This window comes from Sphingobacterium corticibacter (assembly GCF_003076635.1).
GTDB classification, from domain to species: domain Bacteria; phylum Bacteroidota; class Bacteroidia; order Sphingobacteriales; family Sphingobacteriaceae; genus Sphingobacterium; species Sphingobacterium corticibacter.
The window spans coordinates 173015-230685 of sequence record NZ_QDKG01000002.1; the positions used below are offsets into that span (position 1 = coordinate 173015).

The window sequence follows — 57671 nt, forward strand, 5'->3', positions numbered from 1 at the left end:
TTAATCCTGAACTAGAGAAACGGTGATCTCGACTATTAAAATACAAATCGATACCTTTTTGCTCGCAATACGCGCGACCCGTAAAATCTTTCTCCGCATATTCGTCCCCCACGATACGTACGTCAAGTTTGAACGACTTCAAAATATCTTCCAAATCTTGCTCTGTGGAATAAGGCACAATTTCGTCTACATATTCACATCCACGCAATTGAATATAGCGTTCTACAACGGTTTGTGTCGGCGCATTCTTCTCTGGACGATCTAATGTGGGATCCATTTGCAATCCGCAGATCAAATAATCACATTGTCGTTTTGCTTCTGCCAACATCATGATGTGACCAGCATGAAGGAGGTCGAAAGTAGAAAACGTAATGCCCACGCGAGGGCCAGGATTGTAATCTTGTCTTTTATTTTTTTCCATAGCGAATGATTGATCTATGTATCTAATCTTATCTACTGTATAACTCTAAATTTTAGTGGAACTCACATCGGAAGGTGGGCGGTACACATAGCGCCCAAACTTCAAAAAATATGCCAAGCAACGGAATCTCTTTGCTATTAAAGTCGCGCGTCGACTATAGCTCTGTCTAGCACTCCTTTAATATCAAAAACAACGACACGCTCCTTACAAAAGTTCTTCAAATCCAATTTTAAAAACTCGTGATGTGATACCGCCATGATAACCGCATCATAAGCACCCGATTGCAATACATCCTCCATTGATTTCAAACGTAAGCCATATTCATGCTGCACCTCTTCCCTACTTGCCCAAGGATCTACAATATCCGTCTGAACGCCATAATCCTCTAAGGCTGTATGCAAATCTTTCACTTTCGTGTTGCGAATATCTGGACAGTTTTCTTTGAACGTAATTCCCAAGACCAGGGCTTTAGCTCCTTTCACGGCAATGTCTTTGCGAATCATTAGTTTGACAACCTTAGAAGCAATAAATTCTGCTACAGAATCATTGACACGTCGGCCGGAAAGAATCACGTTAGGATGATAGCCGAGCTGAACTGCTTTGTGCGCCAGATAATACGGATCTACTGAAATGCAGTGTCCGCCAACTAAACCTGGCTTATAGGGAAGAAAATTAAACTTAGTGCCAGCTGCGGCCAATACATCTTGTGTATCGATGCCGACCCGATCAAAGATGAGCGCCAATTCATTGACAAAGGAAATATTAACATCCCGTTGTGCATTTTCGATCGCTTTGGACGCCTCTGCTACCTTAATGCTCGGTGCTTTGTGCGTACCCGCATGAATAATAACTTGATATAGTTGATCGATTTCTTCGGCAATAGCCAGTGTAGAACCGGAAGTCACCTTCTTGATTGTGGTCAGTGTATTGACCTTATCTCCCGGATTGATTCGTTCCGGTGAATAGCCCGCAAAAAAGTCTTGATTGAATATCAGTCCCGATTCTTGCTCCAAAATAGGCACACAATCTTCCTCGGTGCATCCTGGATATACTGTGGATTCGTAAATCACGATATCACCTTTTTTCAAGACCTTGCCCAACATGCGCGTTGCACTGCGCAAAGGCCTGAGATCCGGCGCATTAAATTCATCGATTGGCGTAGGAACGGTGACGATGTAGATCGTGCACGAACGCAGATCTTCCACAGCACATGAAGCGATATAACCTTTCTGACCGTCTGTATCTACCGAAAATTGGCGTGCTGACAGTAATACTCCCGCATCTGCCTCCTTGGTACGGTCAACGCCATTATTAAGTTCATTGACACGCGCTTCATCAATATCAAATCCAACTACTTGCGTGTGCGAAGCAAACGCTAATGCCAAAGGCAACCCGACGTATCCTTGTCCGATAACGGCTATTTTCTTCATTCTCTACGAATGTACTAAATAGTCTGATAATTCAGAAAATTGAAAATCCGTAATGTAGTTTTTGTCGCACTACGGGGCGATCTCGCGCACCATCTTTTCCGCCTCCTTTTCGGCAACGATACGGCGCAAACCTGAACTCGAAAATCGGTGATCTCGACTGTTGAAATACAATTCAATTCCTTTTTGTTCACAATATTGTCTACCCGTAAAGTTTTTGTCCTGATACTCATCCCCTACAATACGCACATCGAGTTTGAAAGACCTTAAGATATCTTCCAAATCCTGTTCTGTAGAATAAGGCACGATTTCATCAACATAATGACAGCCACGAAGCTGTATATAGCGCTCTACGACGGTTTGTGTAGGCGCATTTTTCTCTGGACGATCTAAGGTAGGATCCATCTGTAAACCGCAAATCAAATAATCACATTGCCGCTTGGCTTCTGCCAACATCATGATATGACCAGCATGCAATAAATCGAAAGTAGAGAAAGTAATGCCAATACGTGGCCCGGGATTGTAGTCAGGGTGATTCTTTTTTTCCATATCGATATGAGTTGTTTGTTTGTGTTCACAAGGATAAATTATTTTTTTAGTACACAAGGTGGACATCATCGAAACGACCGTGGACAAAAGGTGGACAAAGCACGATCTCGAATTAAAATCGCTCTGCATTTTGTTATCCCACACCCTTTTCCCATATTTGCCTATGCTTATAGAGAAAGGCTGAGGGATTAGACCCGCGGACGCCTTAGCAACCTGACCCATGTCAAGGTGCTACAATCTACCCGTTCACAACGAAGGGAATGATAAGCGAACAGGAGCACTAACCAGCACCTCTTCTCTGCAAGCCTTCCATTCAAGAAACAGATACATATGAAGATCATCGATCATATCACGAATGCACAAGGAAAAACCTTGTTTTCTTTTGAGCTGCTACCTCCTGCAAAAGGTCAGGGAATCCAAAACATCTTCCAGACGATGGATGAGCTGATGGAATTCAAACCACCTTTTATCGACGTTACCTATCACCGCGAAGATTATTTATATAAACAACATGCAAATGGCTTGCTAGAGCGCGTTTCCTATCGTAAGCGCCCAGGTACAGTAGCCATCTGTGCCGCCATCATGAATAAATACAAGGTCGATGCTGTACCGCATTTGATCTGTGGCGGATTTACCAAAGAAGAAACCGAAAATGCATTAATCGATCTGGATTTCTTGGGAATAGATAACGTATTGGTACTTCGTGGCGATGCACGCAAAGGCGATGCTGATTTTATCCCGACAGAAGGTGGACATGCCTATGCCACCGATTTGTTGCAGCAGGTAAAAGATATGAATGAGGGCAAATATTTACATGAAGATATCACGACTTCGTCGAAAACAGATTTCTGTATTGGCGTAGCTGGTTACCCCGAGAAACACTTTGAAGCACCCAATGCACAGACCGATTTTAAATGGTTGAAAAAGAAAGTAGATATGGGTGCCGAATTTATCGTGACGCAAATGTTCTTCAATGTTGAGCGTTACAAAGAATTCGTGACCAAATGTCGTGAGCACGATATCCATGTGCCGATTATCCCCGGATTAAAGCCATTAACTACTAAAAAACAACTCATCACCTTGCCCCGTATATTTCACTTAGATATACCCGAAGAACTGTCTGAGGCCGTAGAAGGATGTAAGAACAATGCAGAAGTACGACAAGTTGGAGAAGAATGGCTCGTAAATCAATGTCGGGAGCTTATTGCCTTTGGCGCTCCAGTGCTACATTTTTACACGATGAGTAATCCTGGACCGACCAAAAACATTGTGCAACAGCTGGCTTAGCTAAACAATCATTAGCGATTCCTGTTTAGGTAGTTGTATGGTCAAACATCTACCAAAAAAAATTGCCATTGTGGGTTCGGGAGCTAGCGGCGTAGCCTGCTTTATCCAACTGGTACAAAAGCATCTTACGCAGGGAAACCCGTTTCCGATTTCCATCACACTGTTTGAAAAGCGGAAGGAATTTGGTGACGGGCTGGCCTTTGGCACGGAGCAACAAGGTCATCTACTCAACACGAAAGCAGGGCTCATGGGCATTTTCCCAAAAGAGCGCATGCACTTCGTGCAATGGATGCATCAAAATAGTGATTGGATTGAAGAAAATTATCCGCAGGTAAGCACACATCCTGACAGCTATCCGCCGCGGATGTTGTACGGCAATTATGTGCAAGCGATGTTGGATAGGTATCGCACATGGGGATTGGAAGCTGGTATCGATATCAAAACAGAACCCACTGAAATCATCGCCGCGGATATCACTCCAGAAAACACCGTGATACTACAAACCGAAGACGACCGCAAGTTATCATTTGACTACGTCATCCTTGCCACAGGAAATCCAGAATCTTCTACATTTGCGAAGCTAAAGAAGACCGATCATTTCTTTTGCTCGCCTTGGCCTACCAGTCGCTTGCTCCAAGAGATTCAAAACAAGCAGGCGCGCGTCAGCATCGTCGGTAGTAGCCTGACGGCCATTGACGCCTTAATCACTTTGGTGGACAATGGACATGAAGGGCCGATCGAATTTTTCTCACTCACTGGCTTATTGCCTCGCGTGCAGACGCCTTCTGAGATACCGTACGAACGGAAGGTGTTGACTTTGTCCAGCATTCGCAGCATCATCCGCCAACAGCAAAGAACCCTTCGCATCATCGATCTTATCCGACTTTTCCGTTCGGAAGTAGAAAGCACTTTGGAAAAACAAGTAGATTGGAGCGGCGAAGATCGCATCAATAAAGATCAGTTGACCTTGTTGGAAAAAGACATTCAAGAGGCGACCGGCGACGGCAATATTTTTCAGACGATACTGTATTCCTTACGCGAAGACTCTTACAGCATTTGGCGCTTATTGCCGCCTGATCAGAAAATGCTTTTTGGCAAATGGGTAAAACCTCATTTCGACATCAACCGACACGCCATTCCGCTGGAAAATGCCATCAAGATCCGCAACATTTTACGCTCGGGACAGTTAGAAATCATTGGGCATACCGACGACATTGAGTGGGAAAACGATCGATTTATCCTGAAAAAGCAAGATGGTAGAACGCACGAAGCAGATTACGTCATCAACGCTTCTGGTCCGTCCAGCGATATTGAAAAAATGCAGGATCAACCGTTGTGGCCCGATTTACTGGCGAAACAATACATCGAACCGCATCCAATCGCAGGAGTATTAGCTGATCTGAATACGATGCGCGTATGGACTTCATCCCGGAATGAATTATCCCCTTTCTATGTGATTGGCCATCAGCTTGCTGGCGCACAGCTAGACATCAATTCACTGTGGTTCAACGTCGAACAGGCAGACCTTCTGACCAACGACTTACTCTTACAGCTCGGCCATGGATATCATTAACGAATTAGCGACTCGTGTGCTGCCGCTTTACGGATTTATCCTAGTAGGCTGGTTTGCACATGCCAAATGGAACCTGAAGAGCAAATGGATTTCCAAAGTCTTGCTATTCGCATTGATTCCGATTCTGATTATTGAGAATTTGCTGAAAGCAGATCTGACCGAAACAGCGGTATCTGGTTCCATGATATTTTTATTGGCTTTAGCGATGAACATTCCAGCGATTATTGCGAATAAAAGTTTTGCTTCGGATTATGATGGCAGCCTTTTAAAGGGATCATTTTCCTATTATAATATTGGTTGGTTTGGTATCCCAGTGGTGATGGCACTATTTGGCGAAAAGCAAATGCCGTTGATTATCTCAGCGTATGTGGGCAATGCCTTGTATGGCGATACCATTGGATTCTATTTGATGTCGCGCACCAAAGATGTGCCAACCAAAGAAGCGGTTAAAAAAGTGTTTCAAATTCCCGCTGTCTATGCATGCATTGTCGCGATCGGGCTCAATTTACTTTCTGTAGAACTTCCTGAAAGCGTTGAACCCGTCGGAAAAGTAGTGAGTTGGATCGTTTCTGCTTTGGGAATGCTCATTATTGGCGTTACGCTCGGTGGTATCAACTTCAAAAAGGTAGCTTACGCCACGTTTAGCAAGATATTAGGGTTGCGTTATGTGGCTGGCGCCATATTCTTAGGCTTTCTGGTTTTCGCGGAAGCGCAATGGGTCGGCGTGTTGGATGATGATCAATCGATGTTAATGTTGCTCATGGCCAGTTTTCCTATCGCAGCCAATCTCGTAGTATTTGCATCATTTTTAGAAACGGAGGAAGAAAACGCCGCCTTGCTGGTGGGTATTTCATCCATTGTATCATTAATCCTCATTCCGATCGTCAGCGTACTATTATTCTAGCTGGCTTTAGCATTCGTTATTCATAATCGTTTTGACTCAATTAGCTGTTTTTGCAACTCATATCGTAAAATAAACAGTTCACCGACATTTACTTGTTGCCCATCGCATCGCCGACTAATTTCGGTCGAAACGATGCATTATGCGGTACATATTAATTTTCATTTGTCTTTTTCAAGCCCTTCCAGCGACTTCGCAAGAAAGCAACCAATCACAAATTGTAAAAGGTATTGTTCAGAACACGAAGAAAGCGGGTATTGCTGGCGCTAATGTCTTTATTGATGGCAGCTACGATGGTGCAACGACAGATCGTAATGGCCATTTCAGTTTTTCCAGCGCACAAACAGATTCTGTCTTACTTCAGGTCACAGCTATGGGATTTGAAGCAAAATCTATATGGCTTCAAATTCCATTATCAGAATCGCTCGTCTTTACCTTAATCGAAGATCAGCACATCATTCCCGAAGTGGTGGTAAAAGCAGGTGAATTTCGGATTGGAAATCAAGCGAACGCAGCGCTAAGTGCATTGGATATTGTATCCACAGCAGGCAGCATGGGCAATATTATTGCGGCTCTGCAAACTTTGCCTGGAGCACAAGTAGCTGGCGAAAATGGAAGATTGATGGTGCGAGGTGGCGATCCGCATGAAACACAAACGTACATTAATGGTATTCGCGTTGGACAACCTTATACGATATCAGGAAATAATCTGCCAGTACGCGGCCGCTTCTCTCCTATGCTATTTCAGGGCACGAACTTTTCGACAGGCGCTTATTCTGCCGAATTCGGCAATGCGCTTTCCAGTATTCTAAACCTCAACACGTCTCCCGAACCCGAAGATGCTAAGACGGATCTTTCTATATCTGCTTTGGGACTGGCGGCAGGACATACGAGTCGAATGGGCAAAACTTCTGTTAGCGTCAATACGAACTATATTTCATTAAAGCCATTTACAAAACTATTCAAGCAGAATATTGATTGGACGCAACCTTACGAACAATGGAGTGGAGAAGCTGTTATTCGGCGGCGTTCAGAAAAACACGCGCTTAATGTATATGCTTCGTTTGCCGGAGAAAGAGTCGGTTTTCGAGATTACCAAGCCGATTTCGCCCGCGATGTGGAAACCCATGTACGATCCCATAATCTTTATACCAACGCGAGTTACACGCGTTATTTGGCCAACAACTGGAAATGGGATCTTGGCATTGGTGCAGGTTACATGCAACGAACCGCGACCTTGGATACATTACAGATTCCCAACAAAACAAAGGATTTACACATCAAGAATAAATGGTCCAAATCCGTGAACAATTCATTCCGCTATTTCTTTGGCCTGGATTACTTTTATCAAAACTATCAAGAGAAGGTTTCCTTTGGATCAATTACTACACCAGCATATGGCTTCACCAATCAGATTGCAGCTGGTTTTGGTGAACTGTCTTATCGGATATTCCCGAAATGGCATCTAGACGCAGGAATGCGCTACACACTCAACACCCAAGCCGTGTCTTTTCTAGAGCCAAGAGCAGCATTAAGTTTTCAGTTGGATAAACAACAAACTGCATCATTATCCTATGGCATTTTTCATCAGCAGCCAACCGAAGATATACAGAAATTCCAGCCCGATCTTCCTTGGCAAATGGCGAATCACCTCATATTGCAATACAGCTACGCCACCGCTGGAAAACAACTGCGCCTGGAACTGTTTCGCAAATCGTACGCGCAACTTGTGCGTTTTGAGCGTGGGGATCCCAACTTTGCTCGACCATACCACACAGATGGTGATGGTTCCGTCAATGGGCTTGATGTATTCTGGCGCGACAATCGCTCTGTTCGGAATTTGCAATATTGGATTTCTTACTCTTGGACGCATGCACGCAAGTGGGAGCGAGATTATGCCTTCGCAGTACAACCGCCTTATGTTGCCGAACATTATGGCTCGCTTGTCGCGAAATACTGGATCAGTTCATTGCGATCACAAGTTGGAATCACGAACACAATCAGTTCTGGCCGTCCGTATCATGACCCGAACCAAGCTGGTTATGTTCAAGAATTTACCAAACCGATTAATACCTTATCCATGAACTGGTCTTATCTGATAACGCAACAGAAGATTATTCATATTTCGGTTTCCAATGTATTGGGAAATGAACCCGTCTACAGCTATCAATACGCGCAGAACAGAAATGCTGCTGGCGTATTCGATCGTCAAGCGATGACGCCTACCGCCAAACGATTTGTCTTCGTCGGATTCTTCTGGACAATCAGCCGAAACAAAAAAGACAATCAATTGGACAATTTGTAACGTGCATTTTTACAACTCATCCCAATAATTCGACAGTTCACTAGGATAATTTTTGCCATCGCTAAAAGTGTCCCTAATTTTCGATGAATAAATGAAACCTTAATCATTCAAAAAATATGAAAGCACTATTGATCATCATCCTCACTTTTTACAGCTATGGCAGCTTTGCACAAACTGCTTATGAAAAAGCGATGAGCGAAGCCTTGCAGCTTTGGGAAGCAGGCAACAGCACAGAAGCTGCCGCAAAATTAGAACGCATTGCGGCAGCAGAAAAAACACAATGGCTCCCATCGTACTATCAAGCGCTGATCCTGATTACAGAATCATTCCGTGCCACAGACGCCACTCAAAGAGCGCAACTAATACAACGTGGTAATACCATCATTTCGCAAAAAAGTGCGCTAGGTTCTTCATCGGAATGGCTGGTATTGAAAGCGCTTTCGCTCACTTCAGAGTTGACGGCTGATCCAATGAATTTAGGGCAAAAATTATCGCCGAAGATCATCGAAACCTATCAACAAGCTTTGAAAGCCGACCCTGAAAACCCCAGAGCCCTATCTGGATTAGCAGAATTTCAGATACAGACCAAAAAGTTTACAGGCGGCAATAGCGACAAAGAGTATAAAGACTTGCAGAAAGCCTTATCTTTATACGAGAAAGATCAGCACAAAGAGCCTTTCTACCCGACTTGGGGAAGGGATAGAGCCGAAGCGATGATTCAAAAACAACCTTAGATAATAAGCAAACCTACTGTGAACGCGAGAAAATTAGTTCCCGATTTATTCATATCACTGCTTTTCGGATTGGTGATTATGCTGATCATTTCTATGCAAGAATGCGGATGCAATATCTCCAACATTCCGGTAGAATGGTTAGCATTCACCTTGTTACTGAGCACCTCCTTATATTTAATCAACAAAAATTTTGCGATAGCACTGCAAAAGCACCTTGCAAAGAGGTGGCATCGTTTCTTTGTGTATCTATGCGCGAGTCCCGTTGTTACTTCTGTGGTACTATTCCTAATTCGATACTTGATTTTCGGACGCGAATCCAACTATCAACCTGTGGACTTCTTGTTGGGAGAATCGTTGCAGTTTTATCTATTAAGTGCAGCTATTGCATTAGTTACTGGCGGTATTTTTTATGCCTTCAATGCATTAAAAGCATTGAAGGATGCACAGATCACGACAGAAAAAGCCAAGTCGAGTCTTTCGGAAACTAAATTTATTCATCTTAAAAACCAGATTGATCCACATTTCTTATTCAACAGCTTAAATGTATTGAGTGGCCTGATTGAGGAAGATGCGGAGAAGGCATTCCGCTATACGAATAGCTTATCGGCTATTTATCGGAGTATGTTGAGTCAGAAAGACAAAGATTTGGTACCATTACGAGAAGAACTGGCAACGGGCAAGGAGTTTCTTTATCTTTTACAAATCCGCTTTGAAGGAGCGTTGACCTATGAAATAGAATCAGGCTTGGAGCAAGAGCAGAAATTTGTCGTACCGTTGTGCTTGCAATTATTATTGGAGAATGCCGTCAAGCATAATGAAGCTTCGGAAGTTCGCTCATTGCACATCAAGATCTTCAGTGATTCAGATTATTTGGTAGTAGAAAACAACTTACAACCGCGCAATTCTTTTGTTGAATCCAACAAGCTAGGATTATCGATCATCACCGAACGGTATCGCAGCCTGACGGAGAAGCCGGTTCGAATCGAGCAAAACGACGGAATATTTCGTGTAGCACTTCCACTGATGACAAAAATTTAATGCTATGCACTTTCTAATAGTCGAAGACGAAAAACCTGCAGCACGCCTTTTACAACGCAAACTGGAAAAAGCGGGATATCATCATACAAGCATGGTACATTCTGTAGCAGAAGCGGATATGTGGTTTATCAATAACAAAGCGCCAGATCTCATTTTCATGGACATCCAGTTGTCTGACGGCACGGCTTTCGATTTGTTAGAGAAGCGAAATATTCCTTCAGCCATTATCTTCACCACAGCCTTTGATGCGTACACATTGCGCGCTTTCAAGGAAAACAGCGTTGACTATCTACTCAAGCCAATTGTAGAAGAGGAACTTACTAATGCTATTGACAAGTACTTGTCGCGCACATCAACTGTTTATGATTTTGCCGAAATCCGAAACCTATTAACAACAAATCATCCGGCATATAAAGATCGCTTCACCGTCAAGATTGGACAGCTATTGCGCCCAGTAGAAGCGAAAAATATTGCTTGTTTCTACAGCGCGAACGGGGGCACCTATATACGTACGGTAGATGAGCATGATTACTTGATGGATCATACACTGGATCAACTATCCGCCATGCTAAATCCAAAGGATTTCTTTCGCATCAACCGCAGCCATATTGTTCAGCTGCATTGTATTCGAGATATTGCGATCCACTCCAATTCGCGTCTAAAGGTAAGCTTGCTGAACTATTCGAATCCGGATCTCATCGTTAGCCGAGAACGGGTCGTAGCGTTTAAGGATTGGTTGGGGTGAGAAGTTCTCTTAAAAAATCTTCCTAATCTTTAATGCTAAGAATATTGCATAAGCTTTAATGGCGTAAAAGATATCCCCATCTTTCCTGAATTGTTTCGCGATGTACGGTATCTTGAATTTTATAGTCCAGACTTAAAATGATCGTCATCATCATTTTCCTTATAGCGTCTAAAATATTTGTCAGCTATACAGGATTATAGATGGTAATTATTCACAAATCTATTTACTTAACTTTGTAACTATTAAGAAAAAATTTCGTTTAATCTAAAACATTACACATTAAATTGATTCGAACAACGTGATAAAAACTTTTCAAGGAAAATCAATAATAGTAGGAACTCCAAAGGACTTTGATATCAACAAAATGATTATCAAAGAGTTAAGAAACACTGGTTTTGAATCTGTGTTCGAAATTTCTTTCAATTATCAAAAATTCAAATACAAAAACATTTGGCAACATGCTAAAAGTTTTTACAAAAAGAATTTTGGAAACCGACCTCACTACAAACAACTACTAAGATTCCAACAAATCGAGTCCAACCTGATTCAAGAGCTGAATGAAATTCAAGATGTGGACTATGTTCTCTTAATTCGACCTGATATTTATTCTCCGACTTTTATAGATGCGTTGAAAAAGAAATCAAAAACAATTGTGGCTTATCAATGGGATGGGCTAAATCGCTTTCCCGCCGTAAATGATGTGATTCAAAAATTTGATCGTTTTTTTATTTTTGATCCAGCCGATCTTGGGGTAGAAGGAGTTTTGCCTTTGACTAATTTCAGCCCAATATCCTACACGGCTGAAGAGCTGTTCGATAGTGAACGAATCACAGATGTTTACTTTTCTGGATCGTATTTTCCCAAAAGAGCAGCGGTATTGGGGAAAATTTTAAGTCAGCTTAATAGGTTGGGTAAAAGCATAAAATATCGTCTAAATGCGTGGAAACCGCGTGAAAATAAAAAATATAATCTCACAACAACTAAGGAGTTTATCACTTTCGAAGAGAACTTAAAAAACTCTTACAATGCTGAAGTTGTTATTGATCTTGTTTTTACAGGGCACAAGGGCTTATCATTTCGAATCTTTGAGGCAATAAGGTTTGACAAAAAAGTTATAACGACCAACCAAGCAATATTAAAGTATGATTTTTATGACCCAGACAATATCTTCATCTGGTCTTCAAACTCTAAAATTCAAGAACTAAAAAGATTTTTAGAAACACCTGTAAATCCATTGTCTGACGTCCTAAAAAGAAAGTACGGATTTGAAAATTGGATTAAATATGTTCTTGATGAAGGTGATTTTATTCCGATAGATTTACCCGAGAATTGAAATAAGTTATCTAATAAAACCTATTTGAAATAATTACGTTTATAACTAAATACACGTGTTGATCGTATCGACGCGTAGCAAAATCCCCATATTCCACGTTACTTTAAGTAAATTGGTAATGTTTAATATACAAATGCTAGCTTAGTGAGAGACAATTTTAAAGGCAAATCCATCATTTTAGGAGCACCTAAATACTTTAATATCAATGACTTTTTAAAAAGAGAGTTATATCATTTGGGCTTTGACCAAGTAATAGAAGTGTCTTTCGATTATTATAAATTTAGGTATAAGAACATCTTCCAGCATACTAAAAGTTTTATAGAGAAGACATTCAATAATCGACCCCACTATAAGCAATATTTAATGTTTAAGGCCATCGAACCACAACTAATCGAATCCTTGAAAGATGTTAACAAAGTGGATTATGCGCTTCTAATTAGACCAGACACGTACTCGTCGTCTTTTATTGATGTTCTTCGTACCAAGGCAAAAAAAGTGATAGCTTACCAATGGGATGGCTTAAATCGATATCCTGCGACTTACCCTCTTATACCAAAATTTGACAGCTTTTTCACTTTTAACCCAGCAGATGTCAGTCTAGATGGCGTTTTGCCGGTTACAAATTTTGGCCCTACATCGTATTCTAGGGAAGAACTGGAGGACAAAAACCGCTCGAGTGATATATATTTTTCAGGTAGTTATGAATCAAAAAGGATGATTACTTTGGGAAGAATGATTGAACAATGTACGATTCTAGGATTGAATAATAAATTTATAATAAATTCTAGCAAAACTCGCATTTTAAAAACGTGTCCACTATCTGTTACCAAAAAACAGATCTCATTTGAGGAAAACATACGTAATTCCTACAATGCTAAAATTATTGCCGATGTTGTATTTGAGGGGCACACTGGTTTATCCTTTAGGATATTTGAAGCGTTAGCATTCGATAAAAAAATTATTACCACGAATAAACAAATCTGCAAATACGAATTTTACGATCCCTCAAATATTTTGATTTGGACAGAAGATACTTCTTGTGAAGAATTGAAACAATTTATTGAAAAACCATATAAACCTGTACATCAAAATATCAAGAAAAAGTACAGCTTTGATAATTGGATTAAATATATTCTTGACCATGGTAATTTCACTCCAATTTCCCTACCTGAATAGTTGAACATCATTAGGCTTGGAAAATGTGGGATTATATTATGCTATATATTTTTTTTTCTCATCACACATATTCCGCAGAAATACCATTTTACAAGACCATTTTTGAGCTTTTTCTTTCTCCCAATTGGCAGACCTAAAATGAAATATAAGGCATTGACACCGGTATCTTCTCCAAGATTATATACCTTGAATTTCTTTTGAAAGGACTGCTTGAATTCTCTCACGGGAGCCAGTCCTTTATTACGGTCTACTCGATTACTTTGATTAAATAGTGCAAGTGCGGATCCTGCTCGGTGTTTATAAAAATATAAAGACTTATCTTGTAAGACTAATCGATTGGCAAGGTAAACAGCTTGAATGGAGAACACCAGATCTTCCCCAATACGAATCTTTTCATCAAAATAAATAGAGTGGCTTACTAAAAAATCTTTTCTAAGTAAGTATTTAAAACAATGTCCATCTTCTCCTACTTTAGCCAACATCATCTTATCTTCTGCATTTGAAGCTACAAAGATTCCATTCCTCTCATGCGACCAGATAGATGATTTTTCATGATAGATACTACAACAAACTACATCTGCGTCGTATTTACAAGCACTATTAATCAACTCTTCGTAAAAACAGTGATTAATCAAATCATCTACATCTAGGAAATGTAGATATTGACCCGCCGCACCACTTATACCTGTATTCCTAGCCGCCGAGACACCTCTATTACTCTGACTAATTACTTTTACATTAAAAGAGTTTGCAATTTCGACGGTTTCATCAGTGGAGCCGTCATCAACAACTAAGATCTCAATATCTTTATAAGTCTGAAATTTTACGTTTTCAATGCATTGAGCTATATAAGTAGCAGCATTAAAAGCTGGTATAATCACCGTTATTAGAGGAGTATCAGACATTAGCACAATTAACTAGATTATTCACAAAAACTTTTAAAAGATTATATCGCCAATTTATTATGTACAACGTGTGTAGAAGATTACGTGTCGATTTTGCATCCCTCACTTCCTCTATTCGTCGGTTTGCTGTACATGACTCTCATTTTTCTTAACCTCTACCCTATCGACATTTCTAAAATAATACCTTAACCTCGTAAGCTGCTCATCATTTAGATATGTCAGCTTGTGAATAGACGTAATATCTAAAAGATTAGATGGTGCAATAACATTTTCGTGCCCATCTACAACTAATCGCAATAAATGAGGATACGTATCCGATACAATAGGGCATTTTTCCTTTTTAAATTTATCACTTACTAGTTCATTATACAAAATTTGCAAAATAAAATAATGACGAATTCTACTTTCCGTCTTCCAATAATAGACAATGAGATCAAGTAAAGTTTGTATCATTTCGCTATTGGCTTTTGCAAATATGACGCTGGACAACATCCGCACCTTAAATCTTGGATTGGACGACCAGTATTTGAGGTCAGGACTTGGCCAATTTGATTCATCAAAAACTTGATCATCACGTTGAAAAACAAAATAATCCATGTTCCAAAATGCTGTCGGGAGCGGTCCAGTTAATAAGATTGTTGCATCAATCCACACGCCTCCATAAGCTTGCAGTAACGCCAAACGGAGAAGATCTGAAAAGAAAACATGTTTGAACCTTGGCTGTCCATTATGATTCCAAACGTAATCTGGAAGATTTATGTATTCCTTTACTGAATTATCATCTAACCTGACTATCTCATACTCACTACAATAGTGATCTATCGATTCAAAGCATATCTTTACCAGCTCAGGTAGGTTCTCATCGATTCCTTGACCCCAGTATTGCCATATAATCTTTTTGCCTACTAAGTTATTCTTAATTCCTAGACTATTTCTAGGTATTTCTCCCATGAAATATCTATCTATAATTGGACTCCAAAATCGAGCTATTTTATCTTGTTTATTTTGAATAAGCTTACGTCGACCTGCAGCCCACAGCTTTTTAGAAAGTCGGCCGCTCGCGAGGAATCTCTTAATTTTCTTCATCATTATAATACAAAGTAAAACCTAACCATAAGTTAGAAAACCGAGATAATGTATTAGATACTTGACGACACTAAAATAATACTTACAATTTGCTTTTATCTTACAAAAACTTTCCGCAACAAATACGTCAATCTCCCCGTATCTATCCCAGGGATTTTGAGGTTATGCTTGCGTGCAAACTCTTTTCGAAATGCTTTGGCGTGCGACCAATCTATTCGTCTCTTATCTCGGTGAGCCTTATCTTTTTTGCTCATAATCGAGTTTTCGCGATGATAGTAGATATATTCAGCACCGGGAACAACGACCACACTTTTCGCATAAAAAACAGCAGGAAGTGAAAACGTCAAATCCTCAATAAATCGCCCCTCTTCAAAGCGCAAGCCTTGCTCTTTGATAAAATCTAAACGGAATAGATAACGCCAAACATACCCCCATTTACCGACAAATGTTGCTTTCAGCTTGTCCTTTGCCGTGTGATATACAGCTTGCTTTTTGAAGCGCCACGTTTTGTAACTATGCTTTTCATTAAGCATACCGCCACACGCGATATCAGCTTGAGTAGCCACTACCGCATCGGCCATTTGCTGATAATACTCCAAATTGATACCATCGTCTACATCCATGAAATGGATATACGTTCCAGAAGCCGCATCAATTCCGGTATTCCTCGCCGCCGATAAACCACGATTTTCATCCAAGCGAATCAATTTTACCGGATATTGCAATGCAATTTGGCCGGATCGATCAGACGAGCCATCATCCACCACAATGATTTCTAGGTTCTGGTAGCTCTGCGCAAACATATTGTCCAAACACGATTTGACATACTGCTCCCCATTATAAACAGGGATAACAACAGAAATCAAAGGCCCTTGTGTCATATAAGGATAGGATAAAAATTATGTTAAACGATCAGCCAGCTCAAATTGCGAAGGCTGTGGTAGAATACTTTCGAATGATTTCTCAACCTCCATCATAGTTTGATCGAAGTTTGGCATGTGCTCATTATCATTGATACACACCAAGGAATAAGCTTGTTCTTTAATAGCTTTAATGGCTTTTTTGGAGCGAAACAATAACGGAAACATCTTGGTATCTTGATAGGTATTGTAAGCTTCAAAGTTTGATTGGCAAATTTGCCAAGTTCTGAACAACTCTTGCGTAAAATCTTCTGGAGAACGGAATTTGTGTTTCGACATTTCCATTAGCTCCGCTTCCGCATACTCCCAAACTTCTTTGAATGTGCTCTTGGTATAAGGTTGCGCATTATGTGGCGTACGAAGTGTGATAAACTTATTGTACCAAGACAGCAAGTACGTCAATCTAGCTTTGCTTCCATACATCGGGTTGTACCATTTATCATAATCCCGTTTCATGACAGCAGGTTTATCAAAACGCTGGTTGATTACTCGGATGTTATTTTTCAAACATTTACTCCATAAAGACATGCCTAGATTCATCCGAAACGCAGCAATATCCTGCGGAACTCCATCCTTACTAAAGAAACGGTTTGGCTTCAAGTCATTGATAATAAAGAAATCATCATTGAAATACACGAAGTTCTCTGCAAGATCAGGTATACGATGCAAGTGTACTTCAAGCACACTTGAATTGAATAACGGCAGAAATTGCGCAGGAATATAATCTTCGTGATGTACCAAGTTTAGCTTGGGATGATCGGCATCTAGCCATTCTGGTTTCTGTCCGCAGGTTACAAAATGGATCTTGCGCACCCATGGAGCAAACTGCTCTACGCCACGAAACCAATATTTTAAAAGCCCGTGATCGCGAAAACGTGCTTCCGACACCTCATTCTTGGCATTGTTAATCTTTCCCGAATGTTTAGCAAAGCTTTCCTGCCAGATCGGGTCATTCATATCCACCCAAGTGATCACAAAATCTATGTCCATAGCGCGCTCCTGTCTTTCACTTTTTTTTGGAGTGCACAAAGATAGATATTTTCCAGCATATGTATTCTAGGCCCTAGAAATAATGCCTATATTCGTTCTCTATCAATATGTCTTGAAATACAGTGAAGCAAGCTTCTCCTAAACGTATACTTATTACTGGTGCTGCCGGATTTTTGGGCTCGCACTTAAGCGATCGTTTTATTCGTGAGGGATATCAGGTGATAGGCATGGACAACTTGATCACAGGCACTCTACGCAATATTGAACACCTTTTCAAGCTACCAAACTTTGAATTCTATCAGCATGATGTTTCCAAGTTTGTACACATTCCAGGGCATCTGGATTATATTTTACATTTTGCTTCGCCCGCAAGCCCGGTAGATTATTTACGTATTCCTATACAGACGCTAAAAGTGGGATCATTAGGAACGCACAACCTTTTAGGCTTGGCAAAATCTAAAAAAGCATGCATCTTAGTAGCTTCCACGTCAGAAGTATATGGGGATCCTTTAGTTTCTCCGCAGGCAGAAACCTATTGGGGAAATGTAAACCCTGTAGGACCGCGAGGTGTTTACGATGAAGCTAAGCGTTTTCAAGAAGCGATGACGATGGCTTATCACAACTTTCATGGTGTAGACACGCGAATCGTACGCATATTCAACACGTTTGGGCCGCGTATGCGACTAAACGACGGGCGTGCATTACCTACATTTATTGCGCAAGCACTTCGTGGCCAAGATTTAAGCGTTTTTGGCGACGGTCAGCAAACACGCTCTTTCTGCTACGTAGACGATTTGGTGGAAGGCATCTTTCGGCTACTTCATGCCGATTATAGTGAACCTGTGAATTTGGGCAATCCAGATGAAATTACGATCACAGATATAGCCAAAGAAATTATTGAGCTCACGGATAGTACGTCGAAGTTAGTATTTTCGGACTTACCTATCGATGATCCGAAACAACGACGGCCCGATATTAGATTAGCAAATCGTTTGCTAGATTGGTCGCCCAACGTTTCTCGTTTAAACGGTTTACGCAAGACCATCGACTATTATCGATTAATGGACAAAATAGATTTACAAGAAACTACTCAAATATATTTTAAAGGAGATGCATAAAATTTTAGTAACAGGTGGTACTGGATTTATCGGTTCACATACCGTTGTAGAATTATATCAGGCGGGCTACACGCCCATAATTATAGATAATCTATCTAACTCGAGCATTCGAATTCTAGATCAAATCGAAAAAATAATTGACTACCGCCCAGAATTTCATCAGTTCGACTTATGCGATGAAGTGGCGGTGAAAAATTTCGTCGCCAATAATCCAGACATCTCGGGTGCCATTCACTTTGCGGCTTCCAAAGCAGTGGGCGAATCGGTGTTAAAACCGCTTAAATATTACCATAACAACTTTTTCTCCTTGATCAATTTGTTGAACGCATACCAAGACACACCTATTAACTTTGTTTTCTCATCAAGCTGCACGGTTTATGGTCAACCAGACCAATTGCCTGTTTCTGAATCAGCGCCCGTAAAAACCGCCGAATCCCCATATGGAAATACGAAACAAATCGCAGAAGAAATTTTGCAGGAGACCGCTCAAGCATATGACAATTATCAGATTGTTTCCTTACGCTACTTCAACCCTGCTGGAGCGCACTCTTCGGCACTAATTGGCGAATTACCGATAGGCGTACCTCAGAATTTAGTACCTTTTATCACACAAACGGCCATCGGCAAAAGGGAGAAATTAACGGTATTCGGTGGTGATTATGATACCACAGATGGCTCTTGTGTGCGTGATTATATTCATGTGGTAGACTTAGCCAAAGCACACGTAGCTGCTATCCAATTGCTGGAGAAAGGCAATCCTGCCGGAAGGTACGATGTGTTCAACATTGGAACCGGAATAGGCTACTCTGTTTTAGAAGCTATTAAGGCTTTTGAAAAAACATCCGGTCAGCAATTGAATTATGAGGTGGGCCCTAGAAGAGATGGAGACATCGTAAAAGTCTGGGGAGATGTGACAAAATCTGCGGAAAAATTAGGCTGGAAAGCAGAATTAGGCATCGAAGAAATGATGAAATCTGCTTGGGCATGGGAGAAGTATATTCAGCAAAATCCCTTAGTGGATTAATGTATGTCAGTACACCAACAACCAGAGCTTAAAGCAGCTATTCTCGCTCTTCCAGATAGGGCGAAAGACAAGCTATTAATTCGCTTGATCAATAAAGATAAAATGCTGATCAAGCGACTGCATTTTGAACTATTGGAAGACGAAACTGACTTACAGGCACGAGTTGAGCATTTGCGCAGACAATTGCAAACCTTATTTGTAGATGCGGCTAAAAGTATGGCAAGTAACACAAGCTTAAATAGTATAATTGCGGTAAATAAGTTGGTGAGGCATGCCAATGGCATTATAAATGAGCATGAAAAAGTCACTAAAGATAAAATTAGTGAAGTAGAATTTAGACTCTTAATTTTAAAAGAACTTATTCAAAGATTTTCCCAAATTGTTGAAGTGAGCCATCTACAGGCCAGTCACAAGCTTCATCAATATCTAGCAGCACGTATCAAGTTTGCCTATGGCAAATGGCTGAAATTGCATGAGGACTATCAATTCGACTTCAGAGACGAGCTTCAGCTTATAATAACCTGGGGCAGTAACAGCGCTTTGAGCCCCTATCTAAGGCAGTACAATATCCCGATGGAAATCTAGTAATTTCACCAATCGATGAAAAATAAAGCTCGTTTATACTTACCGAATGTAGTGCTTTAACTACATAGTTTAAAAAAATGAAGGTTTTGTCTCAATTGATCAATATATTTGCATTGGATTATTTAGAGATGACGATTAGCTGAACTGGTAACTATTTCGTTATTTTTGATCATTACAAATTATAGTGCACCATACCAAAACATCCGTTAGCAATGAAATATACATTCATTTTAATTCTGGGAATCGTGACGTATATGTCCGCTTCAGCCCAAACTTACGAGATTCGTCGCGACACAACGACTATTGTACACGATGACAAATACAAAGTAGAGACCAATCGTTTCTTCCAAAACTGGTTTCTCGGTGCTGGCGCCGGTGCTCAAATCTATTTTGGGGACCACAACAAGCAAATGGATTTTGCAGATCGTATTACTCCCGCTTTCGAGATTAATTTGGGTAAGTGGTTTACGCCAGGTATTGGTGTACGCTTAGGTGCCAATGGCTTCAAAGCAAACGGCCTAACACAAAATGGCAGTTACGTTGTAGGGCCATATGACAAACTTCCATGGGAAGGTTACATGTTGCAAAAGCAAGAATTGAAATTTTTTCACTTCCGTGGAGATGTGCTTTTCAACCTATCAAACTTACTTGGTGGATACCGTGATAATCGTTTTTATGAAATTAGTCCCTACGCCGGATTAGGCTTAATGATAAACACTAACGATAAGTCTGAGCGCGTAGGTAGTGGAAGAGAAATAAGTGCCAGCATTGGTTTATTAAATACTTTCCGTTTGAGTCCAGCATTTCATCTGACCTTAGATCTTCGTGGATCGGTAGTAGGAGATCGCTTTGATGGAGAAGAAGGAAATAGATGGGAAGATGGATTGGGTTCTGCCACAGTAGGAATTAGATACAATTTTGGCAAGAAGAAAGACTGGGATCAACCTAAAACTACGATCATCAAGTACAACGAAGAAGATCTTAGCGCATTGCGTAGCGCTGTGAACAAATTGGCTCAGGATAATAATCATTTAAGAAAACAATTAGCAGAAGCGAAAAATTCTTCAATAACCGAAGTACAGATTGAGCGCAATATGCTAGTAGCACCTATCTTAGTAACTTTCCCAATTAACAAAAGTATCGTAAGCAACGAAGCTCGTGTCAACTTAAGTTTCTTTGCGGATATGATTAAAGAAGGAGATCCGAATATCAAATACAGCATTACAGGTTATGCAGATAAAGGTACCGGAACCGCCAAGATTAATGACCGTCTAAGCCGTGAACGTGCAGAGGCAATCTACAACGTGCTTGTTCGTGAATTCAACGTATCACCGTCTCAATTAGTAAAAGAGTACAAAGGCGGTGTGGATAATATGTACTATGATGACCCACGCCTAAGCCGTGCAGTTATTGTTATAGCAGACTAACTGTTTCATCAATACAACTCTTAAATAGCCGGTGTCGAAGTTCGACACCGGCTATTTTTGCTATATTTAGCGCATTAATTAACCAACACTACATATGTTAAAAAAGGTTATACCATTTATGGTTCTCTTGGCAGGGCAAACTGTGACGTCTTTCGCACAAAATGAAACCTTGCTCCTTCGAAATCCGAGCATTAGCGACAGACATATCTCTTTTGTATACGGAGGAGATGTCTGGCTGGCAGACAAAAACGGCACGAATGCCCGCCGTATCACGGTAAATCCTGGCGTCGAACAAAATCCGATCTTCTCGCCAGATGGTTCCCAAGTTGCCTTTACAGGTAATTATGACGGCAATACCGATGTGTACGTCGTATCTATTCAAGGTGGCGAGCCACGTCGCGTTACGCATCATCCTGCTTCGGATGTATTGCGTGGATGGTTGAATAATAGTGAAGTTTATTTCACGACTTCTCGAGAGTTTACCTATTCTCTAGGATCGCGTTTATACAAATCCGATATCAACAAAGGCACAGATCAACCATTAACGATGCCCGAAGCTTATCAGGGATCGCCTTCGGCGGATGGAAGATATTGGGCCTATATCAAAAACGGAGATCCTACCGAACGTGATCGAGTCGCATTCAAGCGTTACCGCGGTGGTGGCATGCCGTCCATCTGGATTTTTGATTCAAAAACGCATCAGGTAGAAGTCGTTCCGGGAGAAAACTGTAACGATGTAAAACCAGTTTGGCTCGGCGATCATGTGTATTTCTTGTCCGACAGAGAAAAGACCGTAAACATCTTTAGCTACAACATCAAGACCAAGAAAGTCGAAAAACTGACGAATTTCACCGATTACGACGTGCGCTCACTGCAAGGAAAAGGCAATGAATTAGTATTTGAGCAGAATGGAAAGATCAATTTATTGCAAACAAGCTCCAAATCGGTTACACCTCTTGCTATTCAGATCCATGCAGATGCGCTGTACAAACGCCCTCACTATGTGCAAATGAAAGATGGCATCCGCGGTTGGAACATATCTCCCACTGGTCAACGGGCTCTTTTCGAATCACGTGGTGAAATATTCTCTGTACCAAAAGAGAAAGGTGATGCCCGAAATCTGTCCAATTCTCCGGGCACACATGAACGTTTTCCAGCTTGGTCTCCGGATGGCAAATGGATTTCATTTATCTCTGACAAAAACGGAAAATATGAATTAGTGCTTCGTGACCAAAAGGCAGAAAAAGAACCTACCTACATCAAATTGGGAGAAACCGCCTTCTATTTCCAACCAACATGGTCGCCAGATAGCAAAAAGCTATTCTATAATGATGCGCATTTGAACTTGTATTACATCGATGTAGACACCAAAACTACAGTAAAAGTAGATGACGATTATTTGGCATCGCATACAGGCCGTACGTACAATCACTTCCAACCAAGCTGGTCTACCGATTCGAAATGGATTTCGTATATCAAGGCCTTGCCAAATGGAGTTACAGCGGTTTTCATGTACAATTTGGGAACAAAAAAAACACAGCAAATCACCGACGGCATGGGCGCAGTACGCCAGCCGGTATTTACACGTGATGGCAAGTACCTGGTTTTCCAAGCGAGCACCAATACAGGCCTGACAAATTCTGGATTACACATGACGGCTTATGATCGCAGTCCGGAGTACAATACCTATGCCTTCATCTTATCTAGTGAAACACCATCCATCTTCAAAAACGAGAGTGATGAAGAAACGGTGAAAACTGAAACGGCAAATGCGGACAGCAACAAGAAAGGTGAAACCGATAAAAAAGACACAAAAAGCGAGGAGCAGGAAAGTAAAACTGCGAAGAGCAAGGATATTAAAGTCGACTTCGATCAGATCAATAACCGGATTGTCGCACTTCCAATATCAACCGGTGTTGGTCAACTAAGCGGATTAGTAGAAAATATGCTGGTTTACTCCAAAGGACGTAGCATTTTCACCTACGATCTCAACAAGCTCGAAGAGAAAAACCTCATCGATAATACCTACAGCTTTGTGATTAGTGCCGATGGTAAAAAAATGCTTTACCGTACATCGGAAGGATACTACATCATAGATGCCGGCAAAAAGCCTGTTGGCGCACCAGAAAAGCTGAAAGTAGATGATGTACAGCAGCTGGTAGATCCTAAAGCAGAATGGGATCAGGTGTTCAACGAAGTGTGGGCCATGCAAAAAGAATTTTTCTACGTAGAAAACATGCACGGTGTAGATTGGAACGCGATGAAATCCAAGTATGCGAAGTTTTTACCATATGTAAATCACCGCTCAGATCTTGGGTATTTGCTCAACGAAATGATGGGCGAAATGGTCGTTGGTCACAACTATATCTATCCAGGCGACGAGCCATCCACGCCATCCGTATCTGCGGGCGTTTTGGGTGCGGATTACGAGATTAGCAACAATCGCTATCGCATCGCGAAGATTTACACGCGCATGGATTGGAATCCTTCCTTTAAAGCACCATTGGCAGAGCCGGGGTTGAATATTAAAGAAGGCGATTACATCTTAGCCGTAAATGGAAAAGAGCTCACGGCCGATGTAGATATCTACAGCCTTTTTGACCATACGGTAGGTAAACAAGTAACGCTAAAGGTTAACTCGAAAGCTTCTTTGGACGGATCGCGAGAAGTGATTGTAAAACCGATCTCTTATGCTAATGAGGTAGGTTTGCGCCGTCAAAATTGGGTGGAGAAAAACCGTCAGAAAGTAGATGCAGCCAGTAACGGACAGATTGCTTACGTATACATGCCAAATACAGGTCGTGAAGGATATGATTCTTTCAACCGCTATTACTTCTCACAAATGGACAAAAAAGCCTTGTTGCTAGATGAACGCAACAATGGCGGCGGTTCAGTAGCCGATTATGTGATCGACTTGCTTTCTCGCGAATTGATCTCCGGATGGGGAATTCGCGATGGAAAAAGCTTCACCACGCCAGGCAATGGTATTTACGGACCAAAAGCCATGATCATCAATGAAAATGCGGGTTCTGGTGGCGATATGATGCCATACATGTTCCGTTTCAAAGGTTTAGGCAAATTAGTTGGACGTACTACGATGGGCATCTTGGTCGGTATCTCTGGTTATCCACCGTTATTAGATGGCGGAAGCATTACTTCACCAAACTTTGGGGTATTTGACCTGAAGGGCAATTACATCATCGAAAATGAAGGTGTCGCACCAGATATTTTTGTGGAGCAAATGCCAAAAGACTTATTGGAAGGTAAAGATCCACAATTGGAGCGAACCGTTAAGCTACTGTTGGAAGAGATGAAAACCTATCCTTACCAAGAAATGAAAAAACCAACAGATCCAATCCGGGTCAATTAATTGCTGATTTTTTAAAATCTTTCTAGGGGCTGCCTATTCATTAGGCAGCCCCTTTTTTTGGAAGATTTTACCTATTTTCGAGCTATGCAGTCACTTAAGTCACCTACCAATTCGCCCGGAGTTTCTCTTGTCATTCTTTTCGGATTGGTCTTACTTTGTTCTTTCACACTTCAACTCGTTGCCCTTTTAGGTTATGCTGCCATTTTTGAAAACGTGGGCGACCTGCTTGTTGCAGGACAAAATGCACTGGCTCTCGGAAGCGGCAATACGGGCTTTATGTACACGATGCTGGCCACCAGTAGCATTTCTACTTTCTTATTACCTCCTATTATACTGCAAATTATCGAACGAAATAGCGCGATTCAATATCTTCCCATGTCGCGAAATACACCGACGCTGTTTTTCGGATTGGCTGTGTTTTTTTTAGTCGCATTTAGTCCAATAATGAACCTCATCGGCGAGTGGAATAGAGATATGCTATTACCAGAATCTTGGAACGGCGTAGAAAGTTGGATGCGCCAGAAGGAGGACGAGATGGCGTTGCTGACAGAGAATTTAGTCATGAATGATTCCTTGTCTCGTTTGGCGTTGAATCTTCTGACGATCGCCGTGCTACCAGCCATAGCGGAAGAATTTTTCTTCCGCGGCGCTTTACAAAATATTTTGGGGCGATGGATCGCCAATAAACATGTCGTTATTTGGGTGACGGCCATTATTTTCTCCGCGATCCATGTGCAATTTTTTGGCTTCTTACCGAGAATGCTTTTAGGAGCCATATTCGGCTACATGTTGGTATTAACCAACAACATATGGATTCCGATTTTGGCGCATTTTGTCAACAATGCTACCGTGGTGTTTGTCGCTTTTTACTACAGCAAGAAAGGTTATTCCTATCAACAATTGATGACGGACGATCCGTATCACATCAGCCTTTATTTTGTGAGTTTAATTGCGAGTGTCGCCGTAGGTTGGTATTTTTATAGGCAATCAACAAAATTAAAATCCAAACTATGGAACCAGGCTGGGTAAAAATAAATACGTATAGCATTGTGGTGGAGGCAGAAATTGTGCGGCAAATGCTCATCGAGAATGATATTCCGGCTGTCGTGGTCAACAAACAAGACGTCTACGTCCGATTTGGCAATGTGGAATTGTACGTACAGCAAGAGAATGAAGCCGCAGCCTTAGAACTGATCGATCAACAATCCAATAATCCGGTCGATTAATGCTTCAACGTGCCATTACAGGAGCGGTTTTTATCACCGTATTAATTGGATCTGCGTTAGCTGGAGCCACCATCTTTATCCTCTTCTTTTCGTTAGTTGGCGTTTGGTGTTTGTATGAATTTTTTGGTATGGTTCGTCAACAGCAAGATGTACTTCCAGTGACTGGAATCGGAATATTGACAGCGGTATTGCTCGGTTCATTGTTGGGTTTATATCACTTAGAGCTGCTATCATTGTATTACAGCGCGATCATCATTCCTTGTATCAGTTTGATTTTTATTGTACCGCTGTACCGCGGGAATGCCAAGCCCTTTCACGATATCTCCTATACGTTGACTGGTTTGTTATACACCGCATTTCCATTTTTCTGTTTTGTAGCACTCGGATTTATCCGCGGATCTTATCAGGCACAGATCCCACTTGGCTTTTTATTCATGCTATGGAGCAATGACACGGGCGCCTATCTTGTTGGGCGTAGCATTGGGCGCACCAAATTATTCGAACGCATCTCGCCTAACAAAACATGGGAAGGATTTTTAGGCGGATTGGCTTTTGCTTTGGGAGTCGCTGCTTTGTTATCTCATTTTTATCCGATCTTGCCGCTGTGGCAATGGCTGGTAATGGGATTCATCATCGGTACTTTTGGCACCTTGGGTGATCTGGTCGAATCCATGTTAAAAAGGACATTAGGCGTAAAAGATTCGGGTAATATATTACCCGGACACGGCGGTTTATTAGATCGTTTTGATGGCTTGTTGATCGCTGCACCTCTAGTTTGGGTATTTTTACTTTTAGTGTAATATGACTACAAAGATCTATCCAACAACTTTTGCCTTTTTGAGTGACTTGGCGGAGAATAATAATCGCGAATGGTTTCAAGAACACAAGGCACGTTATGACGCTGCTCAACAGAACATGAAAGAGTTTGTACAGGCAATTATTAGCCGTCTTTCGGAAGTAGACCCTCATATTAATAAAGATATTAATCCTGCCAAATGCCTATTTAGGATTTATCGTGATGTCCGTTTTTCGAAGAATAAATCACCTTACAAAAACTGGCTAGCGGCGGGTATTTCTGTCGACGGGCGCAAATTAGCTGGTCCAGAATATTACATTCATGTAGAACCTAACAAAATATTTCTTGCGGTTGGTTATTGGCGTCCTGAAAAGCATCATCTAGATCTGATCCGTCAGGAAATTGATTATAATCCTGAAGAATTGCATTCTGCGTTGAAAAATGGACAGTGGGAATGGACTGATTTAGAGACAGAAGATAAATTGGTCAGACCTCCAGTAGGATATGAAGCAGATCACCCACAGATCGACATCCTCAAATTGAAAAGTTTTGTTTTGAACCGCGAAGTCCCACAAAGTGTGATGGAAAGCGACGGTGCGCTAGATACTGTACTTAAAATCTATACGTCTTGCCTGCCATTCAAAAACTATATTCATCAAGCCATTGATCAATAAGGAAAGCTAATCTTTCCCATACAAACCGCTGGTGAGCCAGCGATATGTGCTACATGTTCTGGCGCTCCCGCAATCGTTTCATTGGCTAAAACGGCAAATAACGCCGCTTCTTTTGCATCCGGATCGAATCCAATCGCATCGAATGAGCTCACGCGACAATCCGTTAATCCTTGCTGAATTCCCTGCATTAAATGCGGGTTATGCAATCCTCCACCACTGACATAAACGGATACAGCGTCAAGCTCATTGACCGCAAGACGTATGCCATCCACCACACTATCAATTGTGAATTGTGCCAGCGTTGCTAAGATATCTGCGTGATCTAAATCGGTCACCGTCACCTGTTGCATTGCTTGGTCTAATAGGGACAAATTGAACAATTCTGGCCCAGTTGTTTTGGGGAAATCTTGCGTTAAAAATGGCGTTTCTAGCAGCACTTTTAAAAGTTCATCATGCACTACGCCCCGACGTGCTAATGCACCATCACAATCCATCTCTTCATCCAAATACTTTTGCATGTATTGATTCATCAACGTATTTCCAGGCCCTAAATCCGTCGCATAAGCGGATAATCCGGAAGATTGCTTCGGAAGGAAGGTAAAGTTGGAAATGCCGCCGATATTTAATAAGATGCGATATTCTTCTTCGGAAGTGTATAATAAAGCATCGCCATACACGACCAATGGTGCGCCATCGCCGCCCGCGGCAACATGTTTTTGTCGAAAATCAGAAATCGTGATAATACCGGTTTTCACCGCAATATGATCGCCATCTCCGATCTGCAATGTGCTGTTCAGTTGGTGGGAGTGACTACCTTTTGGCGCATGAAATACCGTTTGCCCGTGGCTTGCGATGAGGTCAATATCTTCGTGCTTCAATCCCCAAGAGCTCAAACTCGAAAGTACGAGATCGGCATGCACTTGTGCTACCTTCACATGTAGTGTGCTCCACAACAAGTGATCTACCTGTTGCTGCGCGAATATTTGCTTCACCTCATTCCGAAAGTCAGCGGAATAGGATGCTGTGGCAAAGTTCAGCAAACGAAGCTGTGTATTTGTACCGCTGCCTGAGATCTGACATAACGCGATATCCAATCCGTCGAGCGACGTACCAGACATTAATCCGATGATCAATCGCTCTTTCTTTTGAGCGATCTGATAGAGCTTTTCGATCTGCGTATTCATTCAAATAAAGTTACATTTAACTTTTGGATTGTCGACCGATAATGATAAATTTGAAAAAACTATAGAGAAATAATGAATTTTCCAGCAGATTTAAAGTATACAAAAGATCACGAATGGGTTCGTGTGGAAGGTGATGAAGCCGTTATCGGTATTACGGATTTTGCACAACGTGAGTTGGGTGACATCGTTTTTGTAGACATCAGCAGTGTTGGCGAAGAGGTAGCAGCAAATGAGGTTTTCGGAACAATCGAAGCAGTGAAAACTGTTTCTGACTTGTTTATGCCTGTTCAGGGAACGGTTCTTTCTGTGAATGAAGCCATTGACGCTTCTCCAGAATTGGTAAATAATGATGCTTACGAAGCAGGATGGATTATCCGCGTCAAATTAAGCAATCCAGATGATGTAAATGGCTTACTATCGGCTGAAGAATACAAAGCAGAAGTAACTTCATAAAAACCGATTAATCCGGTTTATTATAAAACAAAGAGAGCGGCATCTGATAAAGATGCCGCTCTCTTTTGTTTTATAAATATCGCCCGCCGCTTATTGCTTTTCCATTACGGTCTTATTCGTAATCGAAGCACCTTGCGCATCGACCTTCGAAGTAACCTCTGACTTGACAACAACAAACGTAGTTGGATCGTACAAATTAAAACCGCTTGCGGTGATACTCATGGCACCAGCTTCATCTGCAGGTTCAGACTCTAGATTCACACGAATCAAATCACCCTCTTTACCAGCATAGGTCAATTTGTAGTTCAATTCTACTCCCAACTGCTCATTAGGCACAGACATTGACCAGCTTTCTCCTTCTGCGATAGGTTGCTCTGGAAAACTTGCCGCGCTAAACATCGACTTAATATCGCCTATACCAGCGAAAGCTTCTGCATCTGCTACTTCAATTACCTCAGCGCGATCATTGATTTTTACGTTGATATCCTTCTTCAATAATGGAGCAAACTGCTCACCCATCTGTTGCGAGACTGGATTGCTATCATCTGGATTCTCCGAATCATAAGACATCATCATCATTTGCATATTCATGTCCATTTTGATAGACTCGATCTGCGATACGATATTGAATACTTGATCGGCACCTTTGTCTTTCGCAGTTTGTGTCATGACCATATTGATATCCATGATCATAGACTGTTCTCCTTCTATATCCATATTCATAGCCGTATTATAGACTAATTTTTCTCCGATAGGAGGATTATATCGAAAGGATACTTTTTCCTGCGCCTGCACGCCTAGCGCTACGGCTAGAAACAAACAAACACTTAATTTTAATTTCTTCATGTTGAGTTACTAAGTATTTATGATAGCTAAATATAACAATTATGGATGGTATTTTCACTAAAAAAGGAAACCTCCATGCTTAGGGCATGGAGGTTTCCGAATGACTTTAGTATTAAAACCTTACTTTTTGATGTAAGATACTTCTTTGATAGCTTTCACTACTTTCGTGATGCTCGGAAGAGATGCTTCTACCAAAGTAGGCGCATAACCCAAAGGTACATCTGCCGAAGTAACGCGTGTAACAGGCGCATCTAAATAATCAAATGCATCTTTTTGAACGCGGAAAGTGATTTCTGAAGAAATCGAAGCCAAAGGCCAAGCTTCTTCAACCACGACTAATCTGTTAGTTTTCTTCACAGAATTAATGATCGCTTCGAAGTCAATCGGTCTTACGGTACGTAAGTCGATCAATTCCACACTGATACCTTCTTTTTCTAGTTCTTCTACTGCAGGAATAACCACACGTGGCACCATTTTACCGAAAGAAACTACAGTTACATCAGTACCTTCTTTAACCACTTTGGCTTTTCCGATCTCGATGTAGTATTCTTCCTCAGGCACCTCGCCTTTATCGCCATACATCACCTCAGATTCCATAAAGATTACTGGATCTGGATCGATGATCGAAGATTTCAATAAACCTTTTGCATCATAAGGATTCGAAGGTACTACTACCTTCAATCCTGGTGTATTAGCATACCAGTTTTCAAAGTTTTGGGAGTGTTGTGCCGCCAATTGACCAGCATTACCAGTCGCACCGCGGAATACGATCGGACAAGAAAATTGTCCGCCACTCATCTGGTGAATCTTTGCTGCTGCATTGATTACCTGATCTATAGCTACTAGGGAGAAGTTAAACGTCATGAATTCAACGATTGGCTTCAAGCCGTTCATCGCCGCACCCACGCTGATACCTGCAAAACCAAGCTCTGCAATTGGCGTATCAATTACACGTTTAGCACCGAATTCGTCGAGCATACCTTGACTTACTTTGTAAGCGCCATTATACTCAGCGACTTCCTCGCCCATTAAAAATATCGTTTCATCTTTGCGCATCTCTTCGTTCATTGCTTCACGAAGCGCTTCTCTGAATTGTATTTCTCTCATCAGTATTAGTGAATAGTCTGTTTTTCCATGGCAAAGCTACTACAATTTATCGAATTATGGTAGTGGGATTCAAGTATTTTACTTCATCAACGCTGCTGCGAAATTAAGTATCCGCGCAACCATTCGTGTAGCTTTTGAATCGCTTGTGGTATATCCCAACGACTTGTATCTCTAGGCTCTACATAATTGGAAATCGCACGAACCTGTACCACAGGCGTGTTTTTTTTATGCGCAGCATGCAGCACAGCTGCACCTTCCATAGATTCAATGGTTAGATTATTTTCCAACCGCTTACGAACCGCTTCGATCGCGATGGCATTACCATGCACTGTATTGACGGTGATGCCATGTACTTGTTGCAAACCAGTTGGCGCTATAGTGCCGGCGATGGAATTTGAAAAAAACAGGGATTGGCCAAACCCCATTTCTTCTATGGAGAGGAATTTTTCTCGGTTTTGAGCTCCCAGCTCGATCAGTCGATCCTGTACCACTTCCACCACATCGCCGATCAGTAAATCCGAAGAGAATGATCCTGCTATGCCCACGTTCAATAGCAAATCATATTGTTTTGTAGCCAGCTTTTCGCCGAGCGCAAAGGCAGTTTCCACCATACCTACACCAGTAACAAGCACGTCAATTCCTTGCTCATGCAAGAATGGTAAGGAAGGCTCTAGCTCGTACTTCGTAGCTGCGACAATTAATATCTCCATATGAAATTTCGGTATTCTCGTACAGACAAAGTAACTATTTTTTGATGTATATTTGGCATATGGTCTATATCACACGTCGCGAACGTTTTAGTGCTGCGCATAGATTATTTCGGGCTGATTGGTCAGACGAAGAAAATTTGCGCGTATTTGGCAACTGCTCCAACCCTCATTGGCATGGCCATAACTACGAGCTATTTGTTACCGTAAAAGGTGATATCAATCCTGCGACGGGGTTTGTGATGGATCTAAAACAGATGAAGGCGATCATCCACGAATTTGTTATCCAACATGTAGACCATAAAAACATCAATCTGGAGGTCGCTTTTATGAAAGGCAAAATGGCCTCTACAGAAGTGATCGCGCAATCCATATTTGAAGTCCTGAAACCATCTTTTGACCAAGAAGGTGTGGTGCTACATTCCGTAAGATTGCACGAAACAGAAAACAACTACGCTGAGTATTTCGGCACTAATACCCCCATAAAATAATTGACATGAACAATTTGCACCATTTGGATGACGACGACGACGAAGTGGAAGGATACCGCAAAATCGATCAATATAACACCAAAGATGTGGAACGTATCGCGGCACATTACACCGATATTCTGGATGCTTTGGGAGAAAAACCAGAGCGCGAAGGATTAATAAAAACACCCGAAAGAGTCGCCAAAGCTTTGCAATACTTGACGCATGGCTACAATGTGGACGCCGCAGGATTATTGCGCAGCGCCATGTTTGAAGAAGAATATAGTCAAATGGTCGTCGTGAAAGATATCGAAGTGTACTCCATGTGTGAACATCACATGCTACCATTTTTCGGAAAAGCGCACATTGCCTACATTCCGAACGGACATATCGTTGGCCTCAGCAAAATTCCGCGTGTGGTCGATGCTTTTGCTAGAAGACTGCAAGTACAAGAGCGCCTCACCAATGAGATTAGAGATTGTATTCAAGAAACTTTGCAGCCGAGAGGCGTAGCCGTCGTGATGGAGTGCAAGCATATGTGTATGGCGATGCGTGGCATCCAAAAACAAAACTCCGTAACGACTACTTCAGCCTTTACTGGTGAATTCCAAAATGATGTTACCAGATCAGAATTCCTACGTCTGATCACCGCATCTTTAGATTAAAAATAATCGAATATCCGATCAGGTCTGCATGCTGTAGACCTGATTTTGTTACCCACACATTTTACACAAAAACCTATAAAACAGTCGATTAACAATTTTTAACTTGTCTATGTGACGGGAATAAGTATATTTGTCGCGATGAATATGCCTGATGAGAAGTATAGCGAGTACCTGGAAAGCACCTGTGATCAGGAGCCAGCGCTATTAAAAAGGATCAATCGGGAAACGTATTTGAAGGAGACAAAAGCGCATATGCTATCCGGCCATTTTCAAGGTCGGGTCTTGTCGATGTTAAGCAAATTGGTGGCTCCGAAGCAGATTTTGGAAATCGGCACTTTCACGGGATACGCTACATTAGCTTTAGCAGAGGGATTACGTGCTGATGGCATTATTCATACGATCGATATTGATGAAGAGTTACAAGATCGGGTGCAGCATTATTTTGACCAAGCCGATCAACGAGAGCAGATTTGTTACCACATTGGCGATGCATTAGAAGTTATTCCGACGATTGAAGGGCAATTTGAACTTGTTTTCATCGATGCAGACAAGAAACGAAACAAAATCTACTATGAGATGGTTATAGACAGGATTCCTTCTGGCGGACTGATTCTGGTAGATAATGTGTTGTGGAAAGGTCGCGTGCTAGACGAAGCACCCGACAGTCAGACTAGACAAATTTTAGAATTAAATACTTTTTTAGCGGCAGATCAACGTGTTGAAAAACTGATCTTGCCCATTAGAGACGGGCTTTTTGTGTTACGCAAAAAGTAATGGTTGAACCAAAAAACGGACTATGTTAAAAAATTGGATGAAGGTACTATGTGTACTTTTTATCACGGTAACCATCGGCACATCATTATGTACTGCACAAAGCAAATACACGCCGACAAGTTATCTGGAAAAACACAATAAAGCTGCCAAGCAGCTTATGCGGGAAACAGGAGTACCCGCTTCTGTCATCTTAGCAATCGCAATTCACGAAAGCGCTTATGGTAATAGTCGAATTGCCACGTACCTCAACAATCACTTTGGCATCAAAGGCAAAAACAGCAGCAAAAAAATAAAATCTGCTTACAAAGGTTATGATTCTACACTCGCTTCATATCGCGACTTCGTAGAACTACTACAACGTAAAAAATCCACACAACCTCTTTTCTTGAAGCATGACTCAGAAGATTACCAATCTTGGGTCAAAGGAATTGCAAGATCTGGATATTCTACTTCTGGAGATTGGTCTCGCAAGGTCTTAGCCACGATTGATCGCTACGATTTGGATCAATACGACGAAAAGACAACGCTTAATTAAGCATACGTATATTAGTCATTTATTTTATTCCTATAACTAATTGATGGGATACAAATTCGGGTTTGCCATACTCTTAAGCGCGTTGTTAGTTTTCTCTAGCTGTAGCTCGAGAAGGCCGGGTACTTTACGTACCTCGAAGACCTATCCCTCTTCATCAAATAATAAACCTAATTCTTCCGTAAAGTCTGGCGGACAAGCAACTAGCACAAGTGGCAATGCTTATATTGAACGATATAAGAGCATTGCGATAGCTGAAATGAATCAATATGGCATTCCTGCCAGCATTAAGTTAGCACAAGCTCTTTTAGAGTCTGGTAATGGCAACAGCTATTTGGCAACTCAAGCAAATAATCATTTTGGAATCAAATGCGGTGGCGTATGGAGAGGACGTAGCATTACACGCCCTGATGATGGTCCGAACGATTGTTTTCGCGTTTATAACAATCCTGATGACTCTTTCCGTGATCATTCTCAATTTTTGCTCCGCAAAAGATACGAAGCACTTTTCACGCTCAAAAAAGATGATTATAAAGGTTGGGCGCACGGGCTTAAAAAAGCCGGTTACGCCACCAATCCGCGCTATGCCTATTTGTTGATCGATCTTATTGAGCGATACGATCTGCACCAATATGATAGAGCAGAAACCTATGTGGAGCGAGAAAGACGCGAGGTTCAGGTTGAGGAAATCATCACGGAGAAGGAAGTGTTTGAGGAAGTCGTGCCGCCAGAGGAAGTAAAGAAACCTGTGGCCATGATTATTTACCAAGTCAAAGCCAACGATACACTGTACAGTATCGGTCGGCAATACGGCCTGTCAGTAGAGGAGCTAATTCAAATAAATGCCTTGGAAGACGAGAATCTTGATATCGGTCAGCTAATTATTGTTTCCAAATAAAATAGCATCTCCAAAAAGATGTTAAATATTATAAATCTTCTCTCTGAACATGTAGTTTTACGGTAGTGAACCTATTCATCTATATCATCGCCTTTATGCTATCCATTCTACCTTTGTTTTTGCAGGGGCAGATTCAACTGGAAGGGATTGTCTATGACGAAGAATCTAAAGATCGACTAGGAAGAGTACAAATTTACAATCCTAGAACACACCAGCGCATATTTAACAATGCCAAAGGCGAATTCCGCTTAGAGGTAGAACCCACAGATACACTCGTTTTTATCAAGGATGGTTTTCTGGCAGACACCCTTGCCGTACCGAAGAACCAAATTTTAGTATTGTCTATGCTACGGGATTTTCGGTATATTGAGACGGTTAAAGTTAATGCGCGCAGATCGCCGATCGAGATCTACGAAGAATCAAAGCGCGTGTACCGAGATGCCTACAACTTAGCAGATCCAGGATCGTTGATTAGCGTAGGACCGACCGGAGCTGGATTAAGTATCAATGCCATCTATAATTTATTGAGCAAAGAGGGGCGCAACGCCCGAAGATTTACCGCGTATATGCAGCAAGTCTATGAAGATAACGTCGTTGATTCTATCTTTACGCCTGATCTTGTAAATAATTTGCTCGGTCTTGAGGGTGATCAGCTTCAAAATTTTATGATTCGATATCGCCCTTCGTACGCATTTGCCACGCGCGCAAGTCATTATCAATTGACACAATACATAAAAAGTAAATACAATATGTTTAAAATATTGCCAGATTTGCGACCTTTGCCAGAACTACCCAAGGTAGACTTTGACGTTAAACAAGAAAATTAAGTATGAAACAGGTAATTTACTTCGTTGCGATAGCAACATGTGTAGGCTTGGGGTATAATGCCAATGCACAAGATTTAAAAGATCTTCGGGCACTGCCAGACACCAGTATCGTTGGTAGCCGTGCCAATAAACCACTAAGCATTCGCAATGTAAACGTACCTATTCCAGAATTGGGTTTATCGGTAGATTATTGGAAACACTGGACAAAAATTGGATTCAACCTCAATCAAGCATCTTTTAGCGACAACTGGAGAGATGGTGGAATTAATTCCATGGCCTGGGCCACTACTGCCTGGCACAAGTCCGAGTATAATCGCAACGACTTTAACTTTACTACGGAGATGGATTTGCGCTACGGTGTACTATCCACTAAAGATCAACGCGCGAGAAAGAACGTAGATCGAATTTTTTGGGACAATAAATTGGCCTACAAATTCTCTAGTAATTGGTCTATATTTACTTCTGTTGCTTTTGAATCAATCTTCGCTCCTGGATATCAAAATCCATCAGAGGAAGTTCGTGGCCCGATCATTACCCGCTTTATGTCTCCAGGCTATTTAACGGAAACGCTGGGTTTGGAATACAAACCAGATAATACTTTTTCTCTACGTTTTGGTACCGGTGCTGCTCGACAAACATTTGTATTGGATTCAGATATTCCAACAAATGGACAGGTTAATGGTGTAGACACTCGATTTGGTGTCTTACCTGGCAGAACCATGAGGAATGAGCTCGGTGTGCAGATATTGGCAAATTTAGACCGAGATCTATCTAAAAACCTGCATATCAAATCTAGATATCAGCTGTTAGCTGATTACAGAGAATTAACAAATCCTGATCACCGTTTGGACGTTACTTTAACAGCGAAAGTCACTCGGTTTATCAGCGTTACTGCTAATGGTACATTACTATATGATAGAACATGGAGATTTGAAGATGAAACTAGCCCGCGCGTACAATACAGTCAAGCATTAGCAATGGGTGTATTATTTAATTTCCCAAGACAATAAACGATTGGTATACTTTCCAAGGACTAGATAGACAAAATTGAAAGGATAAGTTCAAAATGATGAAATTTAAATGGCTTGCGTGTGGAATGATTTTGTTAGCAGCGACTACGCAAAGCTGTTCTAGTTCCAAGAAAAATACCAAAGCCATTGTGGCTCCCGCGGTAGTTAAAACGGCTCCTTCTTCCGAGTCGATCGTGATCGATATTGAAGAGCCGCGCGTAGCGGAAAACAATACCGCTGTCGCGCAGTCGCAGACCACTGCAATACCAAACACGCCGTTTGAAAATATCCAACCATCAATCTCCACACCAGAGCGAGAGGTAGCAGAATTGCATGCAACTGGCATCCAACGTAATTATGACTTTGCCCCCACCATACATTACGATCTGCGCAAACCGCAATTTGTGATGATCCATCATACGTCGCAAAACAGCATTGCGCAAACCATCAGAACCTTTCAATTAGCGCATACACAAGTAAGCAGCCACTATGTGATCGGTCGAGACGGGCAAGTTGTACAAATGCTTAATGATTATCAGCGTGCTTGGCACGCCGGAGCCGGAAAATGGGGAAATATTACTGATATGAACTCCGTGTCAATCGGAATAGAATTGGATAATAATGGCAGCGAGCCCTTTCCAGATTTGCAGATCAATGCATTGTTGATTTTGTTGAATAATCTAAAAAGTAAATACCGTATTCCGCAGACTAACTTTATTGGTCATTCCGATTATGCTCCCGGTCGTAAAGATGATCCAAGCACCTACTTTCCATGGGAAACCTTGGCCGAGCGCGGATTTGGGATTTGGTACAATGCAAACTACCTTGCACCACCGCCACCTACATTTAATAGTACCGATGCTTTGCGTATTATCGGTTATGACACTTCCAATCTGCGTACTGCTGAGCGTTCTTTTAAGAAGAAATATATTCGTACCGACGTGTCATCCGAATTAACACCTTATGACATCATGGTGCTTTACGATCTATATCGCAAATTCTACTAGAAAATAGTGGATTTTCTAAATCGCCTTCGCGGGTTCTCGATCGTACAATTCCGGTCGGAAACGAAAAGATGGCGTCATCCAATACAGTAAAACAATCCGCGAATACCGATAATTGAAAGGCGCTAAAATAATCACCGCCGCACAAGCAACGGTCAAATACAACCAAGGTGATTCTGCATTGCCCGTAATCACATAAGTCGCTACGCAAGACGCAACCAATTGTGCCACCACAAATACGTAACTCACATACATCGCTACGTAGAAATATCCCGGCTCTTTTTCAAACATCAGCTCACAATGAGGACATACCGTTCTCATCTGACGAGCAGAGCGACTGAAACTAAAGATAGATCCTTCGAACATATTTCCTCGTCGGCAGCGTGGGCATTTGCAATTCCAAGCACTTTGGACTGCACTAGGATAGTTTCTTTCGTCTGTATCTTTCATAACCGTAATTATTTTGGAGGTACTGAGCATACTCTAGAGGTTACCCAGACACCGTTTTACAAAGATACCACTTACAAGTAGCATTATTAAGGCACTCGAATCAACCAATCTTACAATAATCATTTTCTAAAAATATCACTTCTTTCGTTGCAATTTTTAAACAAAATCCTATATTTACGTTACGAAAGAGACAAAACAAACACCAAAATATAACTAACTAACCTTGTTATTAACAAAATGCTAAGCAAAAGCGCAGCGTATGAAGGAGTCCTACCAAAAGTAGGACTCCTTTGTAATTTTCGACGACCAGCTACTTCGGAATAAATGTCTTGCACTTGCTCGCATCGGTAAGGTTTTTGTACATTCGTACTCAAACTGGTATTACGAGTGGATATTCAAGAGATCATCAAAAATTATGGCGCCTCCGAGCAGCTAACTACCTTAGGCAAAGAGATCACCAAAAAAAGCCCAAAGATTCATGCAAAAGGATTAATCGGATCGTCGGATGCTGTCGTAGCAGCTAGCTTATATGAATTGCAGCAACGCCCTTTTGTTTTTATTTTGCCTACGCACGAGGATGCTTCTTTTTTCTTGGCCGATTTAGAAAGCTTGTTCGACAAGCAAATTCTATTTTTCCCTTCTTCCTTTCGGAAAGCATACGATTTCACGCAGCTGGATGGCACCCACGTTTTGCAACGTGCTGAAACACTCAGCTCTTTGCACCATGTTTCGGAATTGCCAAAAATCGTCGTTTCTTATCCAGAAGCTATTGCCGAGAAAGTCATCAACAGAGATGATCTGGAAAAAAACACTTTAGAAATCCGCGTTAACACCAAATTAAGCATCGATTTCATCAATGAGTTTTTGTACGAATACGATTTTGAACGTGTAGACTTCGTCTATGAACCGGGCCAATTTGCGATCCGAGGCGGAATCGTGGATATCTTTTCTTTTTCTAACGACCTACCCTACCGCGTAGAGTTTTTTGGAGATGAGATTGAGACCATACGTACCTTCGACATCGAAAGCCAAGTATCGGTCAAGAAAATCAATTCGGTCACGATAGTGCCCAATGTGCAGGCAAAATTTTTGTCCAACAACCATATATCGCTATTAGAATACATCTCTAACGATGCGGTGATCTGGATTAAGGATGTACAATTCACCTTAGACATTTTGCGAGAAGGTTATCAGAAGGCTGCGCAATTTTGGAAAGCACTATCTGAAGACGACGTCAAAAACAATCCGGAATGGGTTGATCCTCGTTTTACTTTTTCGGATGATAAGAATGTGAATGCCATGCTTTTTGAATTTCCCATCATCGAATTTGGAAAGCAATTCTTTTATAATGCAGATGCTACAGTACAATTTGACACGCATCCGCAACCTTCTTTCAACAAGGATTTCAACCTTTTGATCCACAACCTCAAAGAGAATGAGCAAAAGAAAGTCACGAATGTGATCTTTTCGGACTCGAATAAACAGGTCGAACGCATATATGCCATTCTGGATGATTTGGACAAATCCGTACAATTTACACCCGTTTATAAAGCGCTGCGCGAAGGATTTCGTGACGATACCATTCGAGTGGCCTGCTATACCGATCATCAGATATTTGATCGCTATTATAAATACAAGCGTAAAAAGGGATACGAACGTTCTCAGGCCATTACACTAAAAGATCTGCGCGATCTGAAACCGGGAGATTTCATCACACACATTGACCACGGAGTGGGCAAATATGCCGGATTGGAAAAGGTGGAGGTGAATGGAAAAACGCAAGAAATGATTCGGCTCATCTACGCCGACAACGACTTGCTATATGTAAACATCAACTCGCTGAATCGCATTTCTAAATACACCGGCAAGGAAGGTGCGATTCCTAAAATGAATAAGCTCGGCACCGACACCTGGGAGAAGCTCAAGAAAACCACCAAGAAAAAGGTAAAAGATATCGCGCGAGATTTGATCAAGCTTTACGCGAAGCGAAAAGCGCAAACCGGTAACGCATTCAGCCCAGATACCTATCTACAAAAAGAATTGGAAGCGTCCTTTATATATGAAGACACTCCAGATCAGGAGAAATCTACGGCCGATGTAAAGCGCGATATGGAATCGCAACATCCGATGGATCGTTTGGTCTGTGGAGATGTGGGTTTTGGGAAAACCGAAGTGGCGATTCGAGCCGCTTTTAAAGCAGTAGCAGATAGCAAACAGGTGGCCGTATTAGTCCCGACAACGATCTTAGCATTACAACATTATCGCACTTTCTCTGAGCGTCTGAAAGATCTTCCGGCTAATATTGATTACATCAACCGATTCAAAACTACCAAGCAGGTCAAAGAAACACTACAACGATTGGCCGAAGGGAAAGTAGATATCATTATCGGAACGCATCGTCTGGTGAGCAAAGATGTGAAGTTTAAGGACTTAGGGTTGATGATTATCGATGAGGAACAAAAATTTGGCGTATCGGTCAAAGAAAAGCTGAAGCACATGCGAGCTAACGTAGATTCGCTGACGCTTACTGCCACGCCAATTCCACGCACGTTGCACTTCTCTTTGATGGGCGCGCGCGACTTGAGCATCATCTCTACGCCGCCGCCCAATCGCCAGCCGGTACAAACAGAGTTACATGTATTTAATGATGCGTTGATTCAAGAAGCCGTATCATTTGAGTTGGATCGTGGCGGTCAAGTTTTCTTCATCCACAATCGCGTGGCTGACTTAAAGCAGCTGGGTTTATTAATCCAGAAGCTCGTGCCGAATGCACGCGTTGGCGTGGCCCACGGTCAGCTAGAAGGTGATGATCTGGAAGATGTGATGTTGAAATTCATCAACCACGATTACGATGTTTTGATCGCCACCACCATTATTGAGGCGGGATTAGATATTCCGAATGCCAATACCATCATCATCAACCAAGCGCATATGTTTGGCTTAAGTGATTTGCACCAGATGCGCGGTCGTGTCGGTCGCTCCAACAAGAAAGCATTTTGCTATTTGTTGAGTCCGCCATTATCTACCTTGACCAACGAAGCGTATAAACGGCTTTCAGCGATTGAAGAATTCTCGGAGTTGGGTTCTGGATTTAATGTAGCGATGCGCGATTTGGATATCCGCGGTTCTGGAAACTTATTGGGTGCCGAGCAATCGGGCTTTATCGCCGAAATTGGTTTTGAGATGTACAATAAGATCTTGGACGAAGCCGTACAAGAGTTGAAAGACGATGAGTTTGGCGAACTATTCGCCGACGAGCAGAATCGTACCTACGTTACTTTTACGCAAATTGATACCGACTTAGAGGTGTTGATTCCGGATGAATATGTGACCAACATCTCGGAACGCTATAATCTGTATACCGAGCTTTCGAAGTTGCAGAGTGAATCGGAATTGGATGGCTTTGCCAAAGCCTTAGAAGATCGTTTTGGCCCGATCCCTGCTCCTGTTTTCCAACTGTTCGACACGCTTCGCCTGCAATGGCTGGGTAAGGAAATTGGCCTGGAAAAAATCACCTATAAGAAAGATACGCTGAAAGGTTTCTTCGTATCGAATGCGAAATCCAGCTATTTTGAGTCGCCACAATTCGGCCAAGTGCTTACGTTTGTGCAACAACATGCCGCAATTAGTAATCTGAAAGAGGTAAAAGGACAATTGCGCATTGCGATCAGCGGCGTCAGTTCGATTGAATACGCGCTCCATCTCCTTCGAGAAATGCGTGTCGTAACGGCGTAGAATATCGTTATCGACTTATATAAAAACAGGGATCTGCGATTAACAGATCCCTATTTGTAAACTACCTCAGATTAAGCATAGCATCATAGTCTGATTTCATCTCGCCTGTCGGTCTTATAATTATTAGCTTTACTTTTCTTTCCTGCTGGTATTCTGTAAGACAATTGCAGCGATATGCTCCTTTGATTAGTAATTTGTTCTGCACTACTAGATATAAAAGGATGATAGTTGTAAGAATTCTCTTTTGTAACGCCTAAAAAGTCATTGATGAAAAATGACACACCCAAATTATCGCCAAAAAAAAGGCGACTGTAATTCATGCTATTATATAATACTGGTTTCATCTCCCCGTAAGCAAAATAATTCGAAGACATATACGATAGATTCAAATTAAGTTTATTCTTACCAAAGGTCAAATCATTTGAAACGTCTACCATTAAGTTATCACCACTTGTATTGATAAAATTAAAATCATTAGTCCGCATGTCATTAATGTAGTAGTACAGTCCGCTGTTAATCTCCCAGACACGTGCAAGAGTTAAGCTTTTATTGTAAGAAATATAGTACTGACGAAAATAATTATAGGTCGTTTGTTCACTAATGAAAGGGTTTACTTCATTTATTGGGATAAAAATTCTTTGATTTCTGTGTCTTTTATAATTGATAGATACGCTATGCCCGTTAAGGTACATACGCGCAAAATAGTGGTCTGTTAATCTTGGTTGTAAATCCACATTCCCAGTGATACCTCGTTGGAATCCCGTGAATCTAGTTTGCGGGTTTAATGCTATAGAACTCAATCTCAATACCTGTCTTTCATAACCGACGGTTATGTTTTTTTGATCGGCAAACGGGTAAATCACATTTATCTTCGGATAAAACAAATTCAGCGTGTAGGTAGCAGACGTATCTTGGCTCGTCGATGTATAATTAAGATGCTCCATTCGAATGTCCGCGTTAATTGTGGCTTTTTTAACTTTGATAGCATTTGTTAAAAAAACGGTTTGCTGCCATTCTTTGTAACTAAAATCTCCTCCTTGTTTTTGTTCGTTTTGCAAAGAATTATACTTATAGCCCAATCCGCTTTGAAGGAGCTTATTATTAATTAAATTGTCCACTAAGACATCAAAAAAATACACATCTGTTTTCATCTCCAAAAGTGATGAATTCATGATTGGTGCTACATCGTCATTTAAGTTGGCATACATATTATTTTCTAAAAAAGTCAATGATGCATACATTGGATTCATGTAAAGTATCGTTCCTTTATCGTTATTGAAACTATACTTAAATTGAGGCGTTAAAGTAAAACGACTATTTCTAAGTTGTTCCGAATTACTGGTAAAGAAGCTTGATTCTCTGTCTAACTGCTGAGCATATACCTCAGATTGTCCGCGATTGAAAGAGTCGCTAAAGGTGTAGGAGGTATTTATTTGAGTCGTAAAGTTTTCAGAAAATTTTCTATCCCATATAAATGATAAATGACTGTTTTTATCATTTTTAGTCATAAGCTCTTTTTGTTGGAGATAGTTCACTAGATATGATTGGTCTGTTTTGACTTCTGTCAACGAACGATTATCACCCACTCGCGCAATAAAATGTAAGTTGTTTCCACCTAAGCGAAAACGGGAGTCCGCAGATACATTGAACGATTTTGGGATATCTTTGGAATTGCCTCCGTGAAATATTTGACTCGAAGCACTACCTCGTAAAGAGGTATATGCAATATCCTTTTTCGTCAAAAAATTTATAACAGCAGCTGTGCCATCTCTATATCTTGCCGAAGGATTATCTATTATTTCTACTTTGTGAATAGCGTCTACCGGCATGTTTCGAAGTATATTCAATTGCTCTTCTTTGGACTTGTTTTCGCCCATTCCATCGATAAGAATGACGAAATTGTCGTCATTACGAAAAAAATATCTCCCATTTCTTACAGCAATATTTGGGATCATTGGCATCAGTTCGGATACTGAACGCGTTTTATTAAAGGCAGAACTATGAGGATGGTATATTATTTTGTTGTTAACGAGTCTGGCTCTTCCGCGAAAGCCAACTTGTATTTCTTCAAGATTAATTGAGCCATGTTGTATATAGAATAAAACAACGGTATCATTTACTATGTTCAGGTTATATTTTGCTATCCTTTGATATGGATAAGACTCTATAACAACTGAATCAATAATGCCTGGTCTAGGTAATTGGACCAAAACTTTACCGTGTGAATCAGTCGCAAGGTTAATTAAGTTAGATTGTAGGAGTCTACTATAAATAGCGATATGAACACCTTCTAATGGCATGTGACTAATGGAATCAATCAATCTTAACTCCACTCTTTGCGCGTATACACACTCATATAACAAAGTAAAATAAAAAATCAGCAGAGTAAATTTCATAGAACACAAAATATCTTGGAGATTATAATTTTAAATCTTAGTTTTAATTATTAACCATAAAGTTAAGTTATGTATAAATGTAGTAAACTCATCGTGCTTTTGCTAATTTCTGCAGCTAGTTGTACCTATAAAAATGACAATAGCAACAAGCTAGCCAGTACTATACAAGATTTACTCGGTAATGTAGTACACCTTGCCACTCCGTCGCTTGTTTACAATGAAGATAACTATAATCAATTCAGTTACACAGACTACAAGATTGTAGTATATACTGATTCCGCAGACTGTGTTGATTGCATGTTTAAACTAGACTCATGGAAAGAAGTGATTTCAGATTTCGAAACAAACTTTCAAAACACCGTCTCATTTTACTTTTTTTTTCATCCAGCAGCACGTGAGCATATCGAAAATCTTCTAATAAAAGAGAATTTCAAATATCCAATATTTATAGACACAGACAATAAGTTCTATAATAGCAATAAGATACCTGCTAGCGGTTTATTACGGTGCTTTTTATTAGACAAGAATAATCGAATCGTTTCCGTCGGTAATCCGACGCTTGCTTCAGGAGCTTGGAGACTTTATAGGGAAATCGTAAAGGACAGCATCATGTTTGAAACTTTATCACAAATACAAAAGTAAATATGAAAAAACAACTGAAAACAATCGCTGTGGGACTAGGTTCCACAGGGTTACTCGTAGCATGTTTGTTTCTAGCAAAGCCAACAGAGATATCAGCTGCGGCTTTAATGAACGTGGAGTCATTGAAGAATATCTCTTCAGGTAAATGTACCGGTCCAAAAAACACGGATACGACAAACTGTGAGTCACGAAACACGAATGATTGTTCCGACATGACTGGATGTAATTCTGTCTCAGAATCAGAATAAGAAATCCGGTAAAATCTAAGAACAGTCACTTTATATAGCAAGCATTAGACATAATTAGTGTTTGCTATAACTTCAATTTGAAATTATGTTTAAGACAACTCAATTTCTATTTCTTTTATCGATTCTATTATTCAGATCTTGCAATGAACGCAAAGATCAAAATGCGGCAGTGCCGGATCAATATAAATTAGAACAGATAACAGTTAACCTTGAGAAATTTCATAAAGAAACTTTAGATTTCAATTTTACAGTCCGCAAAAATAATGTCGAGTACATTATCTTAGATACTACCATCGGTATCAACTTAAATCACCTAAGCAAAAGTGTTATTGACACCAATCATATCTTCTTTTTAAGTATACGAAATAACGCAATTTTTATTTTTGGGAAAGACGGCTCCTTTATATCACAACATACTAATAAGAGCTTAAATTTAGGGGTATTGACTGATTTCTCTGTAAGCAACGAGTTCCTAACTATTTGGGATGGTAAAAAAGATATCATCAGCATCTTCAAGATAAGTAAAAATGGAGGACACTTAACAAAGGAAGTAGAAATAAAGCCGACATTCGAAATCAATAGCTTTTGGAAGCTAAATTCCGGAGATTATTTAGCTACCGTTTCTAGCTGGAATGTGCCTTCTATCGAAGATGAGCTATTAATAACCGATTCACGGTTTGAAACAACGAAGAAAGGGTATTATAGAAATCTTGGAAATGCGGACGATGACTACATACTTTCTAACAGCTACTTTCATCTATTTAACAATAAAATACACCTTAGTCATAGCACGGATAATCTAACATTTTTATTTGACGAAACAGGTAAATTACTAAGATCTGTAGAAATAAAATACGGGGAAAATGCTCCCGCTAAATTATTAAGCTCCTTAGAGAAAAATGCATACGAATTATCCAATTATTTTTTTATCAACGGCTACACATATATCACAGACAATTTTATAGCAGGCAGTATTTCGAAGGGTTTATCTCAGAAAAAATCATTTATCGCAGATACATTATCAAGAAAACTATATATTGAAAACCGACCGTATTCTTCTTTTCTCAGCAATACTTTGGGTAGTTATAAGGACAAGATCATCTCAATACTTATCCCTGGGCAGTATAACCTTGCAAAAGATTCGGATTTTATAAGCGATGAGGTAAAAAGGGCTTTGAAAAAAGGTGCTTATGTGATTTGTTTAACTGAACTTTAGAACAATTCTCTCAAACGGCAAACCATCATTAAAAGACAGCTTGAATATATCGTGATTGGTCTGCATAACTTTAGTCATGAAAATCTTGTGCAGCACTTAAAACCTTCATTAGTAATAAGTCTATTTCACTGATATTCGAATAAGCTAAATGGTCTATCCATCTCCTTCGAGAAATGCGCGCTGTAACGGTGTAAAAGATCGTCGTTATCGACTTATATAAAAACAGGGATCTGCGATTAACAGATCCCTATTTTTATATTTCATCATTTTGAGGTTTTCAGCAAAAAAGCAATTTTACCAGCGACCGCTTGCGCCGCCGCCGCCAAATCCTCCTCCACCAAATCCTCCGAAGCCGCCACCGCCGCCTCCGAAACCTCCGCCAAATCCACCACCTGAGCTTCCGCGCCCGCCGCTTCTGCCCATTTGATTTAGCAAAGTCCACCAGAAAAGATCCGAAGCGCCTTTGCCGTTCATCATTTTGCCACTGCCACCTTTACCGCCACCTTTGGAAAAGATAGATAGAAGTATGATGATAATAAAGAAGATCATGACGATTGGAACGCCGCCACCACCTCCAGAGTTTCCTTTTGATTTAGGGTCGGCTTTGTATTCACCTTTGGTATACGAAATCAGCGCATCTACGCCATTTTCGATTCCCTGACCATAACGACCGCTTCGAAAAGCAGGCTTGATTTCATTCTCTATAATACGATACGCAATCACATCGGGTACCGAACCTTCGATACCATAGCCAGTACGAATCGTCACGGCACGATCTTCTAAAGCAACTAAAAGTAGTATCCCATTGTCGTATTTCTTGTTGCCAATACCCCAATGCTTCGCCAGACGATCGCCATAATCCGCAATATCATACTCGCCGGTAGATTTCATCACCACGACAGCCAATTGAATCGAAGTAGAATCCTCAAAATTCAATAACTTTTGCTCTAGCTGGCTGGCTTCGGACTGACTTAGCGCACCGACATAATCGCTGACCAAACTTTTCGGCTGCGCCGGAAAATCTTGCGCGATCGCAATCCCCGAAACCCAAAAGCATAAAAATGCCCAGCAGAAAATAGTTTTGTATAGCGATGTGGAAAGCACTTTTGTTTTAATTTTCACCAAAGTGTATATCATCTGGAAGTTCATTAATATCATCTTGCCCCTTCGGGAAATAAATCCCCAATTGTTCGCCCGCTTCTGTAATACCCGCAATCAGACCACGAGCTACATTGCCTTCTTTGAAGTGATCCAACATATGCGACGAAACCGTTTCCCAAAAATCGGCCGGAACTTTTTTATGAATTCCCGAATCGCCAATAATGGCATACGCGTGATCGTCATGCGCCAAATAGATCAGCACACCATTATGTAAGGCTGTAGCGCCCATGTTTAGCTTATCAAAATAATGCGTAGCTCGATCCAGCGCTTCACCCTCTTTAAGCTTACGCTCTACGACCAATCGGATCTCGCCAGACGTATGACTTTCGGCCAAGCTGATCGCTTGCACGATCGTGTCCTGCTCTTGTTGCGTAAAAATATCCATCTCTCTTTCTCCGTAAAATTCAACAAATCGTTTCCTAAGCAACCTTAGGAAACGCTAAAATTTAGAAAGAGACGGTTGGTGCCTTATCCGATCCTTCTGCCGCCGTGAACGTTCCTTTCGCTTTGAAGCCAAACATTCCAGCCATCATATTATTCGGGAAGCTCCGCACGGTTGTGTTATAATCTTGTACCGCTTCATTGTACGCACGGCGTTCTACCGAAATTCGGTTTTCCGTACCTTCCAACTGCGCTTGCAATTCGCGAAAGTTTTGGTTCGCTTTCAGATCTGGATACGCCTCTACACTCACCAATAAACGGCCAATTGATTGCGAGAACGCATCTTGTGTTTGCTGAAAATTCGCAATTTCCTCTTCCGACAAGTTCGAAGGATCTACCGTAACCTGCGTTGCTTTAGCGCGCGCTTCTACCACCGCAGTTAAGGTACTCTCTTCATGGTTTGCCGCTCCTTTAACCGTCGACACCAAGTTAGGAATCAAATCCGCTCTACGTTGGTAGGCATTCTCCACCTGAGCCCATTTACCTTTGACGTTTTCGTCTTTAGAAACCATCGTATTGTAGCCACATGAGCTTAAAGATACTGCCGTAAACAAACTCACAACAGTCAGCATTAAAAATCTTTTCATCTGTAAAGTTTTTCTTTTCTATATGGCTAAATATACAAAATTTGCGATGTATTCTCTCAAAGTATTTTGACCATAGCGTCCTAGATCAGATTCTGTATCTTTGTACCAAAATTTGGGATAGCAACCCAACGACCTTATTTATGCAAAAAGAAATTGAATTAGCCGTAAGTCCCGACCTGATCCTTGATGAGGCCGCGATCCTACACATGGGCGCTAAGAAATTAGGCGTCGCAGTCAGCAGAATTGGCGGAATCCATATCCGCAAACGATCTATTGATGGCCGAAGCCGACAAGTCGTATACCGACTTCGGGTAATTTTTTACATTGATGAATCCCCTACGCCATTCACCTACACCTCCAATCTGAAACAAGTAAAAGACGCTAAACCAGTCATCATTATTGGCGCTGGACCGGCAGGATTATTTGCCGCTTATCGATGCTTAGAGCGTGGCTTGAAACCCATTGTGCTCGAGCGAGGTAAAGCGGTGCAAGATCGTCGTCGTGATCTGGCTCGCATCAATCGGGAAGGCGTGGTCAATCCAGAATCCAATTATTGTTTTGGCGAAGGTGGCGCAGGAACGTATTCCGACGGCAAACTATACACGCGTTCAGATAAGCGCGGTGACGTGCAAAAAGTCTTATCCATCTTTGTGGAACATGGCGCAGACGAAGATATTTTGGTCAATGCGCGGCCGCATATTGGCACCAACAAACTGCCGCATATTATTCAGCTGATGCGCGAGCGAATTGTGGAACAAGGAGGCGAAGTGCATTTTGATGCAAAAGTGATCGACATCTTAACTTCCTCTGGCCAAGCTACAGGTGTGAAGCTCGCTGATGGCGCAACGATCAATGCCAGCAACATCATTGTCGCTACCGGACATTCTGCGCGGGATATCTTTTATCTATTTCGCGACAAAGGTTGGTTGTTAGAAGCTAAGCCTTTTGCATTAGGCGTGCGTATCGAACATCCGCAATATATCGTAGACAGCGCTCAATATCACTGCGTCGAACGACACGAAAACTTACCTCCAGCTTACTACAGCTTGGTGGAACAAGTCGACGGACGTGGTGTATTTTCTTTCTGTATGTGTCCTGGCGGAATCATTGCTCCTTGCGCCACCGATCAGGAAGAAATCGTCGTGAATGGTTGGTCGCCATCCAAACGGAATAATCCACATGCCAATTCGGGCACGGTCACACAGATCAATCTGGAGGATATTCCAGCAGCGATAAACAATCCATTTGCGCTGCTCGAATTTCAACAAGCAGTAGAACAAAAGGCTTTTCAAGCTGGCGGTGGTGCCTTAGTTGCGCCCGCACAGCGCATGGTCGATTTCGTGGAAGGTCGACTTTCCAATGATCTGCCGAACCACTCCTACAAACCGGGCACGAAATCGGTAGAGCTGAAAGAAGTGCTTCCTGATTTTGTACATAAAGCGCTTCAAGGTGCATTGCCGCGCTTCGGCAAGAAGATGAAAGGCTATTATACGAATGAAGCGATATTAGTTGGCGTGGAATCTCGTACTTCTTCGCCGCTACGGATTCCGCGCAATAAAGACAGCTTACAGCATCCACAAGTAGCTGGTTTATACCCTTGTGCTGAGGGCGCCGGCTATGCAGGCGGTATTGTATCTGCAGCTATTGATGGGATGAATTGTATCGATGCGATCAATTAATGCACTTTTTTCAAAAAAGTGTTGACATATAACGGTGGAAATATTACCTTTGTTCCACCAATGCGAAAGTAGCTCAGTTGGTAGAGCACGACCTTGCCAAGGTCGGGGTCGCGAGTTCGAATCTCGTCTTTCGCTCCAACAGAAAAGTCCATCAGCAATGATGGACTTTTCTCGTTTATAATAGCTCTGTCATTGCGCACCCGAAGAACGAGGCTGAAGCAATTTCAGCGTTATATTTTTGTGTTATGTAATAATCGAGATTGCTTCGTCATGCTTCCTCGCAAGGACGAGAGAATGTTTTTTTAAAAGCTTAGTTTGCCGCGTCATTGCGAACCCGAGGTACGAGGGTGTTGCAAGCAAATATGATAGATCAAGGTCTCCAATCATTAATACAAATCGCAACGAACAAATTGACAATCTTATATTTTATAAAAATAAACTTATACAATAATAAAATAATATTAAAAATATTATTTTATATTTAAGAAACTTTTTTTAAAAATGAGACCGATAATTAACCTCCTAGTCATTGTGTTTTCCATAATCTTATACTCATGTGATAAGAACAACCTTCCGATTGAACGGGAATTTAGAGCTGAGATAATGCAAAATAAAGTCTATGCAGACGACATCTACTACTCGGGATACCGATATGTAATCAAAGAAGAAGGGAAAGATTTCATCAATCAAACTTATCCCAATATAGTGGGATTTGACAGTATATACATCGAAGGTTATTTGTACAAAGTCAAACTCAAAGAAACTTGCGCTAGCGGCCAAGAAATACGTCAAGATGTGCTTTCATGTAGTCTACAATTGATCTCCATTATCTCAAGAGAAGAACAGACCAATCCATTTATTAATAACAACAAATTATGAAAAGTTCAAGATTTTATTTACTGTTATCACTCTGTTTGCTAATATCGGGATGTAACACGAAAAACAATCAAATTCAGACGCTCGAAGAAGAGCAGCAAGATTTTCAATTATTGAAAGACACTCTGGAAGAGAGAATATTTACCCGATTGAAGTCTGGTGTAATATTAGAAAATGCTGGATTAAACTACTTTATTGAAAGAGATATTATTCTGAGCGAACGCCAAATAAAAACTTTATCTGATAATGGCGAAATGGAAGAACCAATCTTCACAGAAGATGCACAAAACACCAAACCCATAATGTTAAGTAGTGGCAAAACATGGCAAGCAGATCCAAAAAAAACAATAGCTAGAAACGTTGGAGTACATCCACAAGAAAATAGAGGTTGGGCTATGATCAGGTACGTATTAAATCCTGGATTATCACCGCAAGCCAGAGTACAAATATCTGAAGCAATACGACATTGGGAATCCAACACAAACACACGTTTAGATAATGCAACTGGCCAACCAACATTTGATAGTCAGTATAGATTTTTTTACCCGTACATAGAATTTTTCCATGGCACAAGCGATGATCCTCGAGCATGGAATAGGAGAGGCAACTGGTCGTACGTCGGTAGATACGACATCATCAAGAACATGAATCAACATGGACGGACTGATGCTGGTCAGTGGCTTTCATTGGTGACATCCCCAGGACTTGGCACAGTTATACATGAAATTGGTCATGCTATCGGGCTCTACCATGAGCACACAAGACCCGATAGAGATAATTTCATTAATATTAATTGGGCTAACATTGCGGGAACTGAAGAACAAAAACAAGCTGACTTCGGTAATACGAGAAGGAATTACACAACGATAGGTGCATTTGATTTCAACTCTATAATGATGTATGATTCATTTGCAGCAGCAATTAACCCATCCATTCCTACGATAACCAGAAAAGATGGATCAACTTTTGGATCAAACAGATTCGCTCTATCAAATCTTGATAGAATCTGGGCTAATAATTTTTATCTTCCATATATAGCTCGAAGCGATGTTTACGTAGAATTAGCTACCACTGTTTACAAAACAGACAATACAATCATGAGTGAACAAGAAAGATTACAGTTGCAAGCACAAATAAATAGGTCAAGAGGGTTAAACCCTATCCCTCCTAATTGCTGCAGACTTCCAAATAATCACTAGCCTAACCTACTTAAAGAAAAATCAGACATCTAAAAGAGACGTTCTGAAGCTAATAAAGAATAAAAAGACAGGTCGCCACATCTTTGCGAAACCGAGGCACGAGGGTGCGGCAATCTCATCTCGCGAAGACGAAATCATAACACCCAAAACCAAAGAAGCCTTCCATATATGGAAGGCTTCTTCATTATAATAACCAAACAGCAAATATTACTTCACGAATTGTTTATGTTTTCGTTTGCTGATTTTATCGGCGTTGACCGGCTGAGGCACTTTTACATAATAGCCTGTGCCGTCATATTCGCGCTTGCGCGGATGCGTCATACATACTGGAGAGCAACAGCCTTCTAGTTTTTCGCCGCAGGCGTCACACTGCGTAAAATGCTCATTGCAATCTGGATTGGCGCAATTGATCATCTTGGAAGTGGTTGTTCCACAATTGCGGCAAGTAGACACCACCGATGGATTCACCGAGTTGACATCTACCGTCACCCGGCTATCAAATACATAACATTGTCCGTCGAAATCCTTTCCACCTGCTTCTTTGCCATATTTGATGATACCGCCATGCAGTTGGTAGACATCTTCGAAACCTTCTTTGAGCAATAGAGCTGAGGCTTTTTCACATTTGATACCGCCGGTGCAATAGGTCAAAATCTTTTTGCCTTTATATTGCTCCAGCTCTTTGATTTTCTCTGGAAACTCGCGAAAGTTTTCCATATCCAAGGTAACTGCATTTTTGAAGCGACCGACCGAATGCTCGTAGTTAGAGCGCACATCCAGCACCACCACATCATCCTGATCTTTCATCTGCATGAAATCCTGCGGCTCCAGATGCACACCAGTTTGGCGATTCGGATCGATATCTTTTGGATTTCTCAATCCCGAATGCACAATCTCGGGCTTATAACGGCAATGCATTTTGATGAACGATAACTCCTCCACCTCATCAATCTTAAACTCCGTTTTCGCAAAGCGAGGATCGGCATGTACCGCCTCCATATACGCTTTACAAGATTCTGGCGAGCCCGAAACCGTACCATTCAGACCTTCGTCTGCCACAATAATACGACCGACTAAATCCAATGATTTACAAAAATTTAAATGATCTACAGCAAACTGTGCTGCATCTTCGATAGGGCTGTAACAGTAGTACAGCAAAGTATTGTATTTTCCCATGAGCATTGATACCGCTGCAAACGGCGTTTAATGAATTGCGGCACAAAGATACAAATATTCTATTCTACCTCTTGTTCCAGTTGGAGTAATTCTTCGTAATTCTTATTCAATCGTTTCAATAGTAATCCGTAAACGATTCGGTAGTACAAACGCACTATAAAAATAAAGAAGAATGATACGATAGCCATCATTAGGACGAACATAAATACGTAGAACACCAATCTTCCGGTGCTTCCGTTCGCGTCTACCACTACTTTTTCGTACAATGTAAAACAACTCGCCGTAAAAATTCCTACGCTAAAATAATAGATGTTGAATTTTATATAACGCTCTACGTGCGCTCGCGAGCGAATGATGGAGGTGAGCAATGACTTGGTATCTTTCGTGTTGCGAATCGTACGAAAACTCGCAAAAAACTGATAAATAAAATAAATAATAACGACGTAAAAAACGACCTCTAGCGCCGTGACAAATACCTCTTCAAAAGTAGATCGGTACTCGATCGAAGGTAGTAGAAACGAAATGGCCCAGCCCAGAAAAAACTCTAGAATACTAATCACAAAAATCCATTTCACGACCGAAGAGGAGCTTCTGTGCGCCATAGCCTGAATTTCCTTCGCCTTTATCTGCGGAAAATGCTGCTCTTTCTGCCAATGATTTTTTAAGAAATCTAATTCGTCCATTATAATGCCCCTCTCTGGCTGAGTATGACTTTCAATTTTGTTTTTATACGGTTCATCCGCACGCGTGCATTTACTTCACTTACCCCCAGTGTCTCCGCGATCTCTGCATAATCTTTATCCTCGAGATACATAAACACCAAAGCCTTTTCGATATCATTCAATTCCTGCACCGCCGCATAGAGATAGCTCAACTTATCTTCCTCTTCCGAACTGTATTCTTCGTACTGTATATTATGTACGGCATAATCCCAGGTCACGGTTTCCACACGCCGCTTTTTTACGCGATATAGCGAGATCGCGGTATTCAGCGATACGCGATAAGCCCAAGTGGTAAACTTCGATTGACCTTTGAATGTAGGATACGCTTTCCACAACTGAATCACCATTTCCTGAAACAAATCCTTGTGCGCGTCACGATCTGCAGCATACAGCTTACAGATCTTATGGAGGATATTTTGGTTTTCCTCCAAGAGAAGCACAAATTGTTGTTCCAGCTCTGGGTTCATTTTCTAGGTATTTGACGACAATACTACTGCTTTGTTACGGTTTGTCCTTACTTTTTTTCTAAATTCGTGCAATGGCGAAAACTAAATCTGCTTATTTCTGTCAAAGTTGTGGTTACGAATCTCCCAAATGGCTGGGACAATGTCCATCCTGCAAACAATGGAATACCTTTGTAGAAGAAGTCGTAGACAAGGGTTCGTCGCGCGTGCCCGAATGGCGTAGCTCAACCACTGCTGGTAGTCCGAAACGCACGAACAAAGCGGCTGTGATTCACGAAATCGTGTATAGCGAAGAGAAACGCATCCTGACGCCAGATCATGAATTTAACCGCGTGCTGGGTGGCGGAATTGTTCCAGGTTCACTCGTATTGATTGGCGGCGAGCCGGGAATTGGCAAATCGACGCTGATGCTACAATTGGCTTTATCCATTCCGCAGGTAAAAACTTTATACATTTCCGGTGAAGAGAGCGAACAGCAGATTAAAATGCGTGCCGAACGCTTGAACCAAAGCAGCAAGGCGAATTGCTTTATCCTGACGGAAACTTCCACCCAAAATATCTTTAAGCAGATCGAATCGGTGCAACCCGATGTCATCGTGATTGATTCGATCCAGACTTTGCACTCTTCGCAGATCGAATCGGCTCCCGGCTCGGTATCGCAAGTGAAAGAATGTACAGCTGAACTTTTGCGCTTCGCGAAGGAAAGCGATACGCCTGTGCTGATTGTCGGACACATCACCAAAGATGGTGCGATTGCCGGACCAAAAGTATTGGAGCACATGGTCGATACGGTATTGCAGTTCGAAGGCGATCGACATCACGTGTACCGCATCTTGCGCGCGGTGAAAAACCGTTTCGGTTCTTCTTCCGAATTGGGGATTTATGAGATGCAGGGCAATGGTTTACGCGAAGTGTCCAATCCTTCCGAAATCATGCTTTCGCAACGCGAAGAATCGATGAGCGGTGTGGCTATCGCTTCTATGCTGGAAGGCATTCGTCCGCTCATGATCGAAGTGCAAGCATTGGTAAGTCCTTCGGCTTACGGCACGCCACAGCGTAGTTCCACCGGTTTTGACACCAAGCGACTGCACATGCTGTTGGCCGTGTTAGAAAAGCGGTTTGGCTTTCGATTGGGGACACAAGATGTATTTCTAAATATTACTGGCGGCTTGCGCGTCGAAGATCCTGCGATTGATTTGGCGGTTATTGCTGCCTTGATATCATCGCAACAGGATATCCCGCTTCCTGGGACTTCTGCATTCGCGGGCGAAGTTGGTTTATCAGGTGAAATTCGCGCTGTAAATCGTGTCGAACAACGCATTGCGGAAGCCGAGAAATTAGGTTTTGATGGTATTTTTATCTCGAAGTATAATCTCAAAGGGATCGATCCGAAAAAATACAACATTGCCATTCGGCCTGTGGCCAATCTGGAAGATGTCTTCCGTTCGCTATTTGGGTAAATCGCGCCGAATTCTTCGGTTGCTTTTCTGGAATATACTCACTATCTTAGGTTTAGTATAATCCTAAACACCCTATAAAAGACTTTTTTATTATGACAACATCTCTTGGCTTCATCTGGAAAGCCTGTATTGCGCCAATCGCGCTAGCCATTACCCTAAGCTCTTGTAATCAAAATGCAAATACCGCGAAAGAGACAACCGCAGACACCACGAATATCGGCGTTTCTGCTGCTGATTTTGCTGGACTTGTTGGCCAAGATTCTGTAAAACTATATACGATTAGCAATGGTACCATTTCCGCAGCAATCACCAATTATGGCGCGCGCGTGGTGAGCTTATTAGTGCCAGATAACCAAGGTAATCCAGTCGACGTTGTATTGGGCTACAAAGATTTAGAGAATTACCAGAAAAAAGGCGAAGGCTTTTATGGCGCTATCGTCGGTCGTTTTGGCAATCGCATCGCCAAAGGACAATTTAAGTTGGATGACAAGCCTTATCAACTGGAGTTGAATGACGGTGTGAATACCTTACATGGCGGCGAAACAGGTTATTACACGAAAGTGTGGACGGTGAATAAAGTAACCGACAACAGCGTAGAGTTGCACTTGTTATCACCAGATGGTGATGCCGGGTATCCGGGCGCTTTGGATATTTATGTGACCTATAGCATTACATCAGATAATGGATTGGACATTGCGTACCGCGCGACTACAGATAAAAAAACCATCGTCAACTTAACCAATCATGCTTACTTCAACCTGAGTGGTGAAGGAGCGGAAACGATTACCGATCACGAATTGATGGTAAAATCGGATAAATATACACCAGTGGACAAAACCTTAATTCCTACCGGAGAATTGGCATCTGTAGAAAATACCCCGTTTGATTTCCGTACGGCCAAAGCGATTGGCAAAGACATTGATGCAGACGACGAGCAACTTAAAATTGGCGGCGGTTATGACCACAATTTTGTGTTGAACAAGGAAGATGGCTTGCAGCATATTGCCACCGTAACCAGCCCGAAAACAGGCATCCAGATGGAAATTCTGACCGAAGAACCGGGATTACAATTCTATAGCGGCAATTTCATGAAGGACATTAAAAATGCTAAAGGCGACAAAACCTACGGCTT

The 57671-nt window shown here is 41.4% G+C and carries 54 protein-coding genes, 1 tRNA gene and 1 riboswitch (2 of these 56 running past the window's edge); of the genes, 36 read left to right on the plus strand and 19 right to left on the minus strand.

All coding sequences use genetic code 11. From position 1 onward, the window contains the following. The 3 genes from DC487_RS06690 to DC487_RS06700 all read right to left on the minus strand — a co-directional run. Nucleotides 1-421: the 5' portion of an adenylyltransferase/cytidyltransferase family protein gene (locus DC487_RS06690; protein WP_116775195.1), read on the minus strand. It extends 44 nt beyond the left edge of the window; only the first 421 of its 465 coding nucleotides appear in the window; the start codon lies at nucleotides 419-421; its stop codon lies beyond the left edge, outside the window. Between the two features lie 137 nt (nucleotides 422-558). Beyond that, complete coding sequence (locus tag DC487_RS06695) at nucleotides 559-1851, minus strand: nucleotide sugar dehydrogenase (protein WP_116775196.1); 1293 nt, start codon at nucleotides 1849-1851, stop codon at nucleotides 559-561. Between the two features lie 69 nt (nucleotides 1852-1920). Further along, nucleotides 1921-2397: an adenylyltransferase/cytidyltransferase family protein gene (locus tag DC487_RS06700; RefSeq protein ID WP_116775197.1), complete on the minus strand. Its 477-nt coding sequence runs from the start codon at nucleotides 2395-2397 to the stop codon at nucleotides 1921-1923. Between the two features lie 164 nt (nucleotides 2398-2561). Then, nucleotides 2562-2667, plus strand: a riboswitch (SAM riboswitch). A 60-nt stretch (nucleotides 2668-2727) separates the two neighbouring features. Between DC487_RS06700 and metF the strand changes: the two genes are divergently transcribed. The 9 genes from metF (at nucleotide 2728) to DC487_RS06745 (ending at nucleotide 13489) form a co-directional block, all read left to right on the plus strand. After that, a complete protein-coding gene (gene metF / locus DC487_RS06705; RefSeq protein WP_116775198.1) occupies nucleotides 2728-3684 on the plus strand; it encodes a methylenetetrahydrofolate reductase [NAD(P)H] in 957 nt (318 codons plus the stop codon). A 37-nt stretch (nucleotides 3685-3721) separates the two neighbouring features. Next, entirely contained in the window at nucleotides 3722-5257 is a 1536-nt protein-coding gene (locus tag DC487_RS06710) for an FAD/NAD(P)-binding protein (protein WP_116775199.1), read from the plus strand. Then, the gene (locus DC487_RS06715) at nucleotides 5244-6161 is read left to right on the plus strand and encodes an AEC family transporter (RefSeq protein WP_116775200.1); all 918 of its coding nucleotides are present in this window, start codon (nucleotides 5244-5246) and stop codon (nucleotides 6159-6161) included. Before DC487_RS06710 ends, DC487_RS06715 begins: the two co-directional genes overlap by 14 nt. Before the next feature lie 139 nt (nucleotides 6162-6300). Then, complete coding sequence (locus DC487_RS06720) at nucleotides 6301-8463, plus strand: TonB-dependent receptor (protein ID WP_116775201.1); 2163 nt, start codon at nucleotides 6301-6303, stop codon at nucleotides 8461-8463. Nucleotides 8464-8579: 116 nt separating this feature from the next. Continuing rightward, a complete protein-coding gene (locus tag DC487_RS06725; protein WP_116775202.1) occupies nucleotides 8580-9197 on the plus strand; it encodes a hypothetical protein in 618 nt (205 codons plus the stop codon). Nucleotides 9198-9215: 18 nt separating this feature from the next. Then, entirely contained in the window at nucleotides 9216-10235 is a 1020-nt protein-coding gene (locus tag DC487_RS06730) for a sensor histidine kinase (RefSeq protein ID WP_133228442.1), read from the plus strand. 4 nt (nucleotides 10236-10239) lie between these two features. Further along, nucleotides 10240-10980 carry a LytR/AlgR family response regulator transcription factor gene (locus DC487_RS06735; RefSeq protein ID WP_116775204.1) on the plus strand — a complete coding sequence of 247 codons (741 nt, stop codon included), beginning with the start codon at nucleotides 10240-10242 and terminating at the stop codon, nucleotides 10978-10980. A 298-nt stretch (nucleotides 10981-11278) separates the two neighbouring features. Then, on the plus strand, nucleotides 11279-12313 hold the full coding sequence (locus DC487_RS06740) for a hypothetical protein (RefSeq protein ID WP_116775205.1): 1035 nt from the start codon (nucleotides 11279-11281) through the stop codon (nucleotides 12311-12313). Between the two features lie 363 nt (nucleotides 12314-12676). Continuing rightward, nucleotides 12677-13489 carry a hypothetical protein gene (locus DC487_RS06745; protein WP_133228446.1) on the plus strand — a complete coding sequence of 271 codons (813 nt, stop codon included), beginning with the start codon at nucleotides 12677-12679 and terminating at the stop codon, nucleotides 13487-13489. Nucleotides 13490-13530: 41 nt separating this feature from the next. Here the strand turns inward: DC487_RS06745 and DC487_RS06750 are convergent, their stop codons facing one another. The 4 genes from DC487_RS06750 to DC487_RS06765 all read right to left on the minus strand — a co-directional run bounded on the left by DC487_RS06750 (nucleotide 13531) and on the right by DC487_RS06765 (nucleotide 17390). Then, entirely contained in the window at nucleotides 13531-14394 is an 864-nt protein-coding gene (locus tag DC487_RS06750) for a glycosyltransferase family 2 protein (protein WP_116775207.1), read from the minus strand. 111 nt (nucleotides 14395-14505) lie between these two features. Then, nucleotides 14506-15483 carry a capsular polysaccharide synthesis protein gene (locus DC487_RS06755; protein WP_116775208.1) on the minus strand — a complete coding sequence of 326 codons (978 nt, stop codon included), beginning with the start codon at nucleotides 15481-15483 and terminating at the stop codon, nucleotides 14506-14508. Nucleotides 15484-15575: 92 nt separating this feature from the next. After that, nucleotides 15576-16361: a glycosyltransferase family 2 protein gene (locus DC487_RS06760; protein ID WP_116775209.1), complete on the minus strand. Its 786-nt coding sequence runs from the start codon at nucleotides 16359-16361 to the stop codon at nucleotides 15576-15578. A gap of 18 nt (nucleotides 16362-16379) precedes the next feature. After that, nucleotides 16380-17390 (minus strand): Stealth CR1 domain-containing protein, encoded by a 1011-nt coding sequence (locus DC487_RS06765; protein WP_116775210.1) that lies wholly within the window; start codon nucleotides 17388-17390, stop codon nucleotides 16380-16382. A 122-nt stretch (nucleotides 17391-17512) separates the two neighbouring features. Here DC487_RS06765 and DC487_RS06770 point away from each other — a divergent pair, with 122 nt between their 5' ends. The 9 genes from DC487_RS06770 (at nucleotide 17513) to DC487_RS06810 (ending at nucleotide 27610) form a co-directional block, all read left to right on the plus strand. After that, entirely contained in the window at nucleotides 17513-18508 is a 996-nt protein-coding gene (locus DC487_RS06770) for a UDP-glucuronic acid decarboxylase family protein (protein ID WP_116775211.1), read from the plus strand. Further along, nucleotides 18501-19532, plus strand: coding sequence for a UDP-glucose 4-epimerase GalE (gene galE, locus DC487_RS06775; protein WP_116775212.1), 1032 nt, complete (start codon nucleotides 18501-18503; stop codon nucleotides 19530-19532). Before DC487_RS06770 ends, galE begins: the two co-directional genes overlap by 8 nt. A 3-nt stretch (nucleotides 19533-19535) precedes the next feature. Beyond that, nucleotides 19536-20117 carry a hypothetical protein gene (locus DC487_RS06780; protein ID WP_116775213.1) on the plus strand — a complete coding sequence of 194 codons (582 nt, stop codon included), beginning with the start codon at nucleotides 19536-19538 and terminating at the stop codon, nucleotides 20115-20117. Between the two features lie 212 nt (nucleotides 20118-20329). Then, complete coding sequence (locus tag DC487_RS06785) at nucleotides 20330-21544, plus strand: OmpA family protein (protein WP_116775214.1); 1215 nt, start codon at nucleotides 20330-20332, stop codon at nucleotides 21542-21544. Between the two features lie 94 nt (nucleotides 21545-21638). Next, complete coding sequence (locus DC487_RS06790; protein WP_116775215.1) at nucleotides 21639-24914, plus strand: S41 family peptidase; 3276 nt, start codon at nucleotides 21639-21641, stop codon at nucleotides 24912-24914. 84 nt (nucleotides 24915-24998) lie between these two features. Continuing rightward, nucleotides 24999-25943 carry a CPBP family intramembrane glutamic endopeptidase gene (locus DC487_RS06795; protein WP_116775216.1) on the plus strand — a complete coding sequence of 315 codons (945 nt, stop codon included), beginning with the start codon at nucleotides 24999-25001 and terminating at the stop codon, nucleotides 25941-25943. Next, the gene (locus DC487_RS06800; RefSeq protein ID WP_116775217.1) at nucleotides 25925-26140 is read left to right on the plus strand and encodes a putative signal transducing protein; all 216 of its coding nucleotides are present in this window, start codon (nucleotides 25925-25927) and stop codon (nucleotides 26138-26140) included. Before DC487_RS06795 ends, DC487_RS06800 begins: the two co-directional genes overlap by 19 nt. Continuing rightward, nucleotides 26140-26940 (plus strand): phosphatidate cytidylyltransferase, encoded by an 801-nt coding sequence (locus tag DC487_RS06805; protein WP_116775218.1) that lies wholly within the window; start codon nucleotides 26140-26142, stop codon nucleotides 26938-26940. The genes DC487_RS06800 and DC487_RS06805 overlap by 1 nt, the downstream gene beginning before the upstream one ends. 1 nt (nucleotide 26941) lies before the next feature. Then, nucleotides 26942-27610: a DUF2461 domain-containing protein gene (locus DC487_RS06810; RefSeq protein ID WP_116775219.1), complete on the plus strand. Its 669-nt coding sequence runs from the start codon at nucleotides 26942-26944 to the stop codon at nucleotides 27608-27610. On the opposite strand, the gene DC487_RS06815 is transcribed toward DC487_RS06810, so the two are convergent. Beyond that, nucleotides 27604-28794, minus strand: a complete 1191-nt coding sequence (locus DC487_RS06815; protein WP_116775220.1) for an anhydro-N-acetylmuramic acid kinase — start codon at nucleotides 28792-28794, stop codon at nucleotides 27604-27606. The genes DC487_RS06810 and DC487_RS06815 overlap by 7 nt on opposite strands. A gap of 72 nt (nucleotides 28795-28866) precedes the next feature. On the opposite strand from DC487_RS06815, the gene gcvH reads away from it, so the two are divergent. Further along, a complete protein-coding gene (gcvH, locus tag DC487_RS06820) occupies nucleotides 28867-29247 on the plus strand; it encodes a glycine cleavage system protein GcvH (RefSeq protein ID WP_116775221.1) in 381 nt (126 codons plus the stop codon). A gap of 90 nt (nucleotides 29248-29337) precedes the next feature. On the opposite strand, the gene DC487_RS06825 is transcribed toward gcvH, so the two are convergent. From DC487_RS06825 to mqnB, 3 genes are all read right to left on the minus strand, one after another. Continuing rightward, nucleotides 29338-30093 carry a DUF6263 family protein gene (locus tag DC487_RS06825; RefSeq protein WP_116775222.1) on the minus strand — a complete coding sequence of 252 codons (756 nt, stop codon included), beginning with the start codon at nucleotides 30091-30093 and terminating at the stop codon, nucleotides 29338-29340. Between the two features lie 120 nt (nucleotides 30094-30213). Next, nucleotides 30214-31200, minus strand: coding sequence for a pyruvate dehydrogenase complex E1 component subunit beta (locus DC487_RS06830; protein ID WP_066754363.1), 987 nt, complete (start codon nucleotides 31198-31200; stop codon nucleotides 30214-30216). An 86-nt stretch (nucleotides 31201-31286) separates the two neighbouring features. Beyond that, nucleotides 31287-31910 (minus strand): futalosine hydrolase, encoded by a 624-nt coding sequence (mqnB, locus tag DC487_RS06835; protein WP_116775223.1) that lies wholly within the window; start codon nucleotides 31908-31910, stop codon nucleotides 31287-31289. 59 nt (nucleotides 31911-31969) lie between these two features. On the opposite strand from mqnB, the gene DC487_RS06840 reads away from it, so the two are divergent. From DC487_RS06840 to DC487_RS06875, 8 genes are all read left to right on the plus strand, one after another. Beyond that, nucleotides 31970-32398, plus strand: a complete 429-nt coding sequence (locus DC487_RS06840) for a 6-pyruvoyl trahydropterin synthase family protein (RefSeq protein ID WP_116775582.1) — start codon at nucleotides 31970-31972, stop codon at nucleotides 32396-32398. A gap of 5 nt (nucleotides 32399-32403) precedes the next feature. Further along, nucleotides 32404-33042 carry a GTP cyclohydrolase I FolE gene (gene folE / locus DC487_RS06845; protein ID WP_116775224.1) on the plus strand — a complete coding sequence of 213 codons (639 nt, stop codon included), beginning with the start codon at nucleotides 32404-32406 and terminating at the stop codon, nucleotides 33040-33042. Between the two features lie 138 nt (nucleotides 33043-33180). Continuing rightward, entirely contained in the window at nucleotides 33181-33816 is a 636-nt protein-coding gene (locus DC487_RS06850; RefSeq protein WP_116775225.1) for an O-methyltransferase, read from the plus strand. A 22-nt stretch (nucleotides 33817-33838) separates the two neighbouring features. Further along, on the plus strand, nucleotides 33839-34351 hold the full coding sequence (locus DC487_RS06855) for a glycoside hydrolase family 73 protein (RefSeq protein ID WP_116775226.1): 513 nt from the start codon (nucleotides 33839-33841) through the stop codon (nucleotides 34349-34351). A gap of 43 nt (nucleotides 34352-34394) precedes the next feature. After that, nucleotides 34395-35246, plus strand: coding sequence for a glucosaminidase domain-containing protein (locus DC487_RS06860; RefSeq protein ID WP_116775227.1), 852 nt, complete (start codon nucleotides 34395-34397; stop codon nucleotides 35244-35246). 65 nt (nucleotides 35247-35311) lie between these two features. After that, nucleotides 35312-36073 carry a hypothetical protein gene (locus DC487_RS06865; RefSeq protein WP_165799037.1) on the plus strand — a complete coding sequence of 254 codons (762 nt, stop codon included), beginning with the start codon at nucleotides 35312-35314 and terminating at the stop codon, nucleotides 36071-36073. A 2-nt stretch (nucleotides 36074-36075) separates the two neighbouring features. Further along, nucleotides 36076-37083 (plus strand): DUF3078 domain-containing protein, encoded by a 1008-nt coding sequence (locus DC487_RS06870; RefSeq protein WP_116775229.1) that lies wholly within the window; start codon nucleotides 36076-36078, stop codon nucleotides 37081-37083. Between the two features lie 56 nt (nucleotides 37084-37139). Then, nucleotides 37140-38090, plus strand: coding sequence for an N-acetylmuramoyl-L-alanine amidase (locus DC487_RS06875; RefSeq protein WP_239016334.1), 951 nt, complete (start codon nucleotides 37140-37142; stop codon nucleotides 38088-38090). A 15-nt stretch (nucleotides 38091-38105) separates the two neighbouring features. Here DC487_RS06875 and DC487_RS06880 read toward each other — a convergent pair whose 3' ends face one another. After that, nucleotides 38106-38537 (minus strand): DUF983 domain-containing protein, encoded by a 432-nt coding sequence (locus DC487_RS06880; protein ID WP_116775584.1) that lies wholly within the window; start codon nucleotides 38535-38537, stop codon nucleotides 38106-38108. A gap of 387 nt (nucleotides 38538-38924) precedes the next feature. On the opposite strand from DC487_RS06880, the gene mfd reads away from it, so the two are divergent. Continuing rightward, a complete protein-coding gene (mfd, locus tag DC487_RS06885) occupies nucleotides 38925-42272 on the plus strand; it encodes a transcription-repair coupling factor (protein ID WP_116775230.1) in 3348 nt (1115 codons plus the stop codon). A gap of 83 nt (nucleotides 42273-42355) precedes the next feature. On the opposite strand, the gene DC487_RS06890 is transcribed toward mfd, so the two are convergent. Further along, a complete protein-coding gene (locus DC487_RS06890; protein WP_165799038.1) occupies nucleotides 42356-44572 on the minus strand; it encodes an outer membrane beta-barrel protein in 2217 nt (738 codons plus the stop codon). 165 nt (nucleotides 44573-44737) lie between these two features. Here DC487_RS06890 and DC487_RS06895 point away from each other — a divergent pair, with 165 nt between their 5' ends. Both DC487_RS06895 and DC487_RS06905 read left to right on the plus strand, forming a co-directional pair. Next, nucleotides 44738-45310 (plus strand): hypothetical protein, encoded by a 573-nt coding sequence (locus DC487_RS06895; protein WP_116775232.1) that lies wholly within the window; start codon nucleotides 44738-44740, stop codon nucleotides 45308-45310. A gap of 333 nt (nucleotides 45311-45643) precedes the next feature. Then, nucleotides 45644-46774: a hypothetical protein gene (locus DC487_RS06905; protein ID WP_116775234.1), complete on the plus strand. Its 1131-nt coding sequence runs from the start codon at nucleotides 45644-45646 to the stop codon at nucleotides 46772-46774. A gap of 294 nt (nucleotides 46775-47068) precedes the next feature. Here DC487_RS06905 and DC487_RS06910 read toward each other — a convergent pair whose 3' ends face one another. From DC487_RS06910 to DC487_RS06920, 3 genes are all read right to left on the minus strand, one after another. Continuing rightward, complete coding sequence (locus DC487_RS06910) at nucleotides 47069-47896, minus strand: TPM domain-containing protein (RefSeq protein ID WP_317046325.1); 828 nt, start codon at nucleotides 47894-47896, stop codon at nucleotides 47069-47071. Then, a complete protein-coding gene (locus DC487_RS06915) occupies nucleotides 47886-48320 on the minus strand; it encodes a TPM domain-containing protein (RefSeq protein ID WP_116775236.1) in 435 nt (144 codons plus the stop codon). Before DC487_RS06915 ends, DC487_RS06910 begins: the two co-directional genes overlap by 11 nt. Nucleotides 48321-48381: 61 nt before the next feature. After that, on the minus strand, nucleotides 48382-48963 hold the full coding sequence (locus DC487_RS06920; RefSeq protein ID WP_116775237.1) for a LemA family protein: 582 nt from the start codon (nucleotides 48961-48963) through the stop codon (nucleotides 48382-48384). A gap of 140 nt (nucleotides 48964-49103) precedes the next feature. On the opposite strand from DC487_RS06920, the gene DC487_RS06925 reads away from it, so the two are divergent. The 4 genes from DC487_RS06925 to DC487_RS06940 all read left to right on the plus strand — a co-directional run bounded on the left by DC487_RS06925 (nucleotide 49104) and on the right by DC487_RS06940 (nucleotide 52717). Beyond that, nucleotides 49104-50642: an NAD(P)/FAD-dependent oxidoreductase gene (locus DC487_RS06925; RefSeq protein WP_116775238.1), complete on the plus strand. Its 1539-nt coding sequence runs from the start codon at nucleotides 49104-49106 to the stop codon at nucleotides 50640-50642. Nucleotides 50643-50704: 62 nt separating this feature from the next. Continuing rightward, nucleotides 50705-50780 (plus strand) — tRNA-Gly (locus DC487_RS06930). Nucleotides 50781-51245: 465 nt separating this feature from the next. Then, on the plus strand, nucleotides 51246-51521 hold the full coding sequence (locus tag DC487_RS06935; protein ID WP_116775239.1) for a hypothetical protein: 276 nt from the start codon (nucleotides 51246-51248) through the stop codon (nucleotides 51519-51521). Continuing rightward, on the plus strand, nucleotides 51518-52717 hold the full coding sequence (locus DC487_RS06940; protein WP_116775240.1) for a M12 family metallopeptidase: 1200 nt from the start codon (nucleotides 51518-51520) through the stop codon (nucleotides 52715-52717). The genes DC487_RS06935 and DC487_RS06940 overlap by 4 nt, the downstream gene beginning before the upstream one ends. A gap of 207 nt (nucleotides 52718-52924) precedes the next feature. Here DC487_RS06940 and trhO read toward each other — a convergent pair whose 3' ends face one another. Genes trhO through DC487_RS06955 form a run of 3 tightly spaced genes read right to left on the minus strand, consistent with a single transcriptional unit; the run spans nucleotide 52925 to nucleotide 55082 of the window. Beyond that, nucleotides 52925-53893: an oxygen-dependent tRNA uridine(34) hydroxylase TrhO gene (trhO, locus tag DC487_RS06945; protein ID WP_116775241.1), complete on the minus strand. Its 969-nt coding sequence runs from the start codon at nucleotides 53891-53893 to the stop codon at nucleotides 52925-52927. Between the two features lie 59 nt (nucleotides 53894-53952). Then, the gene (locus DC487_RS06950; protein ID WP_116775242.1) at nucleotides 53953-54576 is read right to left on the minus strand and encodes a hypothetical protein; all 624 of its coding nucleotides are present in this window, start codon (nucleotides 54574-54576) and stop codon (nucleotides 53953-53955) included. Next, nucleotides 54576-55082 carry an RNA polymerase sigma factor gene (locus DC487_RS06955; protein ID WP_116775243.1) on the minus strand — a complete coding sequence of 169 codons (507 nt, stop codon included), beginning with the start codon at nucleotides 55080-55082 and terminating at the stop codon, nucleotides 54576-54578. The genes DC487_RS06950 and DC487_RS06955 overlap by 1 nt, the downstream gene beginning before the upstream one ends. A 71-nt stretch (nucleotides 55083-55153) precedes the next feature. On the opposite strand from DC487_RS06955, the gene radA reads away from it, so the two are divergent. Both radA and DC487_RS06965 read left to right on the plus strand, forming a co-directional pair. Continuing rightward, complete coding sequence (radA, locus tag DC487_RS06960; protein WP_116775244.1) at nucleotides 55154-56539, plus strand: DNA repair protein RadA; 1386 nt, start codon at nucleotides 55154-55156, stop codon at nucleotides 56537-56539. Nucleotides 56540-56631: 92 nt separating this feature from the next. Further along, nucleotides 56632-57671, plus strand: the 5' portion of a protein-coding gene (locus DC487_RS06965) for an aldose epimerase family protein (protein WP_116775245.1). 133 nt of this gene lie beyond the right edge of the window; only the first 1040 of its 1173 coding nucleotides appear in the window; its start codon is at nucleotides 56632-56634; its stop codon lies off the right edge, out of view.

Coding starts and splice junctions, on each gene's coding strand:
- DC487_RS06915 (WP_116775236.1), bottom strand. CDS start 48,320: ATGGATATTTTTACGCAACAAGAGCAGGACACGATCGTGCAAGCGATC.
- DC487_RS06810 (WP_116775219.1), top strand. CDS start 26,942: ATGACTACAAAGATCTATCCAACAACTTTTGCCTTTTTGAGTGACTTG.
- DC487_RS06765 (WP_116775210.1), bottom strand. CDS start 17,390: ATGGACATAGATTTTGTGATCACTTGGGTGGATATGAATGACCCGATC.
- DC487_RS06920 (WP_116775237.1), bottom strand. CDS start 48,963: ATGAAAAGATTTTTAATGCTGACTGTTGTGAGTTTGTTTACGGCAGTA.
- DC487_RS06860 (WP_116775227.1), top strand. CDS start 34,395: ATGGGATACAAATTCGGGTTTGCCATACTCTTAAGCGCGTTGTTAGTT.
- DC487_RS06725 (WP_116775202.1), top strand. CDS start 8,580: ATGAAAGCACTATTGATCATCATCCTCACTTTTTACAGCTATGGCAGC.
- DC487_RS06825 (WP_116775222.1), bottom strand. CDS start 30,093: ATGAAGAAATTAAAATTAAGTGTTTGTTTGTTTCTAGCCGTAGCGCTA.
- DC487_RS06780 (WP_116775213.1), top strand. CDS start 19,536: ATGTCAGTACACCAACAACCAGAGCTTAAAGCAGCTATTCTCGCTCTT.
- DC487_RS06715 (WP_116775200.1), top strand. CDS start 5,244: ATGGATATCATTAACGAATTAGCGACTCGTGTGCTGCCGCTTTACGGA.
- DC487_RS06875 (WP_239016334.1), top strand. CDS start 37,140: ATGATGAAATTTAAATGGCTTGCGTGTGGAATGATTTTGTTAGCAGCG.
- DC487_RS06695 (WP_116775196.1), bottom strand. CDS start 1,851: ATGAAGAAAATAGCCGTTATCGGACAAGGATACGTCGGGTTGCCTTTG.
- DC487_RS06955 (WP_116775243.1), bottom strand. CDS start 55,082: ATGAACCCAGAGCTGGAACAACAATTTGTGCTTCTCTTGGAGGAAAAC.
- metF (WP_116775198.1), top strand. CDS start 2,728: ATGAAGATCATCGATCATATCACGAATGCACAAGGAAAAACCTTGTTT.
- DC487_RS06870 (WP_116775229.1), top strand. CDS start 36,076: ATGAAACAGGTAATTTACTTCGTTGCGATAGCAACATGTGTAGGCTTG.
- DC487_RS06800 (WP_116775217.1), top strand. CDS start 25,925: ATGGAACCAGGCTGGGTAAAAATAAATACGTATAGCATTGTGGTGGAG.
- DC487_RS06815 (WP_116775220.1), bottom strand. CDS start 28,794: ATGAATACGCAGATCGAAAAGCTCTATCAGATCGCTCAAAAGAAAGAG.
- DC487_RS06785 (WP_116775214.1), top strand. CDS start 20,330: ATGAAATATACATTCATTTTAATTCTGGGAATCGTGACGTATATGTCC.
- DC487_RS06880 (WP_116775584.1), bottom strand. CDS start 38,537: ATGAAAGATACAGACGAAAGAAACTATCCTAGTGCAGTCCAAAGTGCT.
- DC487_RS06925 (WP_116775238.1), top strand. CDS start 49,104: ATGCAAAAAGAAATTGAATTAGCCGTAAGTCCCGACCTGATCCTTGAT.
- DC487_RS06755 (WP_116775208.1), bottom strand. CDS start 15,483: ATGATGAAGAAAATTAAGAGATTCCTCGCGAGCGGCCGACTTTCTAAA.
- trhO (WP_116775241.1), bottom strand. CDS start 53,893: ATGGGAAAATACAATACTTTGCTGTACTACTGTTACAGCCCTATCGAA.
- DC487_RS06940 (WP_116775240.1), top strand. CDS start 51,518: ATGAAAAGTTCAAGATTTTATTTACTGTTATCACTCTGTTTGCTAATA.
- DC487_RS06720 (WP_116775201.1), top strand. CDS start 6,301: ATGCGGTACATATTAATTTTCATTTGTCTTTTTCAAGCCCTTCCAGCG.
- radA (WP_116775244.1), top strand. CDS start 55,154: ATGGCGAAAACTAAATCTGCTTATTTCTGTCAAAGTTGTGGTTACGAA.
- DC487_RS06950 (WP_116775242.1), bottom strand. CDS start 54,576: ATGGACGAATTAGATTTCTTAAAAAATCATTGGCAGAAAGAGCAGCAT.
- DC487_RS06735 (WP_116775204.1), top strand. CDS start 10,240: ATGCACTTTCTAATAGTCGAAGACGAAAAACCTGCAGCACGCCTTTTA.
- DC487_RS06760 (WP_116775209.1), bottom strand. CDS start 16,361: ATGACACAAGGGCCTTTGATTTCTGTTGTTATCCCTGTTTATAATGGG.
- DC487_RS06745 (WP_133228446.1), top strand. CDS start 12,677: ATGTTTAAGGCCATCGAACCACAACTAATCGAATCCTTGAAAGATGTT.
- DC487_RS06850 (WP_116775225.1), top strand. CDS start 33,181: ATGAATATGCCTGATGAGAAGTATAGCGAGTACCTGGAAAGCACCTGT.
- DC487_RS06750 (WP_116775207.1), bottom strand. CDS start 14,394: ATGTCTGATACTCCTCTAATAACGGTGATTATACCAGCTTTTAATGCT.
- DC487_RS06905 (WP_116775234.1), top strand. CDS start 45,644: ATGTTTAAGACAACTCAATTTCTATTTCTTTTATCGATTCTATTATTC.
- DC487_RS06890 (WP_165799038.1), bottom strand. CDS start 44,572: ATGCCATTAGAAGGTGTTCATATCGCTATTTATAGTAGACTCCTACAA.
- DC487_RS06855 (WP_116775226.1), top strand. CDS start 33,839: ATGTTAAAAAATTGGATGAAGGTACTATGTGTACTTTTTATCACGGTA.
- gcvH (WP_116775221.1), top strand. CDS start 28,867: ATGAATTTTCCAGCAGATTTAAAGTATACAAAAGATCACGAATGGGTT.
- DC487_RS06795 (WP_116775216.1), top strand. CDS start 24,999: ATGCAGTCACTTAAGTCACCTACCAATTCGCCCGGAGTTTCTCTTGTC.
- DC487_RS06805 (WP_116775218.1), top strand. CDS start 26,140: ATGCTTCAACGTGCCATTACAGGAGCGGTTTTTATCACCGTATTAATT.
- DC487_RS06935 (WP_116775239.1), top strand. CDS start 51,246: ATGCAAAATAAAGTCTATGCAGACGACATCTACTACTCGGGATACCGA.
- DC487_RS06830 (WP_066754363.1), bottom strand. CDS start 31,200: ATGAGAGAAATACAATTCAGAGAAGCGCTTCGTGAAGCAATGAACGAA.
- DC487_RS06700 (WP_116775197.1), bottom strand. CDS start 2,397: ATGGAAAAAAAGAATCACCCTGACTACAATCCCGGGCCACGTATTGGC.
- galE (WP_116775212.1), top strand. CDS start 18,501: ATGCATAAAATTTTAGTAACAGGTGGTACTGGATTTATCGGTTCACAT.
- DC487_RS06710 (WP_116775199.1), top strand. CDS start 3,722: ATGGTCAAACATCTACCAAAAAAAATTGCCATTGTGGGTTCGGGAGCT.
- DC487_RS06790 (WP_116775215.1), top strand. CDS start 21,639: ATGTTAAAAAAGGTTATACCATTTATGGTTCTCTTGGCAGGGCAAACT.
- DC487_RS06895 (WP_116775232.1), top strand. CDS start 44,738: ATGTATAAATGTAGTAAACTCATCGTGCTTTTGCTAATTTCTGCAGCT.
- folE (WP_116775224.1), top strand. CDS start 32,404: ATGAACAATTTGCACCATTTGGATGACGACGACGACGAAGTGGAAGGA.
- DC487_RS06840 (WP_116775582.1), top strand. CDS start 31,970: ATGGTCTATATCACACGTCGCGAACGTTTTAGTGCTGCGCATAGATTA.
- mqnB (WP_116775223.1), bottom strand. CDS start 31,910: ATGGAGATATTAATTGTCGCAGCTACGAAGTACGAGCTAGAGCCTTCC.